The following is a 57,671-nucleotide window of genomic DNA, read 5'->3' on the forward strand; positions in this document are numbered from 1 at the left end:
GCCGAGCGCCGTGAGCGAAACGACTCGCCTGCGGGATAGTTGGGGATCCTCCAAGGGAACGAAAACGCGCGATGGCAAGGGCACGGTCGATGCCGAGAGGTGGCTGAAGAAACTCAAAGACACGGCATCCGGGGGATGTGTCGTGTCGCTGCCCACCTCGGGGGCCAACCTCAATGCCGTTGCAGCCACCAAAGACCCGTGGCTAGCTGCGCAAACGCTCTCAACCGGGGATACGAACATTCAAGCCATTCTTGGCACCAGCACGCTCAGCAACATCGCCATTCCCGGCGCGGGGTACCTCAACCAGGACGCCATACCGTCGTTGGCCAACGCCTATACCAATGGGGAGCCCATCGACTTGAACTCGCAGTTCGAGGAGGGCGTGGCCAATACCGATAAATCTGCCGGCACTCCCACTACTGAGGAACCGCAGGTCAATCCGGTTACTCTCACGTCCGACGAGGCATCGACTAATACAGTGCGGCCGGCCTCGTGGCCTCCTCAGGATCCGCACGTTACGACGCTCGTCGCGGATAACTCACTGTCTACCAGCACTGAAACCGACAACAAGGAAAAGTCTGATACAGCTGCTGGCGATGGTTCGTCCTTTGACAAGGATGATTCCGCTGGCGGGGACTCTACGGCCCGTTCCCGCGATGACGACTCAGCCGCACATGACCAATCCGCGTGGGAAAACAAACTTGTCGACGTTGGCCACGGTGTGACAGCCATTCCGTTTAATGCGGATGTGGGGGCCACCCTTGCGGCAACCGGGGGGACTCCGGAGACGGCGGCGTATTCCACACCGCTGACGCGCTATCACGAGATGCTTGATTCCTCGCACGCGCGAATGCAGGACGCCATTGCCGTCATGTGGCAGACGATTCAATCACGCACTCCCGTCCTTGCCACGCCCCCCGCGCAGTGGACCGTCAGCAGCGAGGACGCCACCGCATTTTTAGACGCCGTTGGCACACTCCTTGGTGGGGAGGCCACACCGACCGCGCTATCCGCTATTACCTCCCAAACCCCACACTCCACGGGAAGCGTGAACCGCCCGTATGAGGATCCCGGCGCGTTGAACAGCGACGATGTGCATCGGGTGGCGACGCAGGCGTCGTCGATCACACGGTTGACCACCATGATGAGCAATGATGACCGGATTGAGCTCACGCGGTTTAACTTCACGGCGCCATTGCGTACGGATCTCCTTCGGGCACTGACTGACGACGGCCGACGGAGTGAGAAGAAATACGACACTGTCACCCAGTATTCGGACACGCTGTTGGACAAGAGCCAGGCGATGCTCCACAACCTTTTGACCTCGGTGAAGCTAGTCCCTCCGGGCAATGTGTACACGCGGACGTCGGATTCATCGCCCATCCTGATCGTGGCGCGCAATGGTTTACCGCTCCCGGTCAAGGCGTCGCTCCAATGGCAAGGTCCATCGAACGTTCAGCTCGACGAGCTGAAACAAACGTTGCCTGCTCGTGGTTCAGTGACGCTCCAGGTTCATGCTGATATTGCGGCACGGAATAAACAAACGAAACTCAAACTGTGGCTAGCCGGCGACCATAATCAGGCACTGTCTGAACCCACCACGGTCGCCATTCAATCTGCCCCAGGTATCTCCTGGAAAGGTGTTCTGACTGTGGGGGGAATCCTGGTTACGATCGCCGGAATCGGCCTTATCCTGCGGGAACGGCGAACACGCATGTAGGTTGCCGGCGTTACGATCTGCCCGATGAACTCCCTGTTTTCCCAGCACTAAGTGCCGCCCCACCGCCTTAGTATTCCCAATTCACAACGCTAACGGGCATGTCGATTCCACTTCGTTAAGCAAGTCGGCAACAATGGGCAAGGTGAGTTCAACCGACGAGAACCCAAGCTCCCCAGAGCAGCCCGAGCACCAACCGCGTCACACCGCGGCGTCCCCTCGGGCACGTGCTGGACAACGTGGCCGGATCGTCACCCCCAGGCCCCCTGCTCCAGTACCGGAGCCGAGGAAGAAACCGACCCAGCAGTCTGGCCCCGACCTCTCTGCACTCAGCGAGCGGCCACGCGCCGACCGGTCCGGTGAGCAAGGAGCACGGGGAAGCGCAGAAGCATCCCCCGATCGCGCCTCGTCATCGACGGCGACGGCCACCGCGGTGAAGCCCAAGCAGGGTCAGGGCGGAAGTGGGGACACATCGTCCCAGCCAAGCACCAGCGATGGTGAGGACAAGCCGCCTACGAGTACCGACACCGAGGTTGTCCGGGCCGGCGGGACGATGGCCGTCGCCACGTTGCTGTCCCGCATCACGGGGTTCTTCCGTAACCTCCTCATCGGCTCCACCATGGGCGCCGGGGTCGCGTCGGCTTACACGAGCGCGAACACTCTGCCGAACCTCATTACGGAAATCGTCCTGGGCGCAATTTTGACGTCTCTAGTCATTCCCGTTCTTGTGCGCGCAGAGAAAGAGGATGCGGACCACGGTGCCGCATTCATTCGACGCTTGCTAACGGTCGCGTCGGCACTGTTGGTGGGTGTGACCGTGCTCGCCGTCCTTGGGGCGCCGTGGCTTGTGCAGTTGTCCTTGGACGCGAACGGCAAAGTCAATGTCACGATGGCAACGGTTTTTGCCTATCTCCTGTTGCCACAGATCCTGTTCTACGGCCTCTTTGCGCTGCTCATGGCGGTGCTGAATACGAAGGGGATTTTCGGGCCCGGCGCGTGGGCTCCGGTGATCAATAACGTCATTGTGCTGGTCGTCCTTCTGGCGTACTGGTTCCTCCCGGGGTCGTTGGACCCAACCCAGCACGTGGCGATCACCGATCCTCACATCCTTTTGTTGGGCGCGGGCACGACGCTTGGTGTCGTGGTTCAGGCACTCATGCTGTTCCCGTATCTCCGGATGGCCGGGGTTGACCTTCGCCCGCTGTGGGGCATTGACGATCGAGTCAAGCAGTTCGCCGGCATGGGTTTGGCGATCGTCGTTTATGTCGCCATTTCCCAGGCAGGGTATTTCTTCACGAACCGTATTGCGTCGGCGGCCGATCCCGGTGCGTTGTTCATCTATCAGCAGCATTGGTTGTTGCTGCAGGTGCCCTATGGCGTGATCGGTGTGACTTTGTTGACGGCGATTATGCCGCGTTTGTCGCGCAATGCCGCCGATGGCGACAATCAGGGCGTTGTCCGTGATTTAACGATGGCCACGAAGATCACGCTGATGGCGTTGATCCCGGTCATCGTCTATTTCACGGTGTTTGGCACGACCATTTCGAGCGCCCTGTTCGCATGGGGTCGTTTCGACGCGGCGTCGGCGGAAACGTTGGGGTGGACGCTGAGTTTCGGTGCGTTCACGCTGGTTCCCTACTCGATCGTTCTTCTGCACCTTCGCGTGTTTTATGCCCGTGAGCAGGCGTGGACCCCGACGTTCATCATCATCGCGATCACCCTGACCAAGGTCATTCTGTCCTACTTGGCGCCGTTCCTGGCCACGCGCTCTGATTTCGTCGTCGTGTTGTTGGCGGCCGCTAACGGGTTCGGCTTCATCACGGGTGCGATCGTCGGCGCGGTGTTGCTGCATCGTTCCTTGGGGTCTTTGCGCGGCCGTGAAGTTATGCGGTCGACGACGTGGGTGCTCGCTGCGTCCCTGGCCGGTGCTCTCGCCGGCTGGCTGCTGGATCTGGTGCTGCGCGGGGATTGGCTCATGCAGTTCCCGAAGTTGGCCACCTTGATGCGCACTGGTTTGGACGGCATCGTTTTGGTGGCTGTCGCGGGCTTGATTCTGGCGAAGTCTGGCCTGGAGGAGATCGCGATTTTCGGTCGCGCGTTGGCGCGCATTCCGGGGCTGCGTCGGTTCGTATCGGTGCGGCAGTCCGCACCGGAGGACATGGTCGGTGTTCCGAACGCGGCCGATGCTGCGGATACGTACAACGTGACCGCCTTGTCGACGGCGTCGCCTGGTCTTCCTCCGATGTCGGCGGGTTTTGTGCGCGGGCCTAAGCTCGTGCCGGGCGCGGCCGTCGCGAATGGCCGCTACCGCTTGTTGGCCGACCATGGCGGCACGAATGCCATGCGCTTGTGGCACGCCCGCGAGCAGGCGTCGGGCAGGGAAGTCGCGCTGACGATCATCGATACCATGCGCATTCCGGGTATCGACGACTACCGCACTGCTCGCGATACGACGGACCACATTATTGACCGCACGTCCGCCCTGTACGAGGCGAAATGCGCTGGTCTGGCGCAGATCCGCCACATTATCCGTGACTCTGCGGGGGCGATTGTGGTGGCGGATTGGACGCCGGGTTCCGCGTTGGCTGCTGTGGGTCAAGGGCGTCCGGATCCGTATGCCGCGGCATTTGCGTGTGCCGGTCTGGCTGAGGCGGCGGTGACGGCGCATCGGCTGGACACGGCGTTGGGGATTGATCACCGTGACCGCTTGCGGATTAGTTCATCGGGTGAGGCCGTGCTGGCTTTCCCTGGGGTCATGCCGCATAACTCGTACGGCCAGGATGTGCATGGCGTCGGCGTTGCCCTGAGTCTGCTACTGGAGAACGTGGATCCGGTGCCGACGGAGATCGCGGAGCTGCAGGATGAGGCTTTGCACGCCCGGTCGGCGGATGCGGAGACGCTGGCGGACCGGCTGCGTCGTACCGGTTTGGGCGATGCGGAGCTTCATGCTGCCGACGAGTCCACTCCGAATCCGGAGGCTCGTCCTGGTTTCGGTGAGGCATCGCGCCGGCCCACGGGCATTGCGGGCATCGGCGCGCTGGCCATTGTCGTGGTTCTGGCAGCCGCGTTGATCGCCACGTATGTGGTGGGCAAGATCAACCGCAGCGATAATGGGCCCCTGAACTCGGGTTCGTTGGGGCGCGCTGGTTCGTCGATTACTCAGGGCGATGGTGCGAAACCGATTACCCCGACGGCGGCCGCGTATTGGGCTCCGGAGAATGGGCGGGGCACTCCTGATAACCCCGACATGGTTCCGTTGGTTATCGACGGAAATGGGACGACGGAGTGGCGTTCCGATGAATACGAGGCGCAGTTGGGCTCCTCCGCCACGTCGGTGAAGTCCGGCATGGGAATCATGATGACGTTGCCCGAACCTGCGACGGTGACCTCGCTGCGTATCGATGGCGCGAAGAGCGGGACACACGTGGAGATTCGTGCCGCTGGTTCAGCGACGCCGGCGACCGTGGACGAGACAACGGAACTGGCGTCGGCCGACCTTGAGGATGGTTCCACAACGATTGATATTCCCAAGGCTGCACGGCAGTCTGCCGCGCCGGGTGCGGAGGGCTCGGCGTCGACGGTTCCCGCCCACACGCAATATGTATTGGTCTGGATTACGGCCTTGCCGGTCCCGGATGCTGCGGAGATCTCGGAGATCGGCGTGACTGGCGTGGTGGATAAGCCCCAGTCCAGCACGGTGAAGCCGACGACGGCGCGGTCGATGGCACGGGCTGCGGCCCACGCTGTGGCGTGATCGGTAGCGTGATCTGTTCGCTACCAGGGGTGACGACGTAGGCCTCGGGTGCTCTAGCGCCCGGGGTCTACATAGAGGCATACATGTGGGGCCTGTCGGGCCTCGATACCGCGCCGGGTGGTGACATCGGGCGCCGGATATGAGAATCTAGTGTGGTGCTCATCGGGGGGAGGGCGCGGATTTCGTCGGGGGACGGTCCGCTGCCAAATCAATCTCAGAATACTGTCGCGCTGGGGGATGCTGACGGCTCTTGTAGCGAAGATCGCTATGTCGCCGATACTCATCACGCAGCGGATACTCACGCGGCGAACACTCATGCCGATGACGGTCCTGACCGCGGTTATGACTCACGACGCACCCGTCCCCGCGAGCTAGAGGCGATGAGCGACCGAGAGCTCTTCGCCGCGGTCAGCGCAGGTCAGGCGGATGCGATGGCGGTGCTGGCCCGTCGTCACGAAAAATCGATCCGCTTCGCTATTTCGCGCTGGGTGGATTGCCCGGAGGACGTGGACGATCTGTGGCAGGACACGCTGTTCAAGGCTCAGCGCGCGGCCACGATGTTTCGCGGGCGCTGTGCCCCGGGCACGTGGCTCCACCGGATCGCGGTGAATACGGCGAAGGACTATCTCCGTCGACGGGGGAATGCTCGGATGGTCGTTCTTGACGACGCCACACTTCCCGCGGAATTCTTTCACGCCAATGAAGGTGGGTTGCGAGCTGCGTTGAAGACTGCGCTGGCCGGCCTGGACGAGCCGTTCCGGACGACGTTTTTGCTTGTTGATCTCTACGGGTTCTCGGTGAAGGAGACCGCGGCGAAGCTGGACATCTCGCCAGGGACCGTGAAGTCGCGGTGCTCACGAGCACGTCAAGCTCTTCGGAGTGCGTTGAGCGAGGAGGCGTGACTAATCCGGAGCACGATCCGCAACGCCGAGAGCTTTTGTACCTAGGGGTTGCCTTATAGCGCTGCCGTACGTCCCAGCCTCCCAAAACCCACGCTGACCTGCGAGGAACCTGCAGCCCGATTGCGCGTCTAATTCACTAACCGCCCACCTGTTGAAACCACTGGAGTGTGTCATGCCTACGTTTTCTCATGAGCCGGAGCCTTCGGCTTGGCCACCCCTTCCACCTACTGTCTCTGATCTTTCCGACGATGACCTGGACTTTTTGGTCTCCCATTTACTGTCTTCCGACGACGAGCTGGGCGAGGATTCTTCCAACATCGCTCCAGCGTCTGACGGATCGGGTGAGGTGATTCCTTTCCCCACTCGATACTCCTGGTGGCGAATGGCTGCAGTAGTGGCGCTGATCGTGGGTGGCGTGGGATCGTCGTTCTTCATTCCAGGCCTGTTCGGAAAAACATCCACGCCTAACTCGAATTCAGCCCACCCGGGCGCGAATCACTCGGACACCGCGGCGATTCCGCGCTCGCAACCACCCAGCACCAAGCGGTCGAACGTGGACTTGATCGCTATGACAAGCGAGCAACAAGCGGCGGCGAAGAAAGCTTTTACGGGGTCAACAGACCTCAGCAATCTTGATGTTCCCGTCGCGCAATGTTTGTCCACGATCAACATGGCTCATTCACCGGTACTCGGGGCCGCTCCCGTCGAAACTACCCAGCCAGCATCGCCCCGCACCGAATCTCAGCTGCTCATCCTTGGTGCGCCATTGCGCATTGTCGTCGTAGAGCACACGTGTTCTCACGGGGAATCGAGCGTCCTCTTCCGCTCGACCCTGAGTCACGGGGAGAGGACAGGTTAGGCTTTGACATGCCATGTAGCATTGCTCGCATGAGTGTTCACGATGTCATCATTGTCGGATCTGGCCCTGCCGGCTACACCGCAGCCATTTATGCTGCTCGGGCAAATCTCAAGCCCCTTGTGTTCGAAGGCATCGAATACGGTGGTCTACTCATGCAGACCACCGAGGTCGAAAATTATCCAGGCTTCCACGATGGAATTATGGGCCCATCACTCATGGAGGAGATGCGCCAGCAGGCCGAGCGCTTCGGTGCCGAACTCAAACAAGACATGGTCGAGAGCATGGATCTGACCGGCGACATCAAGATCGTCCGGTCCGAGGGGGAGGAATACCAAGCGCGGGCAGTCATTATCGCGACGGGTGCAGCCCCTCGCTACCTTGGCGTCAAGGGTGAACAAGAGCACCTGGGTCTTGGTGTGTCCGCCTGCGCCACCTGCGACGGCTTCTTCTTCAAAGACAAACCCATCGTTGTCGTCGGGGGAGGGGACTCCGCCATGGAGGAGGCAGACTTCCTCACCAAGTTTGGTTCCTCGGTCACCATCGTTCACCGACGTGGCGAATTCCGCGCCTCAAACATCATGGTTCAGCGCGCGAAGGACAATCCGAAGATTAATTTCGAGATGAACGCCGTCGTCACCGAAGTGTGCGGCGACGGTCCCGTCGACCACCTCATTCTCGAAGACACACAGACGGGTGAACAGCGCACGCTAACTGCGTCAGCTCTGTTTGTGGCTATCGGCCACGATCCTCGTTCTGAGATGGTTCGCGATGTAATCGACACGGACGATAAGGGATACATCCTGGTCCAGGAGCCCTCCACACGGACGTCGATTCCGGGCGTGTTCGCCGCCGGCGACGTCGTCGATAGCCACTACCAGCAGGCTATTACTGCTGCGGGATCGGGTTGTCGCGCTGCGCTCGATGTCGAACATTATCTCGTTGACCTGCGCGGATAAGATGACTGCGGACCCTCACCCCACCCTTAGGACCACGACATATGCGGGATAGTGAATAGAAAACCTGCATCCCGCGTTCTACGTCAATAGAGGGTCACATAGAGAACCCTCGCATCGACGCGTGGTGATAGCTCTCGCTTCTTGATGGGTCATCATGCGTCACGCAGCGTGTAGCTACACCAATATTTCCAGTCAGAATTAACTCCAGCCGGAAAGGATTTCACACTCCCATGACTTCCCCAGTAAACGTCACCACGGACTCGTTCCGTTCCACCGTCGTGGACTCCGACAAGCCTGTTCTCGTCGATTTCTGGGCAACCTGGTGTGGTCCATGTCGGAAAATGAATCCCGTCCTGGAAGAAATCGCCGACGAGTACGACGGCAAAGCTGTGATCGCCAAGGTGAATGTCGACGAGAATGCACCCTTGGCATCCATGTTCCAGGTCATGTCCATCCCTACGATGCTGCTGTTCAAGGATGGCAAGAAAGTTGAAGAAATCCATGGGGCACAGCCCAAATCTCACATCACGACCGCACTCGAGAAACTTCTTTAACTCTATTCACTAACACAACACTGTTCACTGATAGACTGACTCACGGACATTGTTCTAACGGCAGAAATTGGGTTAAAGGGGCTGAGACGATCGTGGAGGAAAACCTGCAAGTGGGGGATAAGAGCCCTCGCGTCGCGGAGGTTCGCACGATCCTCACGAAGGTTGGTCTTCTTAAGCACCCGGTGTCGGAGCACACCAGCACCGACCAGTGGGCTGATGGTGACGATGACTTCGACTATGAACTCCAATCGGCGTTGCGAGCATTTCAGCAGCAGCGAGGAGTTCTTGCCGACGGGGTCATCAACGACCACACCCTTCGCCTCTTGCGCGAGGCTACCTATTCGCTGGGGGCTCGCGTTCTGCTGTATGACCCATCATCGCCGATGCAGGGTGATGATGTTGCCCAGCTGCAATCTCACCTGCAGGAACTTGGTTTCTATTCCTCCCAGATTGATGGACAGTTTTCCCATGACACGTATAGCGCACTGAAAAATTATCAGCGTGATTATGGGCTTACTGTCGACGGTGTCTGTGGACCGGACACATTGAAGGCGCTGTCTTACCTGGGGCGGAGCATTACGGGTGGCTCGCGGGCTGCAATCCAGGAGCGTGAGACCGTCCGTGCTGCAGGTCCGCAGTTGTCGGGTAAGCGCATTGTGATTGATCCGGGGCTGGGGCTTTCCACGCCTGGTCATGTTGTGCGTGGCCCTTATGGTGAGCTGACCGAAGAAGAGATTTTGTGGGACATCGCGACGCGGCTAGAGGGTCGCATGGTCGCGACGGGTATCGAGACGATTATTTCGCGCCCGCGCCAGGCTAATTCGACTGATTCGGAGCGGGCCGACATTGCTAATGCTTTCGGTGCGGATCTAGTCATCAGCCTGCGATGTGATTGGTATCACAATGAGCGTGCGGAGGGCTGTGCGTCGTTTTATTTCGGCTCACCGCGCGGCCATTCGTCGATTACCGGCGAGTTATTGTCGGGCTATATTCAGCGAGAAATTGTAGCCCGGACGCCGCTACAGAATTGTCGTAACCATGCTCGTACGTGGGATGTATTGCGCCTCACGTCCATGCCGACGGTGGAAATCGTTTTGGGTTATCTTTCCAATCCACACGATACTGCTGTGCTAGTAGATCCGAACTACCGTGATGTCATCACAGAGGCCATGTTGATCGCGGTGAAGCGGTTGTACCTTGCTGATAATGATGATCAGCCGACGGGGACCTTTACATTTTCCGAACTACTCGAACTCGAATCACAGGGTTAACGACGCAGCGCTAACCTTTTAGCCACGGTGACGTAAATGGGCGGTGACACCCGTCTGTCATATGCCAGGTAATTTCTAGTTTGTCTTCAGTACCGTCAGGCAGGCCCTCGGCCAGCTCGATAGCCTCACGGACGTAAAAATCGAGTTGCCTGAAATTAGGAGCCCCCGTGGAGACCCCATCGAGGTTGGTTACGGTGGCTAGCCAGTTCTTCCCTCGCGGGTGATATTAGCGGTGTAGGTCATAGTAACCATCCTTTTCCGCGTGCTGGTTCCAACTGTTTTCAATACTTCGTAACGTTCCCACGGGTAGGTCAAATCTTTATGACATTGGTGAATGACTCGTTCCCCGTCATTCGCGACAACCACGACGGTTTCAAGGAAACGGGCGTGAGGATCGAACCCCCTGCTTAGTCGCCGAGAGCATTACCTCATGCATCGGGATTTGAATGGGTAATGGCGTACCGAATGGCCTCAGAGCGGTTCATTTCAAGTCGGTCGGCGAGCTGATCGAGTGCGGCTAACTCCGCAGCCGTCAGATGCACCGTTACGACGTGGGTGGGTCGGATGCCTTGGCCAGGGTAGCTGCGACCACGAGTTATGAGTCTATCGACGTTGTAACCGTCTTTCGCCTCGGCGACGTAAGTGGCTAATTGGTCATCAGTGAGACGGACAGGCATGCAGATATCGTAATACAAAAGCGGTGTCATTTAGTTTCGGTTTTTAGTACTTACCTTCAATCGTGGTCCTTATCTTTTGGGTATGGGGAGGTACGTGAAGCCGAAGCCTCAATGGGCGTCCAACTCCATCTACTCAACTCTGTGACTGTGCTAGTGGGCTCCCATGCCGACTTTGATCCGGAATCCCATGGTGACAGTCGCTTCCCACAGACTCTCTTCAACAGCCGCGAAAAGGTTTCCCGTGTCGGGGAGTTCCATGCGATATCGCGGGAAAGCCGGATCGTCGGCAGCGACCTCAAAACCCCGCTCTTCCAGCACGTCGGAACACAAGATCGGAGCATGTCGGGGAATAAGTGGACTGGTCGCCTTATCGGCTGGTGACGCGGTTGGGCGAACGGCAAAGCATTCCACGGCTCGTACTCCGCGGCGGGATAATTCGTCGACGGCAGCGTCGATAAGTCGGTGTTCTAAGAAGAGTCCCTGGTAGGGCGGTGGAACATGCACTGTAGAAATGAGCACTGCGTCATCGCTGACTGGCCCTGTTGGGAAAGCTAGGCGCCCGGGAAGGCTGGCCGGTGGTGCGAAGACCACGGTGGCAGCAGGGACCGCTAAGTCCGCGTTTGCTCCGGACGTCACGTACGCGGTGAAGGCGCAGGGCCCCCACGTGGTGAGGGTGTTGTGCATCCACAATTCTTTATCCAGCCGAGGGTTCCCGGAATCCACGTTTTTCGGTTGACCAGCTGGTCCTGAGGACTGCGACGCGGTGTCATCGTGATTTTGCGCGCCAGGCTGGGTTGTCCAAAAAGTGTTGGTCGCGGCTGTCCCGGCAAGGTCCCCCAGGGTGTCAAGGGTGAGCGGGTGTACAACTATTCGCATGGGTCTAGTGGCGTTCTTCCTCCGTACGAGAAGCATCGTGATGTCCACTAGGGGAGTGCGGGCCACTATCTACCCCATTGCTGGGTTCCTGGGCCTTTAGCATTGCGATAATGCGGTCGAAGTCCTCCATACCCGCGAACTCGACAACAATCTTGCCTTTCTTAGCCCCCATCTGCACTTTCACGTTGGTATCCAAGTAATCGCCGAACGTGTCTGCCCAGTGAGTCATTTTTTCGGGCTGTGGGCGGGGAGCACGTGGCTCCTTCTTCTTTGGTTCGTTTTCTCCTCGGTTGATAAGGGTGACAGCTTCTTCTGTCGCACGCACCGACAGGCCTTCCGCCACAATGCGTTCAGCGAGCTTGATTTGAGCATCAGGACCCTGCGTTACTCCCATGAGAGCGCGAGCATGCCCCGCGGACAACACTCCTGCAGCTACTCGACGTTGCACGGGTAGCGGAAGTTGGAGAAGACGAATGGTGTTTGAGATAACTGGCCGGGAACGACCGAGTCGAGTGGCTAACTCTGCCTGGGTGACGCCAAATTCCTCGAGTAGCTGCTGGTAGGCCGCACCTTCCTCCAAGGGGTTGAGCTGCACACGGTGGATATTTTCCAGAAGCGCATCCCTCAACATGGTGTCATCGTCGGCTTCGCGAACGATAGAGGGGATAGCTTCTAGATCTGCTAGTTGGGCGGCACGCAGGCGGCGTTCGCCCATGATGAGTTCAAATTTTCCAGGTTCCGACGCCTGACGCACGACGATGGGCTGGAGGAGACCGAACTCACGGATCGAATGGGCTAATTCACGCAGTGCTTCTTGGTCGAAGTCCTGGCGCGGATTTTTTTCGTTCCTGATGATCGCGTTGATCGGGAGCTCGCGATATGTTGCGGCCTCGTCGCTAATGAGCGGTTCCTGCGGTGTATTTTCACTCTGCTGTTCAGCTTGGGCGGCTGATGCTGAATCAGAAGCTCCCTGAGCCTTTGCCTTTTTAGCAGTCGACGATGCGGTCCGGTTCCTATCGCGTGCGGCTTCTTTTCTCTCCGCCGCTGCACGCTGTCCTAAACTCGACCGGTTTTTCGGCAGCCCTGCTTTCGTTCGTCCATGGTGGGTGTCTGCCGTAGCCGCGCCCTTATTATCGGCACTCTTACCGCTCTTCCCGCTACTACTTGTCTGAGCATTTGCATCCTCCGATGACGAAACGCTATCTGATTTCGTGTCGTCGGCTGAGCGGTCCACATTCTGACCACGACGCGGGCTTTTCGTCAGGGAGTACCAGGACGGTTCCGGAGCGCTGTTGCTACCTCGGTTCGCTCCAAAGATGACGTCGGCTGCGTCGTTGCCAATCTGTGGTTTTGCCGGTCCCGTGGGGATCAAGGAGGCGAGTCCTTTACCGAGGCCACTCTTGCGTTTGGCTTCTGCCATGACGTTCATCCTTATCGTTGTGGAGAATCTGCGCCGGGATCCGGGGGACCACCGAGTGCAGGTTCGTCGATCGATCGTCGATTATGAGGAAATTATTAAATAGTGAGGGTTACAGGCGTCTAGTGGCCCAATTACATTGTGCCCCGTAGCCTAGTCAGTTTTTCATCGTCGTAGGGAAACTCTGCGGAACGTGTACGGCCCGATCCGAGTGCAACCCGAATGTTTCACGTGAAACATTGTGGAACCACGCTCATCGATTCTTCCCGACGTGACACCCGCGAATTTCGGGCACCGAGTTCCAAACTCCGAATCTCCGGCGCCGAGTGTTACGCAGTATGACGGCCACGGCGGGGGTCCGCGTTTTGCAATGGGGACTCCGGCTCTCGACGGGCAAGCTCCTCGACAGCAGCCATATACGCCGCCGACCCAGGGGAGCCCGCATCGTGCTCGATCACGGTCTGCCCGTAGCTCGGCGCTTCAGACACGCGAACATTCCGGGGGATAACACGATCAAACACCAGCGACCCGAACGACTCGCGGACATCGTTCTCCACATCATGCGAGAGATTCGTTCGGCTGTCGTACATGGTCAGCAACACACCGGTGATATCGAGATTCGGGTTGAGAGCCTCACGAATCAGGCGGACGTTTTCGGTCAGCTGCGTCACGCCCTCAAGAGCGTAAAACTCGCACTGAATCGGAATGATAATTTCATTCGCGCCGGTCAGCCCGTTAATCGTCAGAAGGCCCAATGATGGGGGACAGTCAATGAAGATGTAATCAAACCCCATATCGTCGATACCCTCGTCACCGAGCATTTGCGCTACGCGATACTCACGGTTGTACCCGTTAGCCAGTTCCATTTCCGCACCGGCGAGATCAATGGTGGCCGGAATAGTGAACATATTGGGGTTCGACGGGTGAGCTTGAACGGCATCCTTCGGCTCAATTTCCCCAATAATGACTTCATAGGTGGATGGAGTACCTTCCGCCCGGTGCTCGGCACTGAGGGCTGTGGACGCATTTCCCTGTGGATCAAGGTCCACCACCAGCACTTTTTGACCCCGCAGCGACAGTGCCCACGCTAAATTAACAGTCGACGTGGTCTTCCCGACGCCACCTTTCTGGTTCGCCAACGCAATTTTCCGCGTATGGCGAGGTCGTGGAAGGGGCTTCATCGTCCCTGATTGAAACCGCGCGGCCCGTCGGGCTTGTTCTTCTATGCTGTTGTCGTCGTCATAGTCATACCCGTCCGACGAAACCCTGCCCATGTTCCCGTCCTTTGTGTCCGTGTTGTACAACTTCCGTGTGGCTGTCCGCCGTTTTCGTAACCTGGCTTATCCTAGCCGGATTCGCGGGAACAAACTAGCGTTCCTGGTCGAGCAATCGGCGGCTCATGCCGAGTATCAGCGACGTTCGCAACGCACGACGATGGTTGCCTCGGGCAAGACGCCTGCCCCCGCCTCGACGACTGAACATTTTCCGCCCCCGGCTGAGCTGATAGCCCTCTGGTCTCGCTCGATCTCTTCGTGAGCGCTTGCACCCTTCATCGCCAACACCAAGCCATGCTGCCTGGTCAATGGCAGCGACCATCCCATGAGTTTCCCCAGTGGCGCGACTGCTCTGCTCGTCACGTAGTCGGCCCCGCGATTCTGTCGCTTGATCGTCTTTTCTTCGGCACGGCCACGAACCACTGACACATTATCCAATTCAAGCTTGCCGACGATTTCCTTAAGGTAATTCACGCGTCGTAGCTGTGGCTCAATAAGCGTGATGTCTAAGTCTGGCCGCGCGATGGCGAGGGGAATGCCCGGAAGCCCGGCGCCGCTTCCGATGTCGACGACGCGCGAATCGCGGTGCATCAGTTCGCCAATCACAGCGCAGTTGAGAATGTGGCGTTCCCACAGACGTGGTGCTTCGCGAGGTCCGATGAGTCCGCGGACGGTCGCGTCGCTGCGTAACGACTCGTGGTAGGCAACGGCGAGAGAGAGGCGATCACCAAAAACAGTCGCCGCCTCCGGGGGAGTGGCCGGGGCTTCATTGGCGCGGGGATCGTTATCTACGCCCTGAGCGTTATCGGCATCCGGAACATCGCTCATACCCCGAGCGCGATCGTCGCCACCGTGCTCGATGGATGTTTCACGTGAAACATTGTGTCGGTCAGTCATTACCTGTTGTTACTACCTTGCTACTGGGTGCTTTGCTGTTCAGTACTCTGCTTCTGGATCGGATCTAATCGCTCACCGATGCTAGCGTACAGCGCCGTCAGATGTTTCACGTGAAACCACGACAGAGCGCATCGGCGGTAGCCCGGCACTCTCAGAGGTAAAGCCTTCCTCTTCCGCCACCCGGCTATGCACAGCAGCGCGCTCAAACGGATTCATCGGCCGGAGGACCACGGGCTCGCCCGTTTCACGCACTCGATCTAACGCTTCTTCTGCCTCGGCGAAAAGACCCTGACGCTGAGCATCGCGATAACCGTCGATATCGAGAACAACCCCCGGAACGTCCTTAAACCCTGAAGCGCGAACTGCCAATCGCGTCAACATCTGCAAAGCATCGATGCCCTCGCCATGCCGGCCAATAAGTTGCGCGCAATCGCCGCCCGGAAGTTCCACAAATGGTCGACCTTGAGTGACTCCATAGTCAATATCGCCATCGAGATCGGCGGCGTCTAAAAGCTCTTCGATGTAATCAGCAGCTGACTCTGCAGCACGGTCGGTATTGTTCACAGGGCCTTCGTTCATGCCTCAATTATGCGCGCCGAAAGGGGAGTGCGGTAGGGGTAAGGGCGTTTTCAACCCCCATAATCACGTGTCCGAGAGTTCACATGACACGCCGACGACGGCGTCGATAATTGAAGCACACCACTACGTGAAGCACGCTGCTACGTGAAGTAAGCCGCCGCATTAACCTCCCCACCACATGAAAAAAGGAGGGCCGGCAAGCCCTCCTTCACGCCTCACGGCACATAGCGTCCCTTCGCGCGACGCCCGGTGCGGTTGTTATTTCTTCTTCTTGCCGCCCTTTTTCTTATTATTCTTCGGCTTCTGGCCAACCTTCGGTGCAGTGGCCCGCTGAGCTTCGGCCTTTGCCTTCTTTTCCTCTTCTTCTTCGCGGTCCATCTTGTTGAAGAGTACAATTTGCTGGCCCAGGGTCCAGACGTTATTGGCCAGCATGTAGGTCAACAGTCCGATCTGCCAGAACATACCGGTGATCAGAATCATGGCCGGGAACAGCCACAGCATCATGTTGTTCATCATGTTGGCTTGCATAGCCATCTGCGGGTTCTGAGCATTCTTCTTCGGATCGGCCGCCTGGCGCGCCTTATTCCTCCGCACCATATTCCGGGCGTTGAAGTGTGTAGCCAACGCAGAAATAATCATCAGCGGGATGGCCACCACGAGAATGTTAGTCCGCGTGAAATCAACGCTTCCGCTCGCGGAGAACGCGTCGAACGCTTTTTCCGGCATCCGAATGTAGGCCGACAGGGGAGCACCGAACAGCCGAGCGTCGAGGAAGGACTGCACCTCGGTGGCACCAAACCCGTAGTTAGGAGTGTTGCGGGTCTGTTCGACGGTCATTCCTAGTTCGCCGTGGCCGGTACCCGTTCGGTTGAAGGACCGGAGTACGTGGTACAGCGAAATAAAGATCGGCATCTGAACCAGAGCCGGTAGACACGAAGCCAAGGGATTGACGCCCATCTCCTTTTGGAGCTTGCGCATCTCAATAGCTTGAGTCTGCTGGTCGTTCTTATATTTAGCCCGAATTTCCTGCATTTTCGGCTGCAGTTCCTGCATCTTCCGACCCGACCGCATTTGGTTCGCCATCGGCTTGAACAAGAAAATGCGGATGGTGAAGACCAGGAAGATAATGGACAACGCCCATGTCACGCCGGAATCCGGATTAAGGAATAATCCGAAGAATTTGTACCAGGCCAGCATGACCCAGGACACGGGGTAGTAGATGAAGTTAAGCACGGGGGTGCGTCGCTCCTAATCGTTTACGTTTTGGGACTGTGGGGCCGTGACTGTTCCGTGGACATCGCCATGATTGCACTCCATACCAAGTCACTGGCGGCTGTGTCGCCCACCAGCAGTATCGGTTGTGCCCTCACGATGGTTTCTGTCATCGTGCCCGTGCGCATCGTGTACACGTTCACGAGGTGTTCGTCGCGGGGGAACAGGATCCCACCCACCTGGATGCCATGGTCCACATTTCGACAATCGAACCGCGGCCATGAGCACACCTCGTACAACACCGTACCTGCGGATGGCCGTCAGAGCGTAATTGCTACACGTAGGCTCAAATCGACACGAGGGTCCAGGTTTTAGCGGGCTTATTCCATATTGGTAAAAGAGTATCGCTTTTTCAGCCCACGATTGCCGACGACGATGCTCACGGCTATCTTTATCCTGGTCTGTCGAGCCAATGTCACGCTGGTCTATCGAGCCCACGCCACGGTCGTTGTGGAGTGGAGGAGGAGAAGGATGACGGTCAGCTGAACTCGTCGAGGCACCACGAACGCGACTGCCCTGAGGTGGCAGTTCCGAATGTTTCACGTGAAACATCTGCATCCCGTGCCTGTCTACCATGTGAGGTTATTAACGTCGGCGGCATTGTTCATGATTGATCATGCTGGTGTGCGCGATCGTTCTCGAATTCCAGCCGTCTCAGCTTTCTGACTTCTTAGCTTTTGCCTTCTTAGCTTCCCGGCGTCGCGCTTTACCGTAAGCCTTATTAGTACAGTATGTCACTGCTTCGGCTAAAGCAGAGTGCGAAGCGTTTGCAGCGGCCGGACGAGCTCGAATAACTAAATCCACATTCCGCGGAAGATCGTCCACCAGATTTTTAGCGACGTGGCGCAGATGCCGTGCCACTGTGTGCCGAACAACCGAATTCCCCACACTTTTCGAGCACACGACACCAACGCGCGGACCATTGATGAGATCAGCCGTGGCAGGATCACTAGAGCGAATAACGACGTGAACCACGACCAGCTTGCTACCCGACGTGGCGCCTCGAATGGCCGCACGAAAATCCGACCTGTGACGCAACCGTTGCGATGCCGGGAACACGTGATTCACATCCTCTACTAGGCCAAGTGGGGATTTGCCCCAAAAGTGGATTCTGTCGCTACGAAATGGATAAGCCCATCCAAACGGATCGCCCTACACAGATGGCCTCATACATAGACGTACATAGACATGTATAGACAAAAGTGGAGCTTCCCCGGACGACATTTGCCGAGAACCGAGGAAACTCCACCACGTTCGCAAAACGACACCAGCCTTACAACCAGCTGGGGAAGTACGTAGAGCTACGCACTTACGCCGTCAGCGACTTACGTCCTTTACGACGACGTGCCGACACAATGGCACGACCGGCCCGCGTGCTCATGCGGCTACGGAAGCCGTGAACACGAGAACGACGGCGGTTGTTCGGCTGAAAAGTCCGCTTGCCTTTGGCCACGGTACTCAACTCCTCAATACACTCGGGCTCGCTACACCCGGCGATGCCGTAGCAGGTTGCACCAACCTTGTACCGACATCCCGAGAGCTTGCCATGTAACAGATTATTTCAACGGCAATACAGAAATCCGCTAGGACATCTCGATTACTACGCGGTACTTCCAGACCCGCTAGTACTTCCCATGCGACGAACACGGGTCGAGCAGCTTTTCGACGGCAACAGCATGGAGCCAAAGCCAGAATCGCTGTGTATTGCCATGCTCGTGAAAGATCGGACGCCACCGAAAAGCGCAGGCATCACGGATCTATTACGAATGACCTTATAAGACTACGGGTTTTACCACACGGGTCACAAATCAGCGATCGGTGTGTTCACTTTACCCCTAAATTGCACGGTTGTAATTCATCTATAAACTCCACAAAAACTCCACAGTGGTTAAAGACACATCAATGAGCCTGTGAATAAACCTGTCAGAATAGAAAGTCCAGGTCGCATCGCGTGTCCCTCCACATTCCACAGGGGGTGTGGATAAGTTGTCCACATCTGTGACCTCAACCTTTACTTGAGGTTAATTTCCCCAGGTCACGGCCAAATCTTCCCCAACACGATTAATCCACAGGTTCAAGACACCCTGGGGATAAACTCAAGCCCTGTTTATCCCCAGGTTGTGGATAACATTGTGGAAAACGCTTCTGACGTCTGTATTATGTTATTCACAGCTTATTCACAAGTAAGCGAATCTCTGGGGAGAACGTAAATTACAAATGTGGAATTATGCTCTGCCCAATTTAGTAACAAAATCTGACCATCAACCCACACTAGAGACCGCCACAATGTCATTTTTCATGAGCGATACCCCGCATTACGGTGTAAAGCTCAAACACACATGACCACGAACGCCGGTGTTTTCCACGTTCGCTACGGGTACCCGTGCACAACACAGCAGCAATACGACAACAGCAACACAAAGGATGACCGATGGACCTTGGGGGCAGCCCTCACCAATTTGGACAGGCGAGCGAGGACTTTTTCAACACGTGGAATAACGTTGTCGCACAGCTGATGGCCATGAATCCACGCGAGGATATCCCAGGTCAAGCGCCTGAAACGCGAATTACTCCTCAAGATAAGGCCTGGTTAAAGCAAGCTGCCCCCGTCGGCCTTATCGGCGGTGTTGCCGTTATCTCCACCCCTAACCGAACGGCCAAAAGCGTCTTCGAGCGCAAACTCGGCGATATCATCTCCGCCGAACTCACCGCAGCTATTGGTGAGCCAATAAAACTGGCTATCTCGATTAACTCTGCTGCTACGGAAACCGACGATTCCTCTGCAGAACCACATCGCACAGAGCCGCCTCGTGCGGAAACACCTCCCGCACAACCACGCCTCACGCAGTCTCGTCCCACGGAAACTCGCCCTGCGGAGTCGTACCGCGATTTTTCACAACTCAACACGGGCCCCAAAACCGGCACACCCAGCGAAAACGTCGCACAAGAGAACACGCAACCGTCGCGTGAGATGCCCCGGCCCACCTCATATGAGGACGATCCCTACGTTCTTCAGTACCCCGATAGCTCCCCACAGGAGGAGCGTCCATCCACCTATCCCGACGCCACCCCCACCGAACCCGCTTACTCCAACAGCGGAGACGCCCACGTCGGCAATTCCTATGACACACCTGCGGAAACAGCCCCGCAGCCGTGGAACGAGGGGTACATCAACAATGCGCGACCCCAGCGTCGGCAAGAACAAAAACCTGACTCCGAGCGATCATGGTTAAACGAGAACTACACCTTCGATAATCTCGTCGCTGGTGAGGGGAACCGAGTAGTCCGGGCTGCAGCCATCGCCGTGGCAGAAAACCCAGCTCAGGCCTATAATCCACTCTTTATTTGGGGTGGATCGGGGCTGGGGAAGACTCACATTCTTCACGCCATCGGGCATCGAGCTCTTGAACTGCGGCCCAATCTGCGTGTCCGGTATGTGTCGATCGAGGAATACACGAATGAGTGGATCAACTCGATCCGCAACAACCGAGGTGAGGACTTCAAACGGAAGTACCGGAGCTTCGACATCCTGCTGGTGGACGATATCCAATTCCTGGCCGGTAAACCCGAGACTCAGATTGAGTTCTTCCACAACTTCAATGCCCTCCATGGGGCACAAAAGCAGATTGTCCTGTGCTCGGATCGGTCGCCCAAGGAGCTGACGGAGCTAGAACCTCGGCTCCGGACCCGCTTCCAGTGGGGGTTCACGCAGGACATTCAGAAGCCTGACCTGGAAACGCGCATTGCCATCCTGCGACTCAAAGCGGAGCGGGAAAACGCGCAGGTCCCCAGCGAAGTGTTGTCGTTTATCGCGGAACAGAAGGCCGAATCGGTGCGTGAGCTAGAGGGCGCGCTGAATAAGGTGCTCATTGTCTCATCGATCCAGCACACCCCCGTCACCCTCGAGATGGCCCGCGATCAACTTCAAGACCTGGTCGCCCCTGAGGTAGTAGAGATTACGGCACCGACGATCATCTCCGTGACTGCGGAATACTTTAACTTGACGACGGCTGACCTGACCGGTCCTGGTAAAGCGCGGCCCATTGCCCACGCGCGGCAGGTCGCGATGTACCTGTGTAGGGAGTTGACGGACCTATCGCTGCCCAAGGTGGGCAACAAGTTCGGTGGACGTGACCACACCACTGCGATGTATGCCGAGCGCAAGATTCGGAAAGAAATGAGCGAGAAGCGCTCGACGAATGAGGCCATCCAAGAAATCACCGCGCGCATCAAAGATCAGGCTCGGTAGCTTCCTGGTGTTTTAGGCCTGTTGTGGATAACTTGGCACGCTGACCTGCGCGTTTGTCGAAATTTCGTCTTATCCACAATGTTATCCACACCTGTGTAATTACAACTTTGTTATTCCATGATTTCGGTCACAACTCACTTTGTAGCACTGTTGCTAAAATAAGGTCGGTGGCCACAAATTTTTGGCACATGCTCCTGTGGATAACTGCCCCAAAACGGTGGATATAACAGGGGATAACTAACCCGCGATTGTGAATAAAATGATCCCCACCCCGGTTATCCACAGACCACCCCAATTTATCCACAGCATTATCCCCAATTTATCCACAACCCAATATCGACAATGACAAGCGACAATCCTGGTTATCCACTGTTTCCACAACCCCTACTGCTACTATCGCTTTTTCTTTCAGGGAAATGAGTTAAAGAAATAGGGCCCGGCCTTGTGTGGGGATAACCCAGACCAAAGCACATTTACAGCCCTACGCCGAGAGTACTTAACAGCAGATTCGCTACTGACATGAAGAATCAATTGCGGGCTGAAATAACAAAAAGTGACTCGGGTTTGTCACCAGGAGTAGGTAACATCCAAACGTGCATCACTCCACGATGACGACAACGATCACAACCACGACTGACTCAATGAACACGGAGTAACAATGGAAGCCAATGGTGTTTCTTTTCGGGTAGCGAAAGATGACTTATCCGTAGCCCTCAGCTGGGTAGCGCGTAGTTTAGCGAGCAAACCAACTCAGCCGATTCTTCGCGGTGTCATGATGACCGCCGACGACGAGGGCTTGCTCCTTGCCGGATTCGACTACGAAGTTTCCACTCGCGTGCGAATTTCAGCCGAGGTTCTTGAACCAGGGCAGGTCCTCGTCGCCGGTAAATTAGCGAATGACATTATTGGGTCACTTCCACACAAAGATGTCGCTATCTCCGTCGACGGCACCAAAGTTCATGTGACATGCGGGCAATCGAACTTCGAATTACCTGCCATGACCATTGAGGATTATCCGGAACTCCCGTCATTACCGGAGGAGACCGGGCATATTGATCCGCATGTTTTCACTGCTGCCATTGGTCAGGTTGCGTCGGCAGCGGGCAAAGATGACTCCATGCCTATGCTCACGGGCATAAAAATGGAAGTTAAAGGGGATAATGTCGTTCTCGCTGCGACCGACCGATTCCGTTTAGCCGTTCGTGAGTTCACCTGGGAACCGTCGTCACCCGACGTCGACGCGGAGATCCTTATCCCGGCACGTACCTTGGCCGATTCTGCCCGTACCCTCGATACTCGCCTGAACGATCCGATCCAGCTCGCTATGGGCGCTGCCCAGGACGTCGGCAAAGATGGACTTTTGGGCATTGTGTCGGAGAATCGGCAAACAACAACACGATTGATCGACGCCGACTTCCCCAAGTTCCGGCCGTTGTTACCGAAGAGCCACTCATCCATGGCGATCGTGGAAATAGCGCCATTATTGGACGCTATCCGACGCGTCAGCCTGGTCGCTGAACGAAATGCCCAGGTCAAACTGGAGTTTTCAGAAGATCAGCTCATTTTGTCTGCTGGCGGTTCGGAGGCAGGAACCGCGGAGGAGACCCTGCCCGCTCAATTTGCCGGCGAGCCACTTCTTATCGCGTTCAACGCGAATTATCTGAAAGAGGGCTTGGCCTCGATCGATACAAAGAATGTGGTGTTTGGGTTTACTCAACCCTCCCGCCCGGCGATCTTGATCCCAGAGCCAGAAACCATGCCCGAGCAGGACAGTGATGGCCAATTCCCGACACCATCGACATACTTCACATACCTCCTGATGCCAGTCCGGCTACCGGGCTAAAAACATATTTTTGTTCGACGCTGTTCCCATCCCCACGAGGCATCCCACCTGTGTATATCCGTGCGCTGCAATTACGTAATTTCCGGTCGTGGCCAGAGTTGGATCTTCAGCTCGGCCCGGGAATTACTGTGTTTTCAGGGCCGAATGGTCATGGAAAGACCAACGTGGTGGAAGCGCTTGATTATGTCGCCCACCTGGGTTCGCACCGCGTATCGACGGATGCTCCGCTGGTTCGCGAGAGACACGAATACACGACGGTGTCTGCAACGGCCATCAATAGTGGCCGGGAACTGACCGCCCATATGCTTATCAAGGCACGTGGATCGAATAAAGCCCAAATAAACCGCGCTCCCTGTAAAAGCCCACGTCAGCTGATTGGAATTGTCAAAACTGTTCTTTTTTCACCAGAAGATTTAGCCCTAGTACGTGGTGAACCCGAACACCGGCGGCGTTTTCTTGACGATCTCCTCATCGGGCGTTTTCCCCGCTGGGCAGGCACCCGTTCCGACTACGATAAGATCCTTCGCCAACGCAATACGCTGCTCAAACGGGCCTCGAGACCCCTCCGACAAGGATATGGCGGAGGAAATGACTCCGATTCCGCCCTGGACACACTGGATACATGGGATTCGCACCTGGCAGCGGCCGGCGCACATGTCATGGCGCAGCGGATTGTCTTGGCACACGTGCTCTCGCCCTACATAAAAAACGCGTACCAGCGTCTGGCGCCAGAATCTCGACCTGCCCAGATCACCTACCGGTCCACCGTCGACAAGGCCCTCGTTGAGGCCGGGATCACGCCGGAGACCGTCGCCAATGATGTCGCAGGAGCAACACCTGTCATTGAAGCAGTGTTGTTATCGGAGCTGGCTCGCCGGCGTGATACTGATATTCAGCGGGGGACAAGCACGTGTGGTCCTCACCGCGATGACGTCGAATTGTTGTTGGGGACCCAGCCGGCGCGAGGTTATGCCAGTCACGGCGAATCTTGGTCATTTGCGCTGGCACTGCGCTTGGCTTCCTTTGAATGGCAGCGTGAGCAGGGTACGGACCCCATTCTTATTCTCGACGATGTTTTCGCGGAGTTAGATGCTGCCCGACGACGCGCGCTGGCCAGTGTTGCTAAGGATGCTGAGCAAACGTTGGTTACCGCGGCCGTGGGGGATGATTTGCCGCAGGACCTGGTGAATAGTGACATTCGCGTTCTGACAGTGGAAGCGTCGACGGTTGAGGATTCAGACATCCGATCGTCCCGGATCACTCATGATTCCGCTGACAGTGGAGTGACGAAGACGAACGACGAAGGAGGCGACGCTCATGAATGATCCCGTCGCCGAAGCGCTTGCCCGCGTTTACTCGCACGGTCGCGTGCCCATGCCTCCCAACATGCGGAAAGTCCTCCAGTCCACTACACCGACAGGACATAACGCTGCCCAGGACAGTGCGACCCGTAAAAACGGCGTTTCTCGCACAAACGGTGCTTCCAACAAAGACGGTGTAAACAACAAGACCACCGATAAATCCGGCGAAGGAAACGTCGGCAAGAAAGTCGATAAGGACAAGAATCCGAAGAAATCTCAGGGCTTATCACGAGCGAAAACTACCAGCGCAACGTCGGTTTTCCGTGAGTTTTCGCGCACATCTCGGGTGTATCCGACGGGGCCGGATGGTCACCGTCGGAAAAATACTCGTCGGTACGAATCTTTGGGCAGCATTGTCAATCGGGAAGTCGTGCGGCGCGGGTGGACGGAAAAAATTTCCCACGGGTGGATTACTGCTAACTGGTCGACGGTCGCAGGTGATTACTTAGGGGAGCACTCCAGGATAAGGATGATCAAAGACACGACACTGTTTCTTGAGTGTGATTCCACCGCCAAGGCCTCTGAACTGCGATATTTACAGACAGAATTGCTGAGCAGAATTGCACACTACGTGGGTCCCGACGTCATAACTGCGGTGAAAATCTTTGGTCCGCGGCCACCGTCGTGGCGGCATGGACCGCTACATGTCAAGGGTCGGGGACCACGCGATACCTATGGATAGTGGGACACACGCGCGGGAAATCCCACTTGTAAGGGACTTCCGGAATAGTCCCCGCGACATATGAGCCCGAAAATCGCGTCATACGGGCCCTACACGCCCGGTAGGCGTTCAACTGAGGGGGGATACCGGGTATGATGGTGGGCAACTGTGAAAAGTAAAGGAGCGCTGCTACATCGTGGCCGAAAATGCTGCCGAAAATAACACAAGGCACGACTACGACGCCTCATCGATCACCATTCTCGAGGGGCTCGAAGCCGTCCGCAAGCGACCCGGAATGTACATCGGCTCGACCGGAGAAAGAGGCCTACACCACCTCGTGTGGGAGGTCGTCGATAACTCCGTCGATGAAGCCATGGCCGGGTACGCCACGCATGTCGATGTCACCATTATGAAAGATGGGGGCATCGAAGTTGTCGATGACGGACGTGGCATCCCCGTTTCGATGCATCCCTCGGGAGCACCCACCGTCCAAGTGGTCATGACGCAGCTCCACGCCGGCGGTAAGTTCGACAACGACTCGTACGCTGTGTCTGGTGGTCTGCACGGCGTCGGTATTTCCGTCGTCAATGCCCTGTCCACCCGGGTTGAAGCGGAAATCAAACGTGATGGCTACCGCTGGTACCAGAACTTCACCGACGCGATTCCTGACGAACTAGTCCAAGGCAAAAAAGCCCGCGGAACAGGGACGACGATCCGATTCTGGCCGGATCCGGACGTTTTCGAAACAACAGAGTTTAAGTTCGAGACAATCGCTCGGCGCCTGCAGGAGATGGCCTTCCTTAATAAGGGCCTCTACATCACGCTGACCGACAAGCGTAGCCAGGCGACCGAGACGCCCGAGGATGCCGACGACACTGTCGAGGAAGCAGCTGCGGCGAAATCCGCTGAGGAAGCGGCTGCCGATGCTGAGCAAAAAGCCAAGAAGCCCAAAGAGCGGACGGAGACGTTCCATTACCCGGACGGGTTAAAGGACTACGTTGCCTCCATCAACAAGACCAAGACCGCGATACACCCGACGATCATCACGTTCGACGCCAAGGGTGACGAGCACGAGGTCGAGGTTGCGTTGCAGTGGAACTCTGGCTACGCCCAAAGCGTCCACACCTTCGCTAACACGATTAACACCATTGAAGGCGGAACCCACGAGGAAGGTTTCCGCGCAGCGCTGACGTCGTTAATGAACAGGTACGCGCGCGAGCACAAGCTACTCAAGGACAAAGAACCTAACTTGAGTGGCGACGATTGCCGCGAAGGTCTCGCCGCTGTTATTTCTGTTCGGGTGGCCGACCCGCAGTTCGAGGGCCAGACGAAGACGAAACTGGGAAACACCGAGGTCAAGAGCTTCGTCCAGAAGCAGGTCTTTGAGAACGTCAGCCACTGGTTTGAATCAAACCCGGCCGAAGCGAAGATTATTGTCAACAAAGCGGTGTCGTCGTCGCAGGCGCGCGTGGCGGCCCGCAAAGCCCGTGACTTGGTCCGTCGTAAGTCCGCAACGGACCTGGGCGGTTTACCAGGTAAGTTAGCTGATTGCCGATCCAAAGACCCGACGCTGTCTGAGCTCTACATCGTGGAGGGTGACTCCGCTGGTGGTTCGGCGAAGTCTGGCCGTGATTCGATGTACCAAGCCATTCTTCCTCTCCGCGGAAAGATCCTGAACGTGGAGAAGGCACGCCTGGATCGTGTGCTGAAGAACAACGAGGTTCAGGCGATTATTACCGCGTTGGGCACCGGAATTCACGACGAGTTCGACATCAAGAAACTGCGCTATCACAAGATCATCCTGATGGCCGATGCTGATGTTGACGGTTCGCACATCGCAACCCTGCTGTTGACCTTGCTTTTCCGGTTTATGCGTCCGCTGGTGGAAGAGGGCCACGTTTATCTGGCGCAGCCACCGCTGTACAAGCTGAAGTGGGGCAAAGGTGCTCCCGGCTTCGCCTATTCCGACGCCGAACGTGATGAACTGTTGGCGGAAGGCCTGGAGCAAGGCCGGAAGATCAACAAAGACGACGGCATCCAGCGGTACAAGGGTTTGGGCGAGATGAACCCCAAGGAGCTGTGGGAGACGACGATGGATCCCTCGATCCGTATTCTTCGTCAGGTTCAGTTGGAGGATGCGGCTAAGGCGGACGAGATTTTCTCGGTCCTCATGGGTGACGACGTCATCGCCCGCCGCAGCTTCATTACGCGTAACGCGAAGGATGTTCGTTTCTTGGATATTTAGTCCGTGGGTCGGACTCGGCTCCGGAGACGAAAATATCGAACTTAAGCGGCTGATTGTAATGATCAGCCGCTTTGGTGTATTTAAGTCAGTGTGACGAAATAATTTACGTGGGAGTGGTTCGGCGTTTTTCGGTCGGGTAGGGGGTTTGGATGTTTCACGTGAAACATCGTCCATTCGCTGGATGAAATTCAAGAAAGTCTACTGCGTAACAGTAAAGGATTTTTATGTATGGGCAGTAACGCAAAAACAGAAACGTCATCATCCGGTGATAAAGGATTAAAAAGAGGGCTGAGCGCTCGGCACGTTCACTTCATCGCGCTAGGATCTGCCATTGGTACAGGTCTGTTTTATGGCTCGGCTGATGCCATTCAATCAGCAGGACCCGCTGTACTTTTGGTTTATCTTCTGGGCGGCGCGGTGGTGTATTTCATGTTGCGCGCCCTAGGTGAAATGGCAGTGCGAATGCCTGTGTCAGGATCTTTCGCCGAATATTGCCGCATCTTCCTCGGTCCGTGGTCGGGATACATCACAGGGTGGATGTACGCCTTTGAAATGGTGATCGTGTGTCTCGCGGACCTCACCGCTATCGGCACATATATGAGATTCTGGTTCCCTGATTCCCCCCAATGGGTATGGGTGGCAGTGACCTTGCTCATCGTCGGTGCCGTCAACGTAACGAGTTCACGGCTTTTTGGGGAGCTAGAATTCGGCCTCACAATCATCAAGGTTTCCGCCGTGGTAGCCATGATCGCCGGTGGCGCGATCATCCTAATCTTCGGTTTAGGCAACCATGCTGATTCCGGGGTCCATAACTTATGGTCACATGGTGGGTTTTTCCCTCACGGGCCGTGGGGGATGGCGATGGCGCTAGTGGTCGTCATGTTCGCATTCGGCGGTTCAGAGATCATCGGGGTAACCGCCGGCGACGCCGAAGATCCCGCAAAAACAATTCCAAAGGCTATTCACTCAGTGCCGATCCGTATCCTTCTGTTCTACGTGTTGGCCATCGCGGTGATTGTCACCATTAACCCGTGGTCGGCAATTAACGGCGAGTCGTCCCCGTTCGTACAAATCTTCAACGATCTCGGTGTGAATTGGGCCGCAGCCCTGCTCAACGTGGTGGTTATCACCGCAGCACTGTCTGCCATTAATTCCGATCTTTTCGGCGCAGGCCGAGTAGTTCACGGAATGGCGGCCGAGGGATTGGCTCCGCGCTCGTTTGCCCGTACGTCGGCCAAGGGTGTGCCCATCTTTACAACCACGGTAATGCTCGGGGTTCTCGTCATAGGGGTGGTCATCAACTTCTTGATCCCAGAGCGCGTGTTCCTCGTGATTGCTGCTCTAGCGACCTTCGCGACGGTCTTCGTGTGGCTCATGATTTTGTTGGCTCACCTCGCCAGCCGAACAGGGGACCAGGCACCATCCAACAAAGACCTGACCTACCCGGTTCCGCTGTGGCCATGGGGTCAGTACTTCGCTCTCGCCATGGTCGTTATCACGATTATCATGATGATGTTTTCCGACGATACACGGCTGGCACTCGTTGTCGGCGTGGCGTGGACGGCCTTAATGAGTGTCGTGTGGGTAGTTCGAGGCCGGCAAACCTATGAGGACTATCTCGCTACACGTGACGCGGAGAAATCTCACGCTTAACGTGGTCGGGGCGTCGGGTGTTCATTGATGTCACATCATTCCCCACGTCCCAACCGCTCGACGTGGCCAGCGTCGGCACTAGGGGTTGCCATCTGCTCCCCACCGAGCTGACTAGGAGTAAATGTTTCACGTGAAACATTGCGGAGCCGTCGAGCCCTGCCGAGGCTGCTGAACCCATTCACTTCCACAGGATTAAGTACATAAAAATAACCCAGCCAATCCAGAACGGAAACGGCTGGGTTTTAATTTTCTGGCGCTCATAAACACTGTGACGCCTTTAGAAACCGTAGCCCCTAAGCAGTGTTCATTTTATTAACGCCAGTATTATCCCGGACGGTGGTGAACCGATGCGAAGAACTGCTCTTAAGAAGCGTGCTTTTCAATAATGTCGCCGAGGTCGGGGAGACCCTTCTCGACAATCCCTTCGAGCTTCCCGCGGAAGGTTTTGTAGATTTTCTGAGCACCTGAGTTATTGATGCTTCCCATGCGCTCATCACTTAGGTCCGCTAAATCCTTGGTGACTTCATCCGACCGCGTCTCCAGGTACTTACCAAAGCCACCTTCCGGCTGACCGTTCTGGTAGGCCTGCCAGTAAGGGTTCAGACGATCAGCAAGGTGAGGCAAAAGACGATCGGTCATGTCCTTGACCAGATTCGGGCGGGCTTTAACTGCGCCGCTGAAAGCCGTCTTGATCGCTTTACCGGAGAGCCCGGAAAGGTTGTTGATGGAATTCTCGGTGGATTCCGCCAGGTCAGAGACCACGGGCTCCCGAGTGCCATCCTTCGTCAAAATATCGGAAAGTTCAGACATAGGCTCTAAGAGTAGCCAAAAAACCGCCAAGTTGTGGCATCGCGCTAAACGGGGAGGTCAACCTCGGCTGCACAGATGAACCTACGCGTTTAGCGCGCGTCGTCACCCCCGGGCTTATGATCGTCATATGTCTTCATCCCACTCAGACCAATACATCAACGCCTACATGAATTTCATGGATCAATCGCCGACGAGCTACCACGCGGTTGCGGTGATGGCCGACGAGCTCCGTCGAGCGGGATTTCACCCTCAGAAGGAAACCGACCCGTGGGATGTTAGGCCTGGGGGACATTATATTGTCCGTGACGGTGCGATGATCGCTTATGTCATTCCTACGCAGGCCGCGTCGGCTAGTACTACGGACCGTGAAAGCGTCGATAAGAACAACGAGAATAACAAAGACGACAACGATTCACGTCACCCCGCCTATCGCATTATCGGCGCCCACACGGATTCCCCTGCACTCGCTCTCAAGCCGACGCCACAGTCCACCACGTCCGATGGATGGGGACAGTTAGCCGTCGAGGTCTACGGTGGAGCTTTATTAAATTCGTGGCTCGATCGTGAGCTTTGTGTAGCCGGGCGGATTGTCGACAAAACCGGCGCCACCCATCTGGTGCGCACGAAACCGATCGCGCGCGTCCCGCAATTGGCCATCCACCTCGATCGCAAGGTCAATGAAAGGTTAGAGCTCAACCCTCAGAAGCATATTCATCCCGTGTGGACGGTCGACGACGATAGCGCCGACATTATGGACGTCATCGCGGAGTCCGCCGGGCTGTCGAGCAAATGCGAGATCTTCGGGTGGGATCTCAAGCTGGTTCCGACGCAGGAGGCGGAAACATTTGGCGCTCACTCGCAGTTCATTGCGTCGGGCCGTCAGGATAATCTGTCATCGGTATTCGCGGCGTTTCACGTTTTACAGCACTTGGATACCGACGCGATTCCTGGCGATGACATCCTAGTCTTCGTCGCGAATGACCATGAAGAGGTCGGTTCTGGAACTCGATCGGGCGCAGCGGGTCCGTTCCTTGAGGATGTGTTGCATCGGACGGCCGTCGCTTTGGGCTACGACGCCGACGACGAGGCGCGAATTATGGCTCGTTCCGTGTGTATATCGTCGGATGCGGGGCACTCGGTGCACCCGAATTACGCGGAACGTCACGATCCGGACACTCGCCCAATGATGGGGCGTGGGCCGATGGTGAAGTTTAATGCTAACCAGCGTTATGTTTCCGACGCCGTGGGCGAGGCTATCTGGCAGCGCGCGTGTGAGACCGCGGGTATCCAGCACCAAGCGTTTGTTTCGCATAACGCGATGCCATGTGGATCGACAATCGGGCCGATCACGGCGACCCGGCTGGGAATGGTCACGGTCGACGTCGGCATTCCGCTGCTCTCTATGCATTCCGCGCGAGAAATGAGCCACGAATACGATTGTTGGGCGCTTTCGAAGGTGATGGGTGCCTTGTGGACGATGGAATTACTGGAATATGGACAGTGATTGGAGTGTCGTGTGAAGACGTTCCTCATCAAACGGTAAGTACTCGGCGATCGTGAGCCCGTCTATTGAACCTGCAGAGTCGATGGCTGTCAGGATGGTCTGGAGCTGATCCATGGTCATCGAACCGCCTCCGGAACCATCACCTGTGAGGTCGGGGTTCGCGAAGTAGGTGGAATGGAAATCCCGTGGGGTAAGAACGTCGATGTCAAAGTGAACAGCAAGGTGGTCAAACTGGCGGGCAAAGTCGGAAATAGCCTGGGTAGACAAGAATTGGCCACTCTGAACCGTATAGGGCACCTTGTAGTTCTCTAATACGGAGCGTTGGTAATCGAAGATATCTTGCAAGCCGACGTAGAGGATGTGATCACCGGGGAACGGTTTATTCCGAAGTTCGGCGCTCAGTGGAACAGAATCGTCACCGAGGAGAGTCGATAATGCCATCGCGTGGGCATACGGATAGTCATCGGCCGGTGAGGATACGTCAGGGTGAGCGTCGATCCAGACGATTCCGACGTCGTCGTAGAGGCCATGAAGATAATCGAAGGGAGCGACAGAAACTAGGCAGCTTCCGCCGATGGTGATGACCCGGTCAGGGCGATTATCGTCCAGGATTGATTGGGCTGAGTGAATTCCTTGGGTCAGTGTCTCGAGCCCGTAAATACCATCCTTTGTGGGTAATTGTTGGTTATGACCGGGCGGATCGATGGGTACTGTCTTCCAAGGCTGATTGTCATTCTTTGGAAGTAAATGTTTCAGTAGTTCAGCACCAAAGTAATAAGTGTCTAGTCCGCCGCTAACAAAATCTGGGTATAGGAGTCGAAGTGTGTTCATGACGTCCTCCATATTTATTGGATTTATTGCTTGGCAGCGATTGTAGTTCGAAAACTAGGGCGCAGGAGCGCCTAGGTAAGGTTGACTTAATTAATAATCCTTGGTAATTTCAGCCCATGCTACCTAAAACAATAAAAGCTGCGGTTGCGGCTGCTGGAATCTCGTGCGCTGGCGTGTGCGGTGTGCTTGTCGCACCAGCTGCTCAGGCGGGGGATGCGAGGGACGCTCTTCCGGCGGCCACCGACGTGCATGGTGAGAATTCTCGCCCGGTTGTTTTTATTCTTCCTGGTCAGTCGGTGGGCACCTTGCCGTACGGAAAAATGAAGTCGAACCTCGAGGCGGGTGGCTACGATGCTCGCGTTCTTGACCTCAAAGGCACCGACGTTGTTGCCGACGCCCATCTCATTGCCGACGAAGTTCACCGCGTCCGTGAGAACAATCCCGATGCAGAGATTTCGCTGGTTGGGCACAGTGCAGGGGGTATTAGTGCCCGTGAGTATCTGAAGCATCAGGGAGGGACCGAGGACATCGCTCGGTATATCGCAATCGGGTCGCCTCAGTATGGGAGTCCGGGAGCGTGTGTGCAGAGTGGTACTGCGAAGGATTTGTGTCCAGGCTCGGACTACATGAACCGGTTGAATGCTGGGGACGATACTCCTGGTCCGACGGAATATTACGCGATTCGCGGTGAACATGAGTGGGCGGATGGCCGCTTGGATGGCGGTCAATGCAGGATGAAGCCGGTGGCGTCTCCGTCGCCATTAATTAATGGTGGTTTCCACCACTCGATAGAACCTTTGCAGTCTGAGATTTCAGCTACGGTCCTAGCCGCGTTGAATGGCACGTGCACTGGTGAGTTTGTCGACGAGCCGATTGGTTCTATTCAGGCGAAAGACACGATTTTCCAGGATGGGCTGTAACCTAGCCGGTCGTTTAACGTGAAACCGGTGCAGATGGGGTGGTGCATGGGTGCACCGCAGGGGTTGTGGTGCACCGAGCACGTGTGTTTAACGTAGTTCAGAATCGACTACGTTCCACGGGATGTAGGCACCATATTTCCCGGTGTAGTTCTCCAGGTAACCGACGTTAATTCCGATGACGCGGTTGTAGCGATCGACCATCGCTCCACCCGACGTACCGGGCCTGGAGTTTAGAGGTGAAACGAGGGCTACGGTGTTCGGGCGACCGTTCCAACCCATGAGGGGATGATCGGTCACGCGAGACTCGTTGAAACGCTGGCCGAGTCCGAGGACGTGGACAGGTTCTCCCACGTTAAGTGTGTTGTAGTCACGCTTTTCCCAGCGACCGTCGACGCGAACAGACGGGTCAAGGTTAATTTTTACGGCATCGAGACCACGGCTCATTGCCGCAACCCGCCCGATGCGGTGGTTGGATTGGTCGAAAATCTCTGTGCCACGAGTCCAGCGACCGTGCGAGCAGTGTTCTGCCGTGTATCCGGTGCGGTCTCCGATCAACGTGATACTGCAGGTTCCGCCGCTACCGGAGCGAATAGTAGCTCCTTGGTGAACGGTGATGGTGCGGTTGTTCGGAGTAGTGAAGACGCCTTTGGTTTTGAAGTCCTTTGAGGCGTCGGGCCATGGGTGATGCGAGTACGTTGGGTGCTCAACGGCGTGAGCTTCATTGGCTGCCATGGGCATACCAACGGCAGCAAGTGTGATTGATAATGCGGCAATAGATGCGCGAAGTAGACGGCGCACTTTCCCCCCAAAAAGTATGATGTGCAGATTATATAAATCTGGCGATGTCGGACGCTGGAGTTTCTCTCGCAGCTAATGAATGAGGATACGCCATAAAGGGCGTGTCTGTGAAATGAATGTGAGTGTGATATTGGTCTGTGGGGAAAAACAGTAGTTTAAAACATCTGCTGCTTTTAATTGGGTAGAAATTCGCCGACGATGCGGCCTCGAGCGCGTACGAGATAAGCTTCAGATGCACTGTGAACAGCATGTTTACAGTTATTGAAAACGAATTATCAACTCTTCTTGAATTCAACCGAGATTGTTGAGTTGGGTAAAACGATTGAGGGGATAGGGAGCACTATTTAAACCTAGAACATTTGATGCGCTGTCTATGAGTTCACTTTTAACTTCACACCGAGAATAGGAGACGACACTAAAAAGAAAATATGCGAGCTACTAATGCATAATCGGTGAAGCACATAGCATCTGGACACTAGCAAGGAATTTATTCTCAAATGCTTCACCCCCAGTTCACTACTGGAGTCACGCGATATTTTTGAGGTCTAGGGTAATACCCCCGTATGCGGGTAGATATCGCAACTTTTTCTCATTATCATTTATGATAACCTCGCCTTAACCAAACTATGTATGCGAGGCGAGCTTCATGGCTGACCAGAATGTCGTCCGTAATAAGCAGCGTGGGCACAAATCGCGCCCTACACCACGAGATCTTCTGATGGCCGTCGCTATCGGTATTGCGGGTAGTGTCGTGACCGTTTCTGTTTCCTATCTTCAGCTTGCCGCCAGCGCAGTTCACGTCTATCTTGTCGCCGCCACCCTAGGATTATGGGCACTCATATGTGTCTTACCCCTTCTCATCGTGAGAGTGCCCGGTGCGAGTGTGGTCGCGTGTCTCGCCATGGGCATCGTCTGTGCCGTCACAACACCCTTCGGTCCCGCTGCCATTGGAACACTGTTGCTAGAGGGCATCATCGTTGAATTGCCATTCTTGGTAACTCGATATCGGCAGTGGTCCGCCGGGCTTTTCGCCTTGTCCAGTGTCATCGTCGCGGCATTCCTTGGTTGGTTAGCACCACAAGCCGTGGGGGTACAGGGTCCCAGCGCGGGAATGTGCTTGATATGCGCAGTGATCGCAGCGGTCGGTTCAGTGGTATTTCTGGCCGGTGGCTTCTGGTTGGATCGCAGGCTTGTTGCAGCCGGCGTTGTGGAACGGAGCGCGTAGCGTGTCGGGCAAACGGGTCGCCGTCGATTCTCTAGGTGTTCGGCGGGAAGGGAGAACATCCTGGCGTCCCGAATCTGTCAATCTCACGGTCGATTCCGGTGACCTACGCGTTTTAGCTGGTCCGTGTGGGAGTGGCAAAAGTACAACGGCGAGGGTTTTAACGGGTCTTGCCGCTGCCGATGCTGGTCTGTCATTTCGGGGATCAGCAGTTATTGCTGGTCATGACGCGGTCTCCGAGGGAGAACGAGTATCGTGGCCCGATTTTGTGAGTGCTGTAGGACAAGATCCCGATGCTCAGGTTACGTGCCGAACTGTTGCGGAAGAAGTGGCATCTGGTCTCGAGTTCCGCGGGATCGCATCCCAAGAGATTGAGAAGCGGACTCATGAGGCCCTTGCGAAAGTGGGCCTCTCTTCATTGGCTGGTGAAGAGCCATTTCGACTATCCGGTGGACAAAGGCAACGACTCGCTGTCGCTTGTGCCTTGGCAGCTGCCACGCCTGTCACCGTATTAGACGAACCCGTTGCCAACCTTGATCCCGACGGAGCACAAGACGTCGCTGCGGCAGCAGCAGAATTGCGATCTAATCATGCAGCGGTCTTAGTCATTGATCACGGTTCGACGGCATTCCAGGATGGAAAATACCCGGTCACAGTGCTGGCTCGCGATGGTAACACCGCTGGAGACGGTCCATGGAGCCCTCACATTCCCGTCATCCATACAAATCACACGCCGGGGGCGGTAGTGGCGCGCGTGCAGGGAGCGCATCTGCGCACTGCTGGTAAAACCCGGTTGCATGATGCGAGCATTACCCTGAGGGCTGGAGAAATCCATGCGCTCGTCGGTGACAATGGTGCCGGAAAGTCCAGCCTTTTCGGAGTAATTGCGGGCTCCTTCCGTCACAAACCGGTGCCCGACGGCATAGTGGACTGGGCCTTCCAAAACCCCGAACACCAATTCTCAGCGCTAACTGTCGACGAGGAATTACGACGAGCCCGACTGCGTGGTGTCGACCAAACCGATGACGGCAGCACTAGGCCATTAAATGCTGAAACTCTGGATAATCTCGTATCCGGTCTGACGGCAGAACTCCCGACAGACCAACCCCCACACCAACTCTCCGGTGGTCAAAAGCGGCTGCTTGGTGTTGCCTGTGCCATGCTGAGCAACCGACCGCTCCTCTTGTTAGACGAGCCCACCGCGCACCTTGATGAGCTGGGACTGACTGCTCTAGCACATGCACTCGAAGGGTGGGCCCAAGCCGGTGGCGCAGTTCTATTTACCTGTCACGACGAACGAGTCGTGCGCGCATGGGCAGACCGAGTAACGGTCTTACGCCATGGCACGTCAGTGTGGGAAGGCGACATAGCTGAGTGGTCAGGCATGCAAGACGGTGAGTCTCAGAAAGAGTCTGATACCACAGCTGAGGTATCACCATCATCGACATCTATGTCCCGGCCCGCACACGATGTGCGGACCGTCCGTCCGATGCCATTCGCAGGGCTTAACCCACTCACCTGTTTTCCTATCATGGTGGCCTTAATCGCCTTAGCACTCGTTGTACCAGGTGCGACAGGCCGCCTATACGCATTGATGGTGTCGCTTGGAATTCTCACCGTTATCACCCCGCTACGAACAGGACCGGGGTTACCGCGCCGGGTGGCCGGTGTTGCTCTGCGTTGGGCGATTGTCGCGATCGTCACCGTGGTGTTTGGGTTACTGGCACTACGTGGCACCGCATATTCATCGGGTAGTGGAGAAAGCCCCTGGGAGCATGTGGCAAGCCATGGTCTGTTGTTGGGTACGGTGTGTGCCGCAACACTGGTGGCTGGATGTATCGCTGATGCTACTGACATTGTTAATGCCGCAGCGCAGCGCCTCCGCTTACCAGCGACGTGGGCTGCGGTTGCCAATTCCGGACTGGCAATAGCCCGTTACCTTAGGCACACCGGTCCGATCGCACGAGACGCAGCTAGGTTACGTGCAGTTCGTCCAAGCCACCGATTCCACAATGGATTAGTTCGTTTAATTTCTCCTTTTGCAGCACTATTTCCAATTTTTGTGGATGCTATCCGCTTCTCCCGACGTTTGGCTGACACCCTTACGCTGCGTGGACTGGGCCTGTCGCGGCCTCGGACCTATCTCCGGGCTTTTCCTTGGAAAATACGGGACACCATAGTCACCGCTGTATGCATCATTCTTCCCCTAGTCATTGCGGAGCTTCTGCTATGACCGCATATTCAAGCACTAATCACGCTAGGAATTTCAAAAGCTTTAAAAGTGGAGGCGAAATGAGTGGGCGCTTCATAGACACAATCATCAAAAGGGCGCATGAGGAAACAGAAGGGATAACTTTCCTTGATCCGGCGGGGGAGACGACCTTGACCTATGGTGCATTGTGTCGTACTGCCCAAGAATGGGCGGGATCGTTGATGAACCGTGGTGTGCGCCAAGGTAGCCATGTCGTTCTTCAAATCGTCGACAATAAAGCCCTTGTACCAGCTTTTTGGGCGGCCTTGTGGATCGGAGCAATTCCCGTTCCGATGCCTCCTGCCCGAAGTCCTGAAGATAATGCAAAGCTAGTTCGGGTTATCGATCTGCTTGATAATCCCGTTGTACTGAGTGACCATGTCGACGCATTTACGCCGAAAGTTCAGCAGATCACCATCGATACCGCATCACTGTCGCAGGACAGCAGTGGAGAGGCTTTTCTACCCGAACCGGCTGACGTGTCTGCTGAGGACACGAGGATTATCCAGTTCTCGTCCGGGTCTACAGGATCGCCCAAGGGAATTATCGTTACAGAATCTGTGATTGTCCGCGGGCTTGAAGCAATTGTTCCTCGTCGTCCTGCCAAGGTGAAAAACTCTATGCTCACCTGGCTTCCGCTCACTCATAATTTGTCCCTTCTAGGCTTCCACGTCTACGCAATTCTCCAGAACTATTCACAGGTACTGATGCCTACGGCTAGCTTTGTTGCTAATCCCCTTTCCTGGTTGCGTGCGATAAATGACTACCGGCCGACTGTTACGGCGTGCGTAAACTTTGCGTTCCGACACTTGCTCCGATACATCACGACGCATCAGAGTGAATTAGAGGGAATTGACTTATCGAGCGTGCACAAGATTCTCTGCGGATCAGAACCCATAGATCCAGAACTAGCCGCTAAAGTTCAATCCGAGTTGCACAAATATGGGTTACGGCCTAACGCAATTAATGCTGGTTATGGTCTTTCAGAAGCGTGCCTCCTCGTATCCGTATCGGATATTTACGAGCCACTTCACGTGATCTACCTCAATAGATCTGAGCTTCTTCCTGGGAATAAGTTAGCCGAAGTTGGACCGACTGATGGTTCTCCGTTCGTTTCCGTGGGACATGAAGCTCCGGGTATTACTGTGTCCATTCGTGACGATGAAGGACAAGACCTCGGCAACGAGGTTATTGGTGAGATCTATATCTCGGGACCTTCAGTAACTAGCAAAGTCCTAACGGACAATGGGGTGCAGGATCAACCCTTCACCGATGATGGCGCACTCGGTACGGGTGATATAGGAGTTCTTCATAAGGATGAGCTTTATGTCGTTGGTCGACGGAAAGACATCATTTTTATAGGTGGTAAAAACTACTATTCGAATGACCTGGAATCTTTGCTTGAAAAGAATACCGGTATTCAATGTGCAGTCTTAGGTGCAATGGATCCCAAGACTAAGACCGAGGCGGTGTATGTCTTCGGTGTACGTAAAGAGGGACTTGCTGAGAAGGCTGGCACAGCACGTTTGAAACAGACTGCCATGCAACAGTTGGCAATACCCATTCACCATGTCGCGTGGGTGGACGAACTTCCCACCACCCCAAATGGGAAGATATGCCGACACAGGTTGGAGGCGACGATCTAGATGTCCTCGCACCAAAGTATCCTTTCCCGGGAACAGATCAGTGCCAATGTCGTGGCAGTGATTGAGAATTATTGTGGCGTTGCTCCGCTGAACTCGTCGGCCCCACTCCGGGAAACCATTGTCCATTCGCTCACATTTCTTCAAGTCATCATGGACATAGAAGAATGTTGTAAGCGGTCCTTGGATTACTCCTCATTCGACGTGAATACGAGCTTGGATGAACTGATTGACATAGTCGTATCTGCTAAGGCGATCAATTCACCGGAATCTCAAAGTTCACCTGAAACTCTTCGTGCGCAAAAGCTTCCTTCGGCAAAGGACGAAGAATTCGAAGGTGTTCAAAAGCCTAAACGAACTAATTCTAAACAAACTCTTGAGGAAGAGATCCCCCTCAACCCTATGCAGATTGCATACCTCATGGGGGATGATCCTGATTTAGAACTCGGTGGACAAGCAACCTTAATTTATCTAGAGACTCATCATTCGCAGCCGTCTTCTGAAGTGTACAAAGCTGTGTTTGATGTTCTGAGTCGACATGACATTTTCCGTTACCGGCCCGACATTATGACCGGCACACTTCAGCCTGATCCGTCCTTTGGGCCAAAGATAACCACGGATCAAGACGTTCCAGATCTTGATCGCGAATCGATGATTGCTGAAGGGTCGAAAGCGCATCACAGTAAACATCTTGTACATGCTCACGTCGTTGCCGAACTAGATGGTGGAACCAGGGTTCAGTGGGTATTTGCAATGGTTGTTGTTGATGCGGGCTCACTCTATGTCATCCTTGATGAGCTTGCTGAGCGCCTTGCTGGCCACAACCTACCGACCCCACCCCGGGCGAAGGACGCTGCGTGCCGACTTGCTACACGATGGTCATCTGAGGACCGCGCCGTCGCACGCACCTACTGGAGGGATGTTGCTCACCATCTACCCCAATGCCCCGAGTTTCCGGTATGTGTCATTGGAGATCATCCGTGGCGCACCAAACGGTTGTCCACGCTTTTTAGCCCGGATACCGTTGCTTTGGCTGAACAACGTGCTAAGCAGTACGGCACCACACTAAATGCTCTCATACTTGCCCTCCACACAAGTGTCCTTTGTCGGTGGTTATCGGTGCCAGATGTGACCTTTAACGTCACCGTCACAGATCGGCCTTTTGCCGGGGGCGAACAGGGTGCCGGGGTGGGCGATTACACGTCTTCAATTCTCGTTGGTGCCTTTCCGTCCCGAACCCAGTCATTGGAAGAATGCGCACAACAGATTGACCACGCTTTGACTGAGGGGCTCCGCTACCGGGCGATGAGTGGGGTTGAAGTTCTACAAGAATTTTTTAAAGAAAGTCGAAGTGACGGAAAAGCAACAGCGCCTTTCGTATTCACGAGTTACTTAGGCGCCAACGGCGGTGCTGGTCAGTCGGTCCCTAATCCATTCGATATTGACAATATTTATACCCACACATCTCAGGTATGCCTCGATATTCAGCTCATGCCCAGCTACAAAGGGCTTCTCCTCTCGTGGGATTACGTTCCCGAATACTGGCCATACATCAACGCCATGTTTTCCTGCGTGAGGGACGCTTTTCACGCCGTCATCAATGGTGATGAAACCTGGCCTGTAGTAGATGAACAAACGAATAAGAAAATTCAGGACTTTAACAACACAGGCCCTTCTCCTTGGGAAGGAAGGACCTTGATTGATTTCGTTCGAGAGAATAGTGAAGCGCATCCAGGTGCCCTTGCAATTCGAGATATTGACGAGACAATGTCCTACCAGCAGCTATGGGATAATGCCGGCAAAGTAGCTAATTATCTCCAACGAGAAGGCTGTTCAAAGGGAGACCTTGTAGCAGTCGAGTACTCTCGTCGTTCTGCCGATATCGTAGCAATGGTGGGAGCGCTGCGTGCTGGGGCCGCGTGGGTACCTATTGATAGCCAGTTACCTGATCGTCGCAAGGAATCTATTCTTCGTCGGAGTAATGCGGTAACAGTTTTACGCTCGTCGGTTGAAGAGATCTGGCAATCTTTTCCCGAAAATCCGAAAGAAGTAGTCCTCGATCCAGATGACCTCGCCTATGTCATATTCACTTCAGGGACAACAGGAGAGCCCAAGGGAGTAGAAATTACCCACCGTGGTGTTGTGGGAACTATTGGAGATATTTCCGAACGTTTTGAGGTGAACCAGAAAGATAGGTTAATCGCTTTATCGTCTTATGGGTTCGACTTGTCGGTATATGACATATTCGGAGCCTTCGCTACGGGTGCCTCGGTGTCTTTGGTGCGTGATGAAAGAGACGCTGACGAGATCATCGAAGTTCTCCGCAACGATGAAACAACCATATGGAACACGGCACCAGCTTTATTGGAGCTTCTCTTCTTGAGAATTGCGGAAAACAACGTTTTCCCCGATATAAGAGTAGTGATGCTTAGTGGTGATCGGATTCCCGCTACTTTAGTGGCTCGGGCACGGGACGTATTCCCGAACGCTAGAATCATCAGCCTAGGTGGCGCCACAGAAGCAAGCATTTGGTCCATCTGTATAGAGGTAGACGAGAATAGCTTCGACGGAGCAATCCCTTACGGATATCCTCTCAGAGGACAACGTGTTCACGTCCTTGGTCCTGATCGGCGCCCTTGTCCCTTAGGAGTTCCGGGAGATATATGGATTTCCGGAAATGGAATCGCACGAGGATACATCGGCGATCCTAAGCGGACTGCCGCGGCATTTGTAGAGTTACCGAATATCGGTCGTAGTTACGATACAGGTGACCGGGGTGTGATGGGGGATAACGGTTCTATCGAGTTCCTTGGTCGGAGGGATCGTCAAGTCAAGGTAGCTGGTCACCGGATCGAATTGGGAGAAATTGAGGCCACAGCGACGCAGGTCGCTGGGGTTACTCGGGCTGTGGCCGGTGTTTTTTCCACTCGTCAAGATACCCGGGCGCTTTATTGTGTGGTAGTTCAAAGCGCGACGGGAAATGGCGAGACGCTTGCGGATGCTGTACGTAATCGTCTCCGTCAGAGTTTGCCAACATACATGGTGCCTACGGTTATTGAAGTACGTACAGAGCTTCCCGTAACTAGTAACGGCAAAGTAGATTACCGACGGCTTGAACAGCAAGTTAAAGAAGGCCAAGTCAGTAACGGAGACGCCCTGCTCGGCGCGAAATTTAACCATGATGAACCGATTCCTGAGATTCTTCGTGAAATTTGGACTGACTCACTCGGAGGAGTAACAGAATCTGAATCTTTGGGCTTTTTTGAAGCTGGCGGCGATTCCCTAGGCTTCCAACGAATGCTGAGGAAAGTAGAGGAAAGAACCGGAATTCGTCCTCGTTTCCGAGACATCATCGTCGAACCTACGCTGCCTACCCTTGCAAAAGTAGTGGCCAAAGGGATCAAAGTATCCAGCCAGCGCATTGACGAACACCGCGAGGATTTGAATGAAATAGGTCCGTATGACCCGTTCCCCCTCACAGAAATGCAGCAGGCCTACCTCATCGGACGCCGTGCTGGGTTCCAATACAGCGGAATGGGTGAGCACTACTATCTAGAAAGCCTCACCGACGTTGACCTTGCACGTCTCGAAGGCGCCCTTAACAAGGTTATTTGGGCTCATCCTATGCTCCGCGCGGTAATTGTGGGAGATGATCAGCAGCGTGTTCTCGCAGATGTTGATTACTACAACATCCCGGTGACAGATCTTCGGCACGCAACAGAAGGTGAAATTGAGGAACAAATTAGCCGACATCGCGCGCGGTTAAGCCACGAAGTGTTCGATCCTCAACAATGGCCACTTTTCCGACTCGAAGCGTTGCGGTTACCGGACGAGCACCTGCGTCTCTTTTTCTCCATTGATTTAATGATCGGCGACGGGGCAAGTCAACAAATCTTTATCGAAGATCTCGGCCGTGCATACCGAGGAGAACCTCTTGTTGAACAAAACGGAACTTTCCAGGAATATGCAATAGAGTTACAAAAGAGAAATCTGGCGACTACTCCACAGCAGTTATTAGGGTCTGAAGAATATAACAAGGTGATATCGACGTTCCCTGCGGGGTCTACGCTTGTGCTCTCCGAGCCGGTTGACGAGGACCCGGCGATGGAGCGGTTAAGTCGCCGTTTTAATGCTTCTGAAGTACATCGATTGCAGGTTACTGCAGCACAGCTGGGATGCTCTCTTTCAGCGCTCTTCCTAGCCGCTTACGCTGCAGCATTGACGAGTTTTAGCCGAGGGAACAGAGTCGGGCTAAATATCACCACATACAATCGTGATCCTGAGATCGGGGCTCACCACAATGTCATCGGGGATTTCACCGGTGTTGTGTTACTTCCGTTCGAGAATGCTGATATCGCTGACTTGGCTGATACCGCACGGGAAGCGCAAAACGCTCTCCTGACCCATCTCACGGCGCGTTACCCGGGTACGCAGGTGCTCGCAGAAATAGCCCGTCAGAAGAAGTCCTTTGGGAGTGCGGTCGCTCCGTTCGTGTTTACATCGCTGCTGTTTGACTCAGATGTCAGTTCAGCTTTACCCCACAGCTCAGAGAGCATTGTAAAGAGTACTTCTAGCGGTGGATTTAGTGCAGATCGACGGATCGAGTCGGATCGTAACGTGTTGGGAACTGTGGAATGGGCCGTATCCCAAACACCGCAAGTACTTATCGATAACCAAGTCATTGCAGTAGGCAACGAGATCTCCTTGGCGTGGGACTACCGTTCCGGAGCTCTCGATAAACAGCTCGTAGAGGACGTTTTTGATGTCTACTGCCGCACTATTGATAGCTGTATTATGGGTCAGCCCGACGTAGCGAGACTTGAAAAAACGCAGGCAAGTCGACTGCGGTGCCTTCTTTCTGGTTCGGCATCAAACACGTCGGGTGCTTCGAATAAGGACCCAGTAGCCGGGCAGCCTTCTGCCACTGCTCTTCGACGGGTCAGTGAGGCACTACAAAGCTTCGGTATAAGTTGCGACAATATCGACGACAACCTGTTTGAACACGGGATAGATTCCTTGAGTTTTGTCTCCCTCGTGCAGCGTATTGAAGAAATCGCTGGGCACGATATTGCACTTGCCGATGCCCTAGAGACCCCGACGCAGCGTGGTTTAGCTGCTCTAGTTCACGAAACCGATCTTCTGCAGCCCCACCGGCGGTGCCTCAGTCTCTTACGGAAGGGCGACCCGACCAAAGTACTTCTGTTTGTTCACGGTGGCTTTGGAACCGTGGATATTTACCAGCAGCTAGCCCGGTCGATGCCCGGAAATTACGAAATATGGGGACTAAGTTTTGCCGAACATTTCATGGTCTATCCCCAATACCTGTCCATTGAAGAATTAGCGGCGGACTATGTGGCAGCTATTCGGGACAGAATCAGTCCACATTCGAGTGTTGCCGTGGCGGGCTGGAGCGTTGGTGGAACCTTGGCCGTTGAACTTGCCCATCAGCTGGGTGATCGGTGCCAGGCACTTGTTTTACTCGACAGCCTTGCCCCAGGCCCCATAGTTGATGTCGGTGATTTCACCGAGCATTCTGAGCGAGAGCTTCTCGAAAGCATACCGGGATTCGGAATCTCGGCAGAAAAACCTATCTCTGATGGTGTTGAAGGACTATGGATCGAAGCTCAGTGCGCCATTGAGAGTGCCCACAATTCGGGAGCCATACGGGAATTAGCCCGCTCACTCTCTCCGACACTTCTTGAAGATCTCGGTATGAGTGGAGATCGGGTGACCCTAACAGACCTGAACACCCTACGCACCTTGGTAGCTGCGCGTAACGCTTATCAGCCTCGTAGTTACCGATATGACGAGGCCTTGCTCGTCCTCCCCGATGATGGAGAGGCAGAAAACAGCAGGAATTGGTCCAAGTATGGCGTCAAAAACGTACGCAGTGCCGAAGTTATTGGAAACCACTATTCATTTGTGATGGAGCAGCAAGCGCCGGCAACGGCCCAAATTATTGCTTCTTATATTGAAGGGAGGGGAATGTAAATGTCATCCCCTAACAAACCAAAATCCCAGGAGCGTCTACCGGTTATTGTTATTGGTGGCACCGGAGTCACTGGCCGTATGGTGAGGAGAATTCTTAAGCGATACGGCATTGAATCGCATTACACCTCGCGTAAAGGTGGGCCCGAAGCCGAGCACCATGCGCTCGAATTGAACGACAGTGATTCAGGTTTTTCGGAAGCCGTTCGATTGCTAAGCCGTTTCACCTGGGCCGTTATATGCGTAGGCCCCTTTGAGGTTGTTGAAGATAATTTCCATCAGGCATGTCTTTCGGCTGGAACAAACGTCGTCGACGTTAATGACTACCCCGAACTGGCCATCCAGCTGGGGCGGGAACAAAGTCAGGCTGAAGGTAAGGAAGTCCGTGTACTGACCGGTTGGGGACTGAGCCCAGGGATAAGTACAGCTGTTGTGCTTCGCCTTGCCAAGCAGTGGCCCGTTTCCATCGACGATACATACGTGACCACGGACCTATCCATCGGGCGTGGGCAAGAAAGTGGTGCTGCGGCTGTGAGGTCGATGTTCCGAACGTTGCGTTCGCCGCATACTGCAGTGCGAGAAGGAAACTTGGTTGAGATGTCGCGTCCTCGTCCCTCCGACGATGGTTACATTGCTTATGAAACGCCGGACGTTCATTACATTCCTTTAGTACTTAAGATGATCCGGAGCTATGAATATCGCGTTCGGTTTGCTGCACTGACAGCCAGCGATATCCGCACGTTAAGTAAGCGTCGAATATTCACCTCCCAGCGTTGGGAAGAGCGGCTGGCTTCCTTCTTCGCCCGGATGGCTTCTAAGAAAGCCCGTAAAGCCGAAGCTGATGCCCAAGAGGATAGCTCGGCCGAATTGACCACCACTTTTTATGGGGAGGGTCAGAAGTTGGTGGCGCGATTAGTAGGCCAAGGGTCGTATGCCTTAACCGCAGCATTTGCTGCAACTGCAGTTGCCGAAGCGATGTCTCGGGATCTTTCCCCTGGAGTGATTGATCCGGTGACCGATCCCGAATTTACGGATCGCGTATTAGCGCGAATCCTCGGCGGTGAAGAGGTGAGGAGCTTCAATGTCGATCGAGAAAGATGACAACATGGCTAGTGAAAAAATAGGTTCCAAGACGGCGATCGACGTGGTGGACCTTCATAAATCTTTCGCTAAGGGCAAAAAAGCGGACGACGAGGTTCGTGTTCTTGATGGCGTGAGCTTTGCAGTACCCTCCGGATCAATTGTGGCTTTCCTCGGGCACAATGGTGCCGGCAAAACTACGTTGGTTCGAATTTTATCGACGCTCATTACCAAGGATTCCGGGACAGTCACGGTTTTCGGTAATGATGTCGAGAAAGATATTGACGCCGTTCGGCAGTGTATTGCTACGACTGGCCAGTATGCTGCGGTTGATGAGCATCTGACCGGAAAAGAGAACCTCGTTTTCTTCGGACGACTACGAGGTTTGAATAAGAAGTCTGCCACTCAGCGGGCCACCGAGCTCCTGGACCAATTTGATCTGACTGAGGCAGGTGGGCGAACGGTGTCCACTTACTCGGGCGGCATGCGCCGACGCCTGGACATTGCCATATCCCTGGTCGTGGTTCCGCAGCTTCTCTTCCTCGATGAGCCCACCACGGGGCTGGATCCGGTTAGTCGCAAGCAATTATGGCAATTGATTCATACACTGCGTGACAACGGAATGACAGTTGTTCTGACAACGCAGTATTTAGAAGAAGCCGAAGAACTTGCCGACACCATATATTTGCTCCACCAGCACCAGATCGTCGCTAGTGGTTCTCCCACCGAGATGCGACGAAGCATAGGCGGCGAAACCGCCGTCGTCGAGTTTAGTAGCGAGGATGAAGCGTCACGTTTCGCCTCGACCTTGTCTGATAAAGCAAATGTGTCGGGGCGGACGGTACAGCTGCTCGTTGAGGATACATCCCAGGTACTCGTCCGTATCAGTAAGGCTTTGGCAGATGCAGGTTTAACTACCACGTCGATCTCTGTTGCTCCGCCGACGCTCGATGATGTCTTCTTCCGGTTGGGTACAAGCTGCCCTGGGGAGGGTGAACAATGAGTCGGTTATCGCAGACCGTCGCTTCATTTGTCGGCCGGGATTTAACCCTCCTCCGACGCAATACGGCGTCGCTTATCTCAATGTTTGTTGTTCCGCCGTTGTTCCTGGTCTGCTTGTGGGCCGTATTCGGCTATGCGGCAGAGCATAGTTCGATGGATTTCGATTACGTCACCTTCGCTCTAGCTGGCTGTTTGTTCCAAGCCGCGATGTTTACCGCTGCAGCCTCATCCATGGTGGTGGCACATGACGCTTCAGAGGGTTTTATTGATCGTATCCGTATCCTGCCTGGGTCGACGCTGGGGTTCATCGTCGGGCGAGCGGTAACGGACGTCGTACGCATGGCTGGATCGACCATTACGCTTTTGCTCGTTGCCGCTCTTTTGGGTGCGGATCCGTGGGCCCTGCCCTTGGGATGGCTAAGCCTTTGGCTTCTTGTCACGACTATCGCTTTGACTCTCTTTGCGAATGGGCTCGTCCTTGCTAGTAAAAACCCAATTGAAGCGGCGGGGAGTATTCAGTCTTTAGAAATGCTGTTGTTGATGTTCTCGACCGCATTCATTCCCCAGTGGGCTTTAACTTCCCACCTGAAGAACGTGGTCGCGCATGTGCCGTTCTCTCCCATTATTGAAATGTTTCGCGATCCCAACCTCTCGGATGGATCAACAACTGGAGTGTGGGAAGCGGTCTTGTGGATTATCGTCGCAGCGGCTCTGGGCAGCGTCGTTATTGCGGTACGACTTGCCGGAAGGAGAAAGGCATGATCGCCAGCACTAATCCCGCACTAAGCTCTGGTCCTTCGTTATTTGTCCGTTCTCTGGGAGTCCATGTCACTCGTCTCTTGCGGATCTGGTCCCGCGAACCCTCGAGCTTGATCATGGTGATTATTGCTCCACTGGCTTACCTGTTCATCATGGTGAAGCTGTTCGGCGCCTTAGCAGAGTCATTAACTGGCCACTTCGACGCTAATGCTGGAGTAATTCTCGTGGTTTTTTCGTGGGCGTTCATTCTGGCTGTCACTGGAACAGGTCAGGTTTATGAAGAGCGGCTCCACGGTTTTCATGATCGCTTGCAAACAATGCCGTCTCGATATGCGGTTGTGTTGCTAGCCCGTGCCATCGGCGAATTCCTCCGGATCTTCGTTATGTGCATTGTTGTGACCGCCGTTGCTGACTTGTGTACGTCATCATCGGTCTTAACCGACGCACCACTAAAAGCAGTCTTTGTTTTCGTACTGGGGTCCTTGGCTGCGGGAGCGTTTGGAACCTACGTCGGTTTTTCAATTACTTCTCCGCAAGGATCGGTGGTCTTTATGCCATTGATCATGGTGATGATGTTCATCAATACAGCGCTTTTACCAGCATCAATGTACCGGCCCGGGTTAGCCGCTATCGCCCGCAACGCACCCATCACGGCCGCTTCACAGGCTCTGTCGGGCGAAGCGATACTTCCCATCATTCTCTGGTGTGGGGGAATCTTCGTCGTTTGCTTAGCCGGGCTGGTGGCACTATCACGACGACGTCAGCGAGGGGTGGTGGGAGCATGAGTTCTTTTGCTCAACGTATCGGTGGGTTGAAGGTGTACTTAGCAGCCTATGAGAACCTGATCTACCCCCGCTTTCTCCGTAAATACGGTGGCCGGAAACTCAGCCAAGAGGACGTCTGGGGCGTGCTGAGTAGTTCGACGAAGCTGCTTGCAGAGGCAGGCCCCATCCTTGACCTTGGATGTGGCACGGGCTGGTTCTCGCGGCGACTTGCCGAGCATCACGGCGCGGCTGGTCCCGTCGTTATTGGTGTCGACCAGTCTGAACACGCTATTGACCGTGCGAAGGAATTGCAGAAGCAGGCCGGTATTTCCTCGGAGCGGTTGAGCTTCGTCGTCGAGGACATTGAAAAATCCAAGCTTGCTTTAGCGGATTTAGGGTGCCAGAACTATGAGCTCGCCAGCGAGGTGTGGTTATGCGGTTGCCTGCACCAACTCCAGGAGCCTGAGGACATGCTTCGTCGGATTCGAAGGTTGCTCGCTCCCGGTGGACGACTGTGTATCCAAACCCTGGAGGAACCTTCGCAGCATAACCAGCGAGTAGATGTCGCGGTGATGCGAAAAATGGGCCAAAAGATATTTCGTCCCGGTGAGGTCGAGAAAGTGCTTTCTCTTACCGGTTATGACGTGATTCGGATGGAAGCAATTGGCTTCATCAAGTTAGTGGTGGCAACTAATCAGGCTGCCCAAGTCGAAAGGAAAAATGATGAGTGAAAACTACGATAACAATGGTTCCCAGAACGTTGATTTTTCAGCGTTGCATGAGGACTCACGGACCGAAGAATTTCGCCGACCGGTCCCGAAAGACCAGCAGGATTCTCCTGAGAACACACCCGAGGAGATCCCAGAGCCTGCACCTGAAGAAAGACCTTTGTTCTCTCGAGGCCTCGGTAGAGCGATAGGTGCTGGTGCCGTGATGGTGGGCATTTCCGCCCTGGTCATGGCTGGTGCGTCGGTGCATTACGTGACGCACCGATCGGATAATGCTGATGTCGTGGCTGTCTCGGATGAAGGCGACGGCAATGGGACCTCGGTGAAAGCAGGGAAGCGGGTCCCGGCTAGTACTGCCAAGTCCGGTCAGAAATCTACGAAGTCGACCTCTGGTAAAGGTGCGGTTGCTGGTGGCAGTGGAGGAAATGTTGCTGCCGGTGGAGAAAGGAGCAGTGGAAACTCTGGGTCATCCTCTGGTTCGGGAGGATCGTCATCGGGTGGCGGCCAAGTTCAAGGGGGAGGAGATTCTGCCCAGCCTGCTGACAGCGATGATCAGGGCGGGTCAGATGACTCCGCGGACGCTTCCGGTCCGGAATGGGTTGATGGTGTTTTGGTTCTCCGCATGGCGGAACCCACGGTGGAAGACTTTGCAGCTCAGTTCACGTATCTCATCGACCCAAATACCTCTGATGCGGGAATTAAAGCGAACATGGATGCCGGTGCAGCCACTGTTCCCGCTGGTCGGCTGCTACAAAAGTCCGTTCAGATGAACCGGACGAATAACTGGCAGTGGTCCTTCCGCGGTCCGGTGACTGTTGATGGTGATCTAGCGACTGTTCACTTTGTGAATTCCGCTAATGGTTGGCCGGAGACGGACAAGGAATTGGTATTCAAGAAGGTTGACGGCAACTGGAAGTACTCGCGTGAGACTATCTGCTCCTACTTGGCTGCCAGCGGTGGAGCCGCTAAGTGCAAGGGCTAGCTCATGATTGACGTTCATCGAATATCAAAAAGTTACGGTTCTAAATCCGTTGTACGAGGAATGAGCGTGCGCCTTCGCGATGGCGAGGTGACGTGCTTGTTAGGTCCCAATGGTGCCGGTAAATCGACATTATTATCTGCGATGGCGGGTTTAATTCCGGTGGATTCGGGCAGAATTTTGGTTGATGGTGCCTCACTTCGAGCATCGCGTAATCCACTTCGGTCAGTATCTTCTGTTCTTGACCGAGACGCGGTACACCCCGCCCGTACTGCCCGCGCGCACCTCCGCTGGGTGGCCCGCTGTTGTGGGATGCCCCTAGCCCGTGCCGACGCACTCCTATCTCTCGTTGGGTTGCAGGATGTAGCAGGTAAACGGGCAGATTCGTTTTCGCTGGGTATGCGTCAGCGCCTCGCAGTGGCAGCCGCTTTGATGCCCGATGCTCAGAATCTTCTCCTTGATGAGCCGATTAACGGGCTCGACGTCGACGGCATTATGTGGATGCGTGAGCTCTTTTCCCATTTAGCCTCTATGGGACGTTGCGTAGTGGTGTCCAGTCACTTGTTGAGTGAGGTGGAAAAGGTAGCGGATCGGGTGCTCGTCATCGGCAGAGGGCAAGTATTGGCTGATGGCGGGGTAGGGGAGCTGAACAGCGAATATGGAGATCTGGAGAAGGCTTATGTAGCGCTCACTCGAAGCGCTGTGAAGTACGGTAAGGTGGCAAGCTCATGTTTCTGATGGCCAAGAGACAGTGTGAAGCAGAGTGGTCGAAGCTGGCTTCTTTGCGTTCCACGTGGGTTATTCTTCCGTTGGCTGTCGTGTTGGGGATTGCCGCGTCATTGGTGATGTGTGCAGAGGCCGTTATCGCGCGCGAGGTTCTAGGTGGCGGTGTTCGCCAGTGGGAACCTATCCAGGTGGCCCATTGGATTCGCATGATGACGTGTACCTTGTTTTCCCTATGGGCCGTTGGCTCCGTGACGGGGGAATATCGGGTTGGCACGATGCCCCTGAGCTACCGAGCTTGTCAGCGCCCAGGACTTTTATTGGGTTCGAAATGGCTGGTCACGGGTGTTATAGCTGCCGTGCTTAGTGGTGTGACAGTAGCGATATCTATAGCTGCCGACAAAGTGGCTTTTCCCTCTGTGACAGAGAACTGGAGCTTCGGTAGTTCCGACGTTGTGCATCTTATGTGGAGCCTACCGGCATATAGCTTCCTCGTATGTGGCCTAGGCGTGGGCGTCGGTGCGCTATTCCGCACGGCATCCGCGTCGGTGGGAATGCTGTTATTGTGGCAATTCGTTGTGGAGCCTTTTAGCGTGGTTTTGCCCAACGGTGGCAAAGCGTTCGCGTTCTTGCCCTTTAGTAATGGGTCCGTCTTCATCGGTGAGGAGACGCAGTTTCCGTTGCCGATAGAAGGCTGGCAAATGGCAGGTGTCCTCTTTGCCGTGTGGGTGCTCGCTGCGTGCGCCGGGGGCTGGTATCGAGTTGTAAAGCGATACGCATAACCGCGGGTCTATTAGGCTGGAGGGCGGTGCATGTAGGTCGTCGGTAGCCGTTCGGAGGTCAAATGGTCACTACTCCGGATGGCGGTGCCGATTCTGCGTCGGGTAGCAATGCACCACACACCTACGTGTCGCTCGTTACCAAAAGTGCGGTTGTTCTTTTAGGAATGACCGCACTTCTCAACCTCTATTCGACGCAGCCGATTCTGGGGGAGATCGCCTCGTGGGCGCATATCCCGACCACCGATGCAGCATGGACGATTAGTACGACGACGGCGGGCGTCGCCATAACAGCTCCCTTTGCGGGAATGTTGTCCGATCGGATTGGCCGTCGGCGGGTAATCCTGGCCGCTGTGGCCGCGATGGCGGCCCTGACCGTGGCGGCGTTGACGTCGTGGTCCTATCCGGCCCTCTTAGCGTTCCGCTGCGCCCAGGGAATGTGTTGCCCGTTCGTCTTCGCCGTCGTCGTGGCGTATATCGGGGAGGAATTTGAACCCCCGACGGCCTCCACTCTAAATGCTTTATATGTCGCTGGCACCGCATTGGGTGGTTTTTCGGGTCGGATGGTCGCTGCCGTGCTCTCCGATTGGGCTGGCGGTTGGCGTTTATCGTTCCTGGGTAATGCGGTTATCTTGGCCGTGACACTGGCTGTAACGTACTGGGGTCTCCCGCCGGAGCGGCACTTCATCCGAACGGCGGACCGCGGCGTCGGTGGGTTCTTTCTTAATGCTGGCCGGTTCTTACGCAAACCACGCATTGTCATGACTGTCTTGGTGGGCTTCGCCTTGCTGTTCCAACAGGTTGCGTCGTTTACCTTTGCCTCCCTGGCGTTGGCGCACCCGCCGTTCAGCCTTTCTACCAGCGCCATTGGCCTGATTTTTGTCGTGTTCCTCATCCCGACGGTAACGACGCCACGTTTCGGAGCGCTGATGGACAAGTGGGGTCCGCGCCGGGCGTTTCTCGCGTCGCAAAGTGTGAGCGTCGGCGGTCTCGTCCTCACTCTCTTTCCGACGATTCCTACCGTGATTATTGGCCTCGCGCTGTCCTGCGTCGGCGTGTTTGCTGGTCAGGCGGCTGGAACGCTCATGGTGGGGAAATTGGCCGCGGGTGCGCGGTCGACCGGCGTCGGCTTGTATCTGACTGGCTACTACGTCGGCGGTGCGATCGGTGGGGTAGCGCCGATTTCGTTTTATTCGGCTGCTGGGTGGAGCGCCGTCGTGGCGGTCGTTCTCAGTGTAGTGCTGTGCGCGACGGCGATCGGCTGGTGGGCATGGCGTCCGTGCGAAACGAACACCATCGAAGCCACCCACGCCCTCAAATAAGCAGGCTTGTTAAGTAATTATGGCCACGCTTGGTGCGTAGCCCACTATTAATGCAGTTAGCCTACCCCCGCATGGTTACACCTACTGTTAATGCATTCACCAATTGTTTAGGCTCAATGTAGTTAGCGCAATCTCGTGTGCCTCACCCGTTTGCCGTGGGCTTTTATTGCGACGACATCGGTGTCAGGTTAGTGAGCCTTGCGCATGTCTATATTTACGTCCTGTGAATAGGAGTCCCCGTGGTTCAGCGTCAATTCCCGAATCCGAAAGAAATTAGGGAATATCTGCACTTTAAAAAGCCCGAGCTGAATTTGAAGAAGCGTCGCCTGGAAAACGCTCTGACAATTTATGACTTGCGGAAGATTGCGAAGCGTCGCACTCCAGCATCGGCGTTCGATTACACGGATGGTGCTGCAGAAGGGGAGATTTCTATCGCCCGTGCCCGCAAGGCATTTGAGGACGTGGAATTCCACCCGTCCATCCTCAAGGATGCGTCGGAGATCGATATGAGCACCTCGATTCTCGGCGGTCCCTCCTCCCTGCCATTCGGTATCGCTCCGACGGGGTTCACCCGCCTCATGCAGACTGAAGGTGAGGTTGCGGGCGCAGGTGCAGCCGGTGCAGCGGGTATTCCTTTCTGCTTGTCGACGCTGGGCACCACCTCGATTGAAGACGTGAAGGCCACCAACCCCACGGGGCGCAACTGGTTCCAGCTGTACGTGATGCGCAAGCGCGAAATCTCCTACGGGCTGGTTGAACGCGCAGCACAAGCCGGCTTCGATACCTTGTTCTTCACCGTCGACACACCGGTGGCCGGCAACCGTATGCGCGATGTCCGCCACGGTTTTTCCATTCCTCCTCAGTTGACGGTGAAGACCGTCGTCGACGCGATCCCTCGCCCCTGGTGGTGGATCGACTTCTTAACGACGCCTCCGCTGGAGTTCGCTTCCTTGAGCTCGACCGGCGGCACCGTGGGCGAACTGCTCAACAACGCCATGGACCCCACGATCAGCTTCGATGACTTGAAGACGATTCGTGAGATGTGGCCCGGCAAGCTCGCCGTCAAGGGCGTCCAGAACCTTGAGGACTCCAAGAAGCTCGCCGACCTCGGTGTCGACGCCATTGTGTTGTCCAACCACGGTGGACGCCAGCTCGACCGCGCTCCGGTGCCATTCTTGCTGCTCCCCGAGGTGGCGCGCGAAGTCGGCAAGGACGTGGAGATCATGGTCGACACCGGCATCATGAACGGTGCTGATATCGTTGCCGCGCTGGCCTTGGGTGCAGACTTCACCCTGATCGGCCGCGCTTACCTGTACGGCTTGATGGCAGGTGGCCGTGCCGGCGTGGACCGGACCATCGAAATCTTGCGGTCGCAGATTGAACGGACCATGAAGTTGTTGCAGGTCACGAGCATTGAGGAGCTAGGCCCTCAGCACGTCACCCAGCTCACTCGGTTTAACCGTGTGGACTCGTCTCGCGACGATGCAACTGTGTAACTCGCAGCGGGAGGGCTAGTTCTCCCACCATTCCTTCACCGGGGTGAGGGCTAGCCTCCAGTGCCGCCACGGGTGCAATTGGTCGCGCCGGGCGCCTGGCTCCCAGTGAATATGATCGACGCCACGGTGAACCGTTTGCGTCTTTAGGGTCCCATTTGGGGGTAAAAATTGGGACCTGTCTGACGTATTCCTGCGGTTTACCGTGGTTTTTAGTTGTCTCATTATCACGATTTTTGACCCGTTTAGGGTGATCGTAGATGATGTGACTAATACGGTGGTTTAACCACGTAAGTGCTTTACATCACTATTTTCTGCTGGTGTGTGAGAAGCAGTCTGGGTGATGCGTAGTTTGTCCCTCGGCATCCCCCAGTGATGCCCCTGAAAAGTGAGAATAACCGGTGTCATGAGTTCCACCTATCAGCCTGATTTGGCTCCGCTGGCAGACAATTTATTTGTCTCCGCGTTGGTAGCTTTCCTCCCCTTGGCCACAATCTTTGTCACACTTGGAGTACTGCGGTGGAAGGCCCATTGGGCGGGCCTCACCGCCCTGGCCGTCTCTTTCGTCATCGCCATCGCAGCGTATGGAATGCCCGCCCACCTCGCGGGCCTAGCCGCCACCCAGGGTGCGGTGTTCGGCATCTTCCCAATCATGTGGATCGTCATCGCCGCGATCTGGTTCTACGAGATCACCGTTCGTTCGGGCCGCTTCCAGGATCTACGAGCCCTCATCGATCGACTTTCCGACGATCCCCGCGTGCAAGCAATTCTTATCGCATTCTGCTTCGGTGGCATGTTGGAAGCGTTGGCCGGATTCGGTGCGCCCCTGGCCATCACCGGTGTCATGCTCTTGACCATCGGATTCTCCCGCATGCGTGCTGCGGTGTCGGTCATGGTGGCCAATACTGCTCCGGTTGCCTTCGGTGCTGTGGCAACGCCGATCATTACCGCTGGTGCGTTGTCGGGAATTGATTACCAGCACATCGGTGCCATCGTTGGCCGTCAGACTCCTATTTTGTCAGTCTTTATCCCACTCTTCCTGTGCATTCTGGTTGACGGGAAGCGTGGTTTGAAAGAGTGCTGGCCGATCGCTTTCGTCATTGGCCTCGTGTTTTCGCTGACCAAATTCGTGTTCTCCAACTACATCTCGGTGGAACTGACCGATATTGCGGCGGCTCTGATGGGTGTCGCTGCCACCGTGATCATGTTGCGCGTCTGGAAGCCGAAGGGAACGGAAGAAGCCCGCGAGCGATTGTTTGTAGAACGGCAAAAGGAGGACCAGGAAGCTGGTACTCAAGACGTCGCAGGTGCAGAGACGGTTGCACAGGAAACGGAAGAGCGTGAGCTCACCGCGGGCCGGACGTTCATGGCGCTCTTCCCGTATCTCCTCGTTCTCGTAGTCTTCTCCTTGGCCGAGTTGTGCGATCCGGTGAAACACTTCCTGAAGAGCACAGACGTCACGATTCACTGGCCGGGTTCGGACGGCCACATTCTGACCGCAGACGGCAAGGTGTCGGGAGCAACCATCTTTGAATTCACCTGGCTATCGTCGCCAGGAACTCTACTGATCATCTCGGGGTTCATTGTTGCCGCTGTGTACCGGGTGTCGTTGAAGGTATTAGGGCAGGCCTATTGGGAGAACTTGGTGAAGATGAAATTCTCCATTTTGACCGTTGCCTCCGTGGTCGCCCTGGCCTATGTCATGAACCAGTCGGGTCAGACGATCACAATGGGTACATGGATTGCTGGAGTGGGGGCAGCATTTGCGTTCTTTGCCCCGATTCTCGGTTGGTTGGGTACTGCCGTGACTGGTTCTGACACCAGTGCGAACGCTTTGTTCTCGACGCTACAGCAGGCAGCGGCTGAAAAAGCGAATGTTGACCCTGCCCTCATGGTTGCATCGAATACGTCCGGTGGTGTTGTCGGTAAGCTGGTGAGCCCCCAGAACTTAACCATTGTGGCGACAGCAGTTGGCTTGGTTGGCCGTGAGTCCGAGATTCTCCGGAAGGTGATCCTTTGGAGCGTGGGGCTTCTGATCGCGCTATGTATCATCAACGGGTTGCAGGCAACAGTGTTGAGCTGGATGATTCCGTAGTCTCAGAGTCGTCACCGTAAGACTCGTCAACCTCAGATTCGGCGGTTGGGAAATTCATGAGGGGAGTGGGGGCACGCCCAGCCGTCGGGTTCATTGACCCGGTCATTAAACGCGATAGTCGGGGTCATCGCTATCAAGAAGTTCCCCGGCATGCGCACCGATCATTAACGTATAGATCTGCTGAACATGGATTAAAACACCCGCCTTGGGTGGGGCGTAACCGTGAACCTCCGCATAAGCAAGGCAGGCGTCCCACACCGGCCCGGTGCGGTGGATTTCCGCAGGACCAATAAACCTGTATCCATCGAGTTCAGCCCAGTCCACCACCGCAACGGCAGCCAGTGAGCCCTCGCGTAGATTTTCGTAATGCTGACGGCCGGTGTTCTCGTTGTACACCAAGGTATGGTCGTCCCACACGCGTAACGACCGCTTCGGTCCGAGATTAGGCCGAAGGGTCTCAGCGTCAGTCACCGTCGCCAAAAACGGAAGTTGCTGACTGATCATTTCCTTCATTGGATTTGTCAGTGTTGCCATCATGCGTCCTTTCATCAGAAGACATTCGCGCCCTCAGTCGGCGCTTGCCGACGAAACTTCCACGCTGTAGCGCCGAAGTCGCTGAAGTTGCTCCTTATGCGCTAGCCCCGCGAGCGAGTCTCCGCGCGTGAGTTCGTCGTAGAGGCTGTTATTTCATCATAATGAATGATAAAGTTCAACTCATTGAGTAATGGGGATTTTACGAGACCCCTGAGATCTATCCGCCTCCACGTGGGAGAACTATGCCGAGTTCATCTAGTACGCCTGGAACCCACCTTGTCTACTTTTCGTCTGCCTCGGGTAACACTGCGCGTTTCGTGGACAAACTACACATCCCCGCGGCCCGAATCCCGATGAAATTGAAAGCTCCCGAGCTCCATGTGTCGGAACCGTATGTGCTTATCACTCCAACGTATGGGGGAGGGGATA

At 55.4% G+C, this 57,671-nt stretch carries 45 protein-coding genes (2 of these 45 cut by a window edge); 31 read left to right on the forward strand and 14 right to left on the reverse strand.

The genetic code is table 11. The features are described from left to right. The 7 genes from KCQ76_RS05910 to KCQ76_RS05940 all read left to right on the forward strand — a co-directional run. On the forward strand, window positions 1–1,720 hold the 3' portion of the coding sequence (locus KCQ76_RS05910; protein WP_046203495.1) for a hypothetical protein. The gene continues 1,013 nt to the left of window position 1, outside the view; only the last 1,720 of its 2,733 coding nucleotides appear in the window; its start codon lies beyond the left edge, outside the window; its stop codon occupies window positions 1,718–1,720. Window positions 1,721–1,862: 142 nt separating this feature from the next. Further along, window positions 1,863–5,471 carry a murein biosynthesis integral membrane protein MurJ gene (locus KCQ76_RS05915; RefSeq protein ID WP_197416808.1) on the forward strand — a complete coding sequence of 1,203 codons (3,609 nt, stop codon included), beginning with the start codon at window positions 1,863–1,865 and terminating at the stop codon, window positions 5,469–5,471. A 155-nt stretch (window positions 5,472–5,626) separates the two neighbouring features. After that, window positions 5,627–6,373: an RNA polymerase sigma factor gene (locus KCQ76_RS11080; RefSeq protein ID WP_160296138.1), complete on the forward strand. Its 747-nt coding sequence runs from the start codon at window positions 5,627–5,629 to the stop codon at window positions 6,371–6,373. Between the two features lie 172 nt (window positions 6,374–6,545). Then, a complete protein-coding gene (locus KCQ76_RS05925) occupies window positions 6,546–7,232 on the forward strand; it encodes a hypothetical protein (protein WP_046203496.1) in 687 nt (228 codons plus the stop codon). Between the two features lie 29 nt (window positions 7,233–7,261). After that, on the forward strand, window positions 7,262–8,188 hold the full coding sequence (gene trxB / locus KCQ76_RS05930; protein ID WP_041628958.1) for a thioredoxin-disulfide reductase: 927 nt from the start codon (window positions 7,262–7,264) through the stop codon (window positions 8,186–8,188). A 230-nt stretch (window positions 8,189–8,418) separates the two neighbouring features. Continuing rightward, on the forward strand, window positions 8,419–8,742 hold the full coding sequence (gene trxA / locus KCQ76_RS05935) for a thioredoxin (protein ID WP_046203497.1): 324 nt from the start codon (window positions 8,419–8,421) through the stop codon (window positions 8,740–8,742). 92 nt (window positions 8,743–8,834) lie between these two features. Further along, complete coding sequence (locus tag KCQ76_RS05940; protein WP_046203498.1) at window positions 8,835–10,013, forward strand: N-acetylmuramoyl-L-alanine amidase; 1,179 nt, start codon at window positions 8,835–8,837, stop codon at window positions 10,011–10,013. Between the two features lie 428 nt (window positions 10,014–10,441). Here KCQ76_RS05940 and KCQ76_RS05945 read toward each other — a convergent pair whose 3' ends face one another. The 10 genes from KCQ76_RS05945 to rpmH all read right to left on the reverse strand — a co-directional run bounded on the left by KCQ76_RS05945 (window position 10,442) and on the right by rpmH (window position 18,458). Then, the gene (locus tag KCQ76_RS05945) at window positions 10,442–10,690 is read right to left on the reverse strand and encodes a ribbon-helix-helix domain-containing protein (RefSeq protein ID WP_046203519.1); all 249 of its coding nucleotides are present in this window, start codon (window positions 10,688–10,690) and stop codon (window positions 10,442–10,444) included. Window positions 10,691–10,840: 150 nt separating this feature from the next. Then, complete coding sequence (locus tag KCQ76_RS05950; protein WP_052722440.1) at window positions 10,841–11,566, reverse strand: hypothetical protein; 726 nt, start codon at window positions 11,564–11,566, stop codon at window positions 10,841–10,843. A 4-nt stretch (window positions 11,567–11,570) separates the two neighbouring features. Next, a complete protein-coding gene (locus KCQ76_RS05955; RefSeq protein ID WP_373369116.1) occupies window positions 11,571–12,986 on the reverse strand; it encodes a ParB/RepB/Spo0J family partition protein in 1,416 nt (471 codons plus the stop codon). A gap of 326 nt (window positions 12,987–13,312) precedes the next feature. Continuing rightward, the gene (locus KCQ76_RS05960) at window positions 13,313–14,257 is read right to left on the reverse strand and encodes a ParA family protein (protein ID WP_046203499.1); all 945 of its coding nucleotides are present in this window, start codon (window positions 14,255–14,257) and stop codon (window positions 13,313–13,315) included. Window positions 14,258–14,392: 135 nt separating this feature from the next. Continuing rightward, window positions 14,393–15,085, reverse strand: coding sequence for a 16S rRNA (guanine(527)-N(7))-methyltransferase RsmG (gene rsmG / locus KCQ76_RS05965; protein ID WP_373369120.1), 693 nt, complete (start codon window positions 15,083–15,085; stop codon window positions 14,393–14,395). A 150-nt stretch (window positions 15,086–15,235) separates the two neighbouring features. Next, a complete protein-coding gene (locus tag KCQ76_RS05970; RefSeq protein ID WP_046203501.1) occupies window positions 15,236–15,733 on the reverse strand; it encodes a Jag family protein in 498 nt (165 codons plus the stop codon). Between the two features lie 258 nt (window positions 15,734–15,991). Then, window positions 15,992–16,966 carry a membrane protein insertase YidC gene (gene yidC / locus KCQ76_RS05975; protein ID WP_046203502.1) on the reverse strand — a complete coding sequence of 325 codons (975 nt, stop codon included), beginning with the start codon at window positions 16,964–16,966 and terminating at the stop codon, window positions 15,992–15,994. Between the two features lie 90 nt (window positions 16,967–17,056). Next, window positions 17,057–17,350: a membrane protein insertion efficiency factor YidD gene (gene yidD, locus KCQ76_RS10835; RefSeq protein ID WP_231725461.1), complete on the reverse strand. Its 294-nt coding sequence runs from the start codon at window positions 17,348–17,350 to the stop codon at window positions 17,057–17,059. 309 nt (window positions 17,351–17,659) lie between these two features. Then, on the reverse strand, window positions 17,660–18,064 hold the full coding sequence (rnpA, locus tag KCQ76_RS05985) for a ribonuclease P protein component (RefSeq protein ID WP_046203504.1): 405 nt from the start codon (window positions 18,062–18,064) through the stop codon (window positions 17,660–17,662). Between the two features lie 250 nt (window positions 18,065–18,314). Then, the gene (gene rpmH, locus KCQ76_RS05990) at window positions 18,315–18,458 is read right to left on the reverse strand and encodes a 50S ribosomal protein L34 (RefSeq protein WP_012732704.1); all 144 of its coding nucleotides are present in this window, start codon (window positions 18,456–18,458) and stop codon (window positions 18,315–18,317) included. Window positions 18,459–19,436: 978 nt separating this feature from the next. Here rpmH and dnaA point away from each other — a divergent pair. The 6 genes from dnaA (at window position 19,437) to KCQ76_RS06020 (ending at window position 29,017) form a co-directional block, all read left to right on the forward strand. Further along, the gene (gene dnaA / locus KCQ76_RS05995; RefSeq protein ID WP_052722439.1) at window positions 19,437–21,254 is read left to right on the forward strand and encodes a chromosomal replication initiator protein DnaA; all 1,818 of its coding nucleotides are present in this window, start codon (window positions 19,437–19,439) and stop codon (window positions 21,252–21,254) included. Between the two features lie 658 nt (window positions 21,255–21,912). Next, a complete protein-coding gene (gene dnaN / locus KCQ76_RS06000; RefSeq protein ID WP_046203505.1) occupies window positions 21,913–23,097 on the forward strand; it encodes a DNA polymerase III subunit beta in 1,185 nt (394 codons plus the stop codon). Between the two features lie 50 nt (window positions 23,098–23,147). After that, the gene (gene recF / locus KCQ76_RS06005) at window positions 23,148–24,422 is read left to right on the forward strand and encodes a DNA replication/repair protein RecF (protein WP_046203506.1); all 1,275 of its coding nucleotides are present in this window, start codon (window positions 23,148–23,150) and stop codon (window positions 24,420–24,422) included. Continuing rightward, complete coding sequence (locus KCQ76_RS06010) at window positions 24,415–25,140, forward strand: DciA family protein (protein ID WP_052722438.1); 726 nt, start codon at window positions 24,415–24,417, stop codon at window positions 25,138–25,140. The genes recF and KCQ76_RS06010 overlap by 8 nt, the downstream gene beginning before the upstream one ends. 175 nt (window positions 25,141–25,315) lie before the next feature. Then, window positions 25,316–27,364: a DNA topoisomerase (ATP-hydrolyzing) subunit B gene (gene gyrB / locus KCQ76_RS06015; protein ID WP_046203507.1), complete on the forward strand. Its 2,049-nt coding sequence runs from the start codon at window positions 25,316–25,318 to the stop codon at window positions 27,362–27,364. A gap of 228 nt (window positions 27,365–27,592) precedes the next feature. Further along, on the forward strand, window positions 27,593–29,017 hold the full coding sequence (locus KCQ76_RS06020) for an amino acid permease (protein ID WP_046203508.1): 1,425 nt from the start codon (window positions 27,593–27,595) through the stop codon (window positions 29,015–29,017). Between the two features lie 363 nt (window positions 29,018–29,380). On the opposite strand, the gene KCQ76_RS06025 is transcribed toward KCQ76_RS06020, so the two are convergent. Continuing rightward, on the reverse strand, window positions 29,381–29,827 hold the full coding sequence (locus KCQ76_RS06025) for a DUF6918 family protein (protein WP_046203509.1): 447 nt from the start codon (window positions 29,825–29,827) through the stop codon (window positions 29,381–29,383). A gap of 127 nt (window positions 29,828–29,954) precedes the next feature. On the opposite strand from KCQ76_RS06025, the gene KCQ76_RS06030 reads away from it, so the two are divergent. Further along, entirely contained in the window at window positions 29,955–31,331 is a 1,377-nt protein-coding gene (locus KCQ76_RS06030; protein ID WP_046203510.1) for a M18 family aminopeptidase, read from the forward strand. Here KCQ76_RS06030 and KCQ76_RS06035 read toward each other — a convergent pair. Then, window positions 31,311–32,162, reverse strand: a complete 852-nt coding sequence (locus KCQ76_RS06035; RefSeq protein ID WP_046203511.1) for an arginase family protein — start codon at window positions 32,160–32,162, stop codon at window positions 31,311–31,313. The two genes, KCQ76_RS06030 and KCQ76_RS06035, sit on opposite strands and share 21 nt — an antisense overlap. A 116-nt stretch (window positions 32,163–32,278) precedes the next feature. Between KCQ76_RS06035 and KCQ76_RS06040 the strand changes: the two genes are divergently transcribed. Continuing rightward, window positions 32,279–33,082 carry an esterase/lipase family protein gene (locus tag KCQ76_RS06040; RefSeq protein WP_052722437.1) on the forward strand — a complete coding sequence of 268 codons (804 nt, stop codon included), beginning with the start codon at window positions 32,279–32,281 and terminating at the stop codon, window positions 33,080–33,082. Between the two features lie 87 nt (window positions 33,083–33,169). Here the strand turns inward: KCQ76_RS06040 and KCQ76_RS06045 are convergent, their stop codons facing one another. Beyond that, window positions 33,170–33,880 carry a S1 family serine peptidase gene (locus KCQ76_RS06045; RefSeq protein ID WP_046205323.1) on the reverse strand — a complete coding sequence of 237 codons (711 nt, stop codon included), beginning with the start codon at window positions 33,878–33,880 and terminating at the stop codon, window positions 33,170–33,172. Window positions 33,881–34,526: 646 nt separating this feature from the next. Between KCQ76_RS06045 and KCQ76_RS06050 the strand changes: the two genes are divergently transcribed. The 15 genes from KCQ76_RS06050 (at window position 34,527) to KCQ76_RS06120 (ending at window position 56,708) form a co-directional block, all read left to right on the forward strand. Then, a complete protein-coding gene (locus tag KCQ76_RS06050; RefSeq protein WP_046203514.1) occupies window positions 34,527–35,105 on the forward strand; it encodes an ECF transporter S component in 579 nt (192 codons plus the stop codon). Window position 35,106: 1 nt separating this feature from the next. Then, window positions 35,107–37,335 (forward strand): ATP-binding cassette domain-containing protein, encoded by a 2,229-nt coding sequence (locus KCQ76_RS06055; protein WP_046203515.1) that lies wholly within the window; start codon window positions 35,107–35,109, stop codon window positions 37,333–37,335. A gap of 59 nt (window positions 37,336–37,394) precedes the next feature. Further along, window positions 37,395–38,999 (forward strand): AMP-binding protein, encoded by a 1,605-nt coding sequence (locus KCQ76_RS06060; protein WP_060942036.1) that lies wholly within the window; start codon window positions 37,395–37,397, stop codon window positions 38,997–38,999. Further along, window positions 39,000–44,987 (forward strand): non-ribosomal peptide synthetase, encoded by a 5,988-nt coding sequence (locus KCQ76_RS06065; protein ID WP_052722388.1) that lies wholly within the window; start codon window positions 39,000–39,002, stop codon window positions 44,985–44,987. It begins immediately after the preceding gene. Continuing rightward, window positions 44,988–46,085, forward strand: a complete 1,098-nt coding sequence (locus tag KCQ76_RS06070) for a saccharopine dehydrogenase family protein (RefSeq protein WP_046203673.1) — start codon at window positions 44,988–44,990, stop codon at window positions 46,083–46,085. Further along, window positions 46,066–47,067 carry an ATP-binding cassette domain-containing protein gene (locus KCQ76_RS06075; protein ID WP_046203672.1) on the forward strand — a complete coding sequence of 334 codons (1,002 nt, stop codon included), beginning with the start codon at window positions 46,066–46,068 and terminating at the stop codon, window positions 47,065–47,067. Before KCQ76_RS06070 ends, KCQ76_RS06075 begins: the two co-directional genes overlap by 20 nt. Further along, the gene (locus KCQ76_RS06080) at window positions 47,064–47,828 is read left to right on the forward strand and encodes an ABC transporter permease (RefSeq protein WP_046203671.1); all 765 of its coding nucleotides are present in this window, start codon (window positions 47,064–47,066) and stop codon (window positions 47,826–47,828) included. The genes KCQ76_RS06075 and KCQ76_RS06080 overlap by 4 nt, the downstream gene beginning before the upstream one ends. Further along, window positions 47,825–48,610 carry an ABC transporter permease gene (locus KCQ76_RS06085; RefSeq protein ID WP_046203670.1) on the forward strand — a complete coding sequence of 262 codons (786 nt, stop codon included), beginning with the start codon at window positions 47,825–47,827 and terminating at the stop codon, window positions 48,608–48,610. Before KCQ76_RS06080 ends, KCQ76_RS06085 begins: the two co-directional genes overlap by 4 nt. Then, a complete protein-coding gene (locus KCQ76_RS06090) occupies window positions 48,607–49,320 on the forward strand; it encodes a class I SAM-dependent methyltransferase (protein ID WP_046203669.1) in 714 nt (237 codons plus the stop codon). The genes KCQ76_RS06085 and KCQ76_RS06090 overlap by 4 nt, the downstream gene beginning before the upstream one ends. Further along, the gene (locus tag KCQ76_RS06095) at window positions 49,313–50,299 is read left to right on the forward strand and encodes an MTB12 C-terminal domain-containing protein (protein WP_046203668.1); all 987 of its coding nucleotides are present in this window, start codon (window positions 49,313–49,315) and stop codon (window positions 50,297–50,299) included. The genes KCQ76_RS06090 and KCQ76_RS06095 overlap by 8 nt, the downstream gene beginning before the upstream one ends. A gap of 66 nt (window positions 50,300–50,365) precedes the next feature. Further along, window positions 50,366–51,034: an ABC transporter ATP-binding protein gene (locus tag KCQ76_RS06100; protein WP_160296141.1), complete on the forward strand. Its 669-nt coding sequence runs from the start codon at window positions 50,366–50,368 to the stop codon at window positions 51,032–51,034. Further along, complete coding sequence (locus tag KCQ76_RS06105; RefSeq protein WP_046203666.1) at window positions 51,025–51,801, forward strand: ABC transporter permease; 777 nt, start codon at window positions 51,025–51,027, stop codon at window positions 51,799–51,801. Before KCQ76_RS06100 ends, KCQ76_RS06105 begins: the two co-directional genes overlap by 10 nt. Before the next feature lie 62 nt (window positions 51,802–51,863). After that, a complete protein-coding gene (locus tag KCQ76_RS06110) occupies window positions 51,864–53,120 on the forward strand; it encodes an MFS transporter (RefSeq protein WP_046203665.1) in 1,257 nt (418 codons plus the stop codon). A gap of 239 nt (window positions 53,121–53,359) precedes the next feature. Next, the gene (locus KCQ76_RS06115; protein ID WP_046203664.1) at window positions 53,360–54,616 is read left to right on the forward strand and encodes an alpha-hydroxy acid oxidase; all 1,257 of its coding nucleotides are present in this window, start codon (window positions 53,360–53,362) and stop codon (window positions 54,614–54,616) included. Between the two features lie 403 nt (window positions 54,617–55,019). After that, a complete protein-coding gene (locus tag KCQ76_RS06120; protein WP_046203663.1) occupies window positions 55,020–56,708 on the forward strand; it encodes an L-lactate permease in 1,689 nt (562 codons plus the stop codon). Window positions 56,709–56,813: 105 nt separating this feature from the next. Here KCQ76_RS06120 and KCQ76_RS06125 read toward each other — a convergent pair whose 3' ends face one another. After that, window positions 56,814–57,242, reverse strand: coding sequence for a pyridoxamine 5'-phosphate oxidase family protein (locus KCQ76_RS06125; protein ID WP_046203701.1), 429 nt, complete (start codon window positions 57,240–57,242; stop codon window positions 56,814–56,816). 242 nt (window positions 57,243–57,484) lie between these two features. On the opposite strand from KCQ76_RS06125, the gene nrdI reads away from it, so the two are divergent. Beyond that, window positions 57,485–57,671, forward strand: partial view of a class Ib ribonucleoside-diphosphate reductase assembly flavoprotein NrdI gene (gene nrdI, locus KCQ76_RS06130; protein WP_046203662.1) — the start only. 257 nt of this gene lie beyond the right edge of the window; only the first 187 of its 444 coding nucleotides appear in the window; its start codon is at window positions 57,485–57,487; the stop codon falls past the right edge of the window.

The sequence above is a fragment of the Corynebacterium parakroppenstedtii genome, from assembly GCF_019754935.1.
In the GTDB taxonomy this organism is placed as follows: Bacteria; Actinomycetota; Actinomycetes; order Mycobacteriales; family Mycobacteriaceae; genus Corynebacterium; species Corynebacterium parakroppenstedtii.

Coding starts and splice junctions, on each gene's coding strand:
- KCQ76_RS05925 (WP_046203496.1), top strand. CDS start 6,546: ATGCCTACGTTTTCTCATGAGCCGGAGCCTTCGGCTTGGCCACCCCTT.
- trxB (WP_041628958.1), top strand. CDS start 7,262: ATGAGTGTTCACGATGTCATCATTGTCGGATCTGGCCCTGCCGGCTAC.
- trxA (WP_046203497.1), top strand. CDS start 8,419: ATGACTTCCCCAGTAAACGTCACCACGGACTCGTTCCGTTCCACCGTC.
- KCQ76_RS05945 (WP_046203519.1), bottom strand. CDS start 10,690: ATGCCTGTCCGTCTCACTGATGACCAATTAGCCACTTACGTCGCCGAG.
- KCQ76_RS05950 (WP_052722440.1), bottom strand. CDS start 11,566: ATGCGAATAGTTGTACACCCGCTCACCCTTGACACCCTGGGGGACCTT.
- KCQ76_RS05955 (WP_373369116.1), bottom strand. CDS start 12,986: ATGGCAGAAGCCAAACGCAAGAGTGGCCTCGGTAAAGGACTCGCCTCC.
- KCQ76_RS05960 (WP_046203499.1), bottom strand. CDS start 14,257: ATGGGCAGGGTTTCGTCGGACGGGTATGACTATGACGACGACAACAGC.
- rsmG (WP_373369120.1), bottom strand. CDS start 15,085: ATGAGCGATGTTCCGGATGCCGATAACGCTCAGGGCGTAGATAACGAT.
- KCQ76_RS05970 (WP_046203501.1), bottom strand. CDS start 15,733: ATGAACGAAGGCCCTGTGAACAATACCGACCGTGCTGCAGAGTCAGCT.
- dnaA (WP_052722439.1), top strand. CDS start 19,437: ATGGACCTTGGGGGCAGCCCTCACCAATTTGGACAGGCGAGCGAGGAC.
- dnaN (WP_046203505.1), top strand. CDS start 21,913: ATGGAAGCCAATGGTGTTTCTTTTCGGGTAGCGAAAGATGACTTATCC.
- KCQ76_RS06010 (WP_052722438.1), top strand. CDS start 24,415: ATGAATGATCCCGTCGCCGAAGCGCTTGCCCGCGTTTACTCGCACGGT.
- KCQ76_RS06020 (WP_046203508.1), top strand. CDS start 27,593: ATGGGCAGTAACGCAAAAACAGAAACGTCATCATCCGGTGATAAAGGA.
- KCQ76_RS06025 (WP_046203509.1), bottom strand. CDS start 29,827: ATGTCTGAACTTTCCGATATTTTGACGAAGGATGGCACTCGGGAGCCC.
- KCQ76_RS06030 (WP_046203510.1), top strand. CDS start 29,955: ATGTCTTCATCCCACTCAGACCAATACATCAACGCCTACATGAATTTC.
- KCQ76_RS06035 (WP_046203511.1), bottom strand. CDS start 32,162: ATGAACACACTTCGACTCCTATACCCAGATTTTGTTAGCGGCGGACTA.
- KCQ76_RS06040 (WP_052722437.1), top strand. CDS start 32,279: ATGCTACCTAAAACAATAAAAGCTGCGGTTGCGGCTGCTGGAATCTCG.
- KCQ76_RS06050 (WP_046203514.1), top strand. CDS start 34,527: ATGGCTGACCAGAATGTCGTCCGTAATAAGCAGCGTGGGCACAAATCG.
- KCQ76_RS06060 (WP_060942036.1), top strand. CDS start 37,395: ATGAGTGGGCGCTTCATAGACACAATCATCAAAAGGGCGCATGAGGAA.
- KCQ76_RS06065 (WP_052722388.1), top strand. CDS start 39,000: ATGTCCTCGCACCAAAGTATCCTTTCCCGGGAACAGATCAGTGCCAAT.
- KCQ76_RS06070 (WP_046203673.1), top strand. CDS start 44,988: ATGTCATCCCCTAACAAACCAAAATCCCAGGAGCGTCTACCGGTTATT.
- KCQ76_RS06075 (WP_046203672.1), top strand. CDS start 46,066: ATGTCGATCGAGAAAGATGACAACATGGCTAGTGAAAAAATAGGTTCC.
- KCQ76_RS06080 (WP_046203671.1), top strand. CDS start 47,064: ATGAGTCGGTTATCGCAGACCGTCGCTTCATTTGTCGGCCGGGATTTA.
- KCQ76_RS06085 (WP_046203670.1), top strand. CDS start 47,825: ATGATCGCCAGCACTAATCCCGCACTAAGCTCTGGTCCTTCGTTATTT.
- KCQ76_RS06090 (WP_046203669.1), top strand. CDS start 48,607: ATGAGTTCTTTTGCTCAACGTATCGGTGGGTTGAAGGTGTACTTAGCA.
- KCQ76_RS06095 (WP_046203668.1), top strand. CDS start 49,313: ATGAGTGAAAACTACGATAACAATGGTTCCCAGAACGTTGATTTTTCA.
- KCQ76_RS06105 (WP_046203666.1), top strand. CDS start 51,025: ATGTTTCTGATGGCCAAGAGACAGTGTGAAGCAGAGTGGTCGAAGCTG.
- KCQ76_RS06110 (WP_046203665.1), top strand. CDS start 51,864: ATGGTCACTACTCCGGATGGCGGTGCCGATTCTGCGTCGGGTAGCAAT.
- KCQ76_RS06120 (WP_046203663.1), top strand. CDS start 55,020: ATGAGTTCCACCTATCAGCCTGATTTGGCTCCGCTGGCAGACAATTTA.
- KCQ76_RS06125 (WP_046203701.1), bottom strand. CDS start 57,242: ATGGCAACACTGACAAATCCAATGAAGGAAATGATCAGTCAGCAACTT.